At 70.1% G+C, this 57671-nt stretch carries 46 protein-coding genes and 4 pseudogenes (1 of these 50 running past the window's edge); 27 read left to right on the top strand and 23 right to left on the bottom strand.

The features are described 5' to 3' along the window. A protein-coding gene (locus ABZT17_RS10945; RefSeq protein WP_356346559.1) for a helix-turn-helix transcriptional regulator crosses the window boundary here: on the top strand, nucleotides 1–921 show its 3' portion. Its footprint begins 3 nt before the window's first position; only the last 921 of its 924 coding nucleotides appear in the window; its start codon lies off the left edge, out of view; the stop codon is at nucleotides 919–921. 104 nt (nucleotides 922–1025) lie between these two features. Here ABZT17_RS10945 and ABZT17_RS10940 read toward each other — a convergent pair whose 3' ends face one another. After that, the gene (locus tag ABZT17_RS10940) at nucleotides 1026–1517 is read right to left on the bottom strand and encodes an AMP-binding protein (RefSeq protein WP_356346557.1); all 492 of its coding nucleotides are present in this window, start codon (nucleotides 1515–1517) and stop codon (nucleotides 1026–1028) included. Nucleotides 1518–1536: 19 nt separating this feature from the next. Between ABZT17_RS10940 and ABZT17_RS10935 the strand changes: the two genes are divergently transcribed. From ABZT17_RS10935 to ABZT17_RS10920, 4 genes are all read left to right on the top strand, one after another. Beyond that, on the top strand, nucleotides 1537–2085 hold the full coding sequence (locus ABZT17_RS10935; protein ID WP_356346554.1) for a LuxR C-terminal-related transcriptional regulator: 549 nt from the start codon (nucleotides 1537–1539) through the stop codon (nucleotides 2083–2085). Nucleotides 2086–2200: 115 nt separating this feature from the next. Then, a complete protein-coding gene (locus tag ABZT17_RS10930) occupies nucleotides 2201–3076 on the top strand; it encodes an alpha/beta hydrolase (RefSeq protein ID WP_356346552.1) in 876 nt (291 codons plus the stop codon). A gap of 125 nt (nucleotides 3077–3201) precedes the next feature. Next, on the top strand, nucleotides 3202–4299 hold the full coding sequence (locus ABZT17_RS10925) for an NmrA family NAD(P)-binding protein (protein WP_356346549.1): 1098 nt from the start codon (nucleotides 3202–3204) through the stop codon (nucleotides 4297–4299). Nucleotides 4300–4424: 125 nt separating this feature from the next. Beyond that, nucleotides 4425–4883 carry an ester cyclase gene (locus ABZT17_RS10920; protein ID WP_356346546.1) on the top strand — a complete coding sequence of 153 codons (459 nt, stop codon included), beginning with the start codon at nucleotides 4425–4427 and terminating at the stop codon, nucleotides 4881–4883. Here the strand turns inward: ABZT17_RS10920 and ABZT17_RS10915 are convergent. After that, a complete protein-coding gene (locus ABZT17_RS10915; protein ID WP_356346543.1) occupies nucleotides 4867–5514 on the bottom strand; it encodes a TetR/AcrR family transcriptional regulator in 648 nt (215 codons plus the stop codon). The two genes, ABZT17_RS10920 and ABZT17_RS10915, sit on opposite strands and share 17 nt — an antisense overlap. Nucleotides 5515–5726: 212 nt before the next feature. On the opposite strand from ABZT17_RS10915, the gene ABZT17_RS10910 reads away from it, so the two are divergent. Further along, nucleotides 5727–6065 carry a helix-turn-helix domain-containing protein gene (locus ABZT17_RS10910; RefSeq protein ID WP_356346541.1) on the top strand — a complete coding sequence of 113 codons (339 nt, stop codon included), beginning with the start codon at nucleotides 5727–5729 and terminating at the stop codon, nucleotides 6063–6065. Nucleotides 6066–6079: 14 nt separating this feature from the next. Here the strand turns inward: ABZT17_RS10910 and ABZT17_RS10905 are convergent, their stop codons facing one another. From ABZT17_RS10905 to ABZT17_RS10870, 8 genes and pseudogenes are all read right to left on the bottom strand, one after another. Further along, nucleotides 6080–6838 (bottom strand): SDR family NAD(P)-dependent oxidoreductase, encoded by a 759-nt coding sequence (locus tag ABZT17_RS10905; protein ID WP_356346539.1) that lies wholly within the window; start codon nucleotides 6836–6838, stop codon nucleotides 6080–6082. Next, complete coding sequence (locus tag ABZT17_RS10900) at nucleotides 6835–7638, bottom strand: enoyl-CoA hydratase/isomerase family protein (RefSeq protein WP_356346536.1); 804 nt, start codon at nucleotides 7636–7638, stop codon at nucleotides 6835–6837. The genes ABZT17_RS10905 and ABZT17_RS10900 overlap by 4 nt, the downstream gene beginning before the upstream one ends. Beyond that, a complete protein-coding gene (locus tag ABZT17_RS10895) occupies nucleotides 7635–9278 on the bottom strand; it encodes an AMP-binding protein (RefSeq protein ID WP_356346534.1) in 1644 nt (547 codons plus the stop codon). Before ABZT17_RS10895 ends, ABZT17_RS10900 begins: the two co-directional genes overlap by 4 nt. Continuing rightward, complete coding sequence (locus ABZT17_RS10890) at nucleotides 9275–11026, bottom strand: CocE/NonD family hydrolase (RefSeq protein WP_356346532.1); 1752 nt, start codon at nucleotides 11024–11026, stop codon at nucleotides 9275–9277. Before ABZT17_RS10890 ends, ABZT17_RS10895 begins: the two co-directional genes overlap by 4 nt. 426 nt (nucleotides 11027–11452) lie before the next feature. Next, nucleotides 11453–11680, bottom strand: a pseudogene (locus ABZT17_RS10885) (short-chain dehydrogenase); the annotation flags it as partial. A gap of 10 nt (nucleotides 11681–11690) precedes the next feature. Beyond that, nucleotides 11691–12881 (bottom strand): hypothetical protein, encoded by a 1191-nt coding sequence (locus ABZT17_RS10880; RefSeq protein WP_356346529.1) that lies wholly within the window; start codon nucleotides 12879–12881, stop codon nucleotides 11691–11693. Beyond that, complete coding sequence (locus ABZT17_RS10875; RefSeq protein WP_356346526.1) at nucleotides 12874–13338, bottom strand: DUF6114 domain-containing protein; 465 nt, start codon at nucleotides 13336–13338, stop codon at nucleotides 12874–12876. Before ABZT17_RS10875 ends, ABZT17_RS10880 begins: the two co-directional genes overlap by 8 nt. Nucleotides 13339–13382: 44 nt before the next feature. After that, nucleotides 13383–13997, bottom strand: a complete 615-nt coding sequence (locus ABZT17_RS10870; RefSeq protein WP_356346524.1) for a DUF6230 family protein — start codon at nucleotides 13995–13997, stop codon at nucleotides 13383–13385. Between the two features lie 174 nt (nucleotides 13998–14171). Here ABZT17_RS10870 and ABZT17_RS10865 point away from each other — a divergent pair, with 174 nt between their 5' ends. After that, a complete protein-coding gene (locus ABZT17_RS10865; RefSeq protein ID WP_356346521.1) occupies nucleotides 14172–14867 on the top strand; it encodes a MerR family transcriptional regulator in 696 nt (231 codons plus the stop codon). A gap of 176 nt (nucleotides 14868–15043) precedes the next feature. Here ABZT17_RS10865 and ABZT17_RS10860 read toward each other — a convergent pair whose 3' ends face one another. Then, entirely contained in the window at nucleotides 15044–16561 is a 1518-nt protein-coding gene (locus ABZT17_RS10860) for a sialidase family protein (protein WP_356346519.1), read from the bottom strand. A 314-nt stretch (nucleotides 16562–16875) separates the two neighbouring features. Between ABZT17_RS10860 and ABZT17_RS10855 the strand changes: the two genes are divergently transcribed. Beyond that, nucleotides 16876–17649, top strand: a complete 774-nt coding sequence (locus tag ABZT17_RS10855) for a Stf0 family sulfotransferase (protein ID WP_356346515.1) — start codon at nucleotides 16876–16878, stop codon at nucleotides 17647–17649. On the opposite strand, the gene ABZT17_RS10850 is transcribed toward ABZT17_RS10855, so the two are convergent. The 6 genes from ABZT17_RS10850 to ABZT17_RS10825 form a co-directional block, all read right to left on the bottom strand. After that, the gene (locus tag ABZT17_RS10850; RefSeq protein ID WP_356346513.1) at nucleotides 17614–18261 is read right to left on the bottom strand and encodes a DUF5825 family protein; all 648 of its coding nucleotides are present in this window, start codon (nucleotides 18259–18261) and stop codon (nucleotides 17614–17616) included. The two genes, ABZT17_RS10855 and ABZT17_RS10850, sit on opposite strands and share 36 nt — an antisense overlap. Continuing rightward, nucleotides 18258–20210: a RiPP maturation radical SAM C-methyltransferase gene (locus ABZT17_RS10845; protein WP_356346511.1), complete on the bottom strand. Its 1953-nt coding sequence runs from the start codon at nucleotides 20208–20210 to the stop codon at nucleotides 18258–18260. Before ABZT17_RS10845 ends, ABZT17_RS10850 begins: the two co-directional genes overlap by 4 nt. Before the next feature lie 17 nt (nucleotides 20211–20227). Then, a complete protein-coding gene (locus ABZT17_RS10840) occupies nucleotides 20228–21010 on the bottom strand; it encodes a hypothetical protein (protein WP_356346509.1) in 783 nt (260 codons plus the stop codon). Next, nucleotides 21007–22023: a DUF692 family multinuclear iron-containing protein gene (locus tag ABZT17_RS10835; RefSeq protein ID WP_356346506.1), complete on the bottom strand. Its 1017-nt coding sequence runs from the start codon at nucleotides 22021–22023 to the stop codon at nucleotides 21007–21009. The genes ABZT17_RS10840 and ABZT17_RS10835 overlap by 4 nt, the downstream gene beginning before the upstream one ends. Beyond that, nucleotides 22020–24035: a radical SAM protein gene (locus ABZT17_RS10830; RefSeq protein ID WP_356346504.1), complete on the bottom strand. Its 2016-nt coding sequence runs from the start codon at nucleotides 24033–24035 to the stop codon at nucleotides 22020–22022. Before ABZT17_RS10830 ends, ABZT17_RS10835 begins: the two co-directional genes overlap by 4 nt. A gap of 61 nt (nucleotides 24036–24096) precedes the next feature. After that, nucleotides 24097–24249, bottom strand: coding sequence for a hypothetical protein (locus ABZT17_RS10825; RefSeq protein ID WP_356346501.1), 153 nt, complete (start codon nucleotides 24247–24249; stop codon nucleotides 24097–24099). A 226-nt stretch (nucleotides 24250–24475) separates the two neighbouring features. Here ABZT17_RS10825 and ABZT17_RS10820 point away from each other — a divergent pair, with 226 nt between their 5' ends. Further along, nucleotides 24476–27586, top strand: coding sequence for a lantibiotic dehydratase (locus ABZT17_RS10820; protein WP_356346499.1), 3111 nt, complete (start codon nucleotides 24476–24478; stop codon nucleotides 27584–27586). A 242-nt stretch (nucleotides 27587–27828) separates the two neighbouring features. Here ABZT17_RS10820 and ABZT17_RS10815 read toward each other — a convergent pair whose 3' ends face one another. Beyond that, a complete protein-coding gene (locus ABZT17_RS10815) occupies nucleotides 27829–28866 on the bottom strand; it encodes a LacI family DNA-binding transcriptional regulator (protein WP_356346497.1) in 1038 nt (345 codons plus the stop codon). A gap of 358 nt (nucleotides 28867–29224) precedes the next feature. Between ABZT17_RS10815 and ABZT17_RS10810 the strand changes: the two genes are divergently transcribed. From ABZT17_RS10810 to ABZT17_RS10780, 7 genes are all read left to right on the top strand, one after another. After that, nucleotides 29225–30172, top strand: a complete 948-nt coding sequence (locus ABZT17_RS10810; protein ID WP_356346495.1) for a sugar ABC transporter permease — start codon at nucleotides 29225–29227, stop codon at nucleotides 30170–30172. After that, the gene (locus tag ABZT17_RS10805) at nucleotides 30169–30990 is read left to right on the top strand and encodes a carbohydrate ABC transporter permease (RefSeq protein WP_356346492.1); all 822 of its coding nucleotides are present in this window, start codon (nucleotides 30169–30171) and stop codon (nucleotides 30988–30990) included. Before ABZT17_RS10810 ends, ABZT17_RS10805 begins: the two co-directional genes overlap by 4 nt. A gap of 32 nt (nucleotides 30991–31022) precedes the next feature. Further along, nucleotides 31023–32291: an extracellular solute-binding protein gene (locus tag ABZT17_RS10800; RefSeq protein ID WP_356346490.1), complete on the top strand. Its 1269-nt coding sequence runs from the start codon at nucleotides 31023–31025 to the stop codon at nucleotides 32289–32291. Nucleotides 32292–32329: 38 nt separating this feature from the next. Then, nucleotides 32330–32455, top strand: a complete 126-nt coding sequence (locus ABZT17_RS10795; protein WP_356346488.1) for a hypothetical protein — start codon at nucleotides 32330–32332, stop codon at nucleotides 32453–32455. After that, nucleotides 32455–35484, top strand: coding sequence for a family 78 glycoside hydrolase catalytic domain (locus tag ABZT17_RS10790; protein WP_356346486.1), 3030 nt, complete (start codon nucleotides 32455–32457; stop codon nucleotides 35482–35484). Before ABZT17_RS10795 ends, ABZT17_RS10790 begins: the two co-directional genes overlap by 1 nt. A gap of 110 nt (nucleotides 35485–35594) precedes the next feature. Beyond that, on the top strand, nucleotides 35595–38387 hold the full coding sequence (locus tag ABZT17_RS10785; protein WP_356346483.1) for a family 78 glycoside hydrolase catalytic domain: 2793 nt from the start codon (nucleotides 35595–35597) through the stop codon (nucleotides 38385–38387). Between the two features lie 338 nt (nucleotides 38388–38725). After that, nucleotides 38726–40126 carry a cellulose-binding protein gene (locus ABZT17_RS10780; RefSeq protein ID WP_356346480.1) on the top strand — a complete coding sequence of 467 codons (1401 nt, stop codon included), beginning with the start codon at nucleotides 38726–38728 and terminating at the stop codon, nucleotides 40124–40126. Nucleotides 40127–40463: 337 nt separating this feature from the next. Here ABZT17_RS10780 and ABZT17_RS10775 read toward each other — a convergent pair whose 3' ends face one another. Continuing rightward, the gene (locus ABZT17_RS10775; RefSeq protein ID WP_356346477.1) at nucleotides 40464–41237 is read right to left on the bottom strand and encodes an alpha/beta fold hydrolase; all 774 of its coding nucleotides are present in this window, start codon (nucleotides 41235–41237) and stop codon (nucleotides 40464–40466) included. A gap of 182 nt (nucleotides 41238–41419) precedes the next feature. Between ABZT17_RS10775 and ABZT17_RS10770 the strand changes: the two genes are divergently transcribed. Then, nucleotides 41420–42400, top strand: coding sequence for a LacI family DNA-binding transcriptional regulator (locus tag ABZT17_RS10770; protein ID WP_356346475.1), 981 nt, complete (start codon nucleotides 41420–41422; stop codon nucleotides 42398–42400). Nucleotides 42401–42824: 424 nt separating this feature from the next. Here ABZT17_RS10770 and ABZT17_RS10765 read toward each other — a convergent pair whose 3' ends face one another. Continuing rightward, nucleotides 42825–43571 carry an SDR family NAD(P)-dependent oxidoreductase gene (locus tag ABZT17_RS10765; RefSeq protein ID WP_356346473.1) on the bottom strand — a complete coding sequence of 249 codons (747 nt, stop codon included), beginning with the start codon at nucleotides 43569–43571 and terminating at the stop codon, nucleotides 42825–42827. Between the two features lie 523 nt (nucleotides 43572–44094). On the opposite strand from ABZT17_RS10765, the gene ABZT17_RS10760 reads away from it, so the two are divergent. From ABZT17_RS10760 to ABZT17_RS10740, 5 genes are read left to right on the top strand one after another with little or no spacing between them, the layout of a single operon-like run. Then, entirely contained in the window at nucleotides 44095–45858 is a 1764-nt protein-coding gene (locus tag ABZT17_RS10760; protein ID WP_356346470.1) for a CocE/NonD family hydrolase, read from the top strand. Further along, nucleotides 45855–47411, top strand: coding sequence for an ABC transporter substrate-binding protein (locus ABZT17_RS10755; protein ID WP_356346467.1), 1557 nt, complete (start codon nucleotides 45855–45857; stop codon nucleotides 47409–47411). The genes ABZT17_RS10760 and ABZT17_RS10755 overlap by 4 nt, the downstream gene beginning before the upstream one ends. A gap of 9 nt (nucleotides 47412–47420) precedes the next feature. Further along, nucleotides 47421–48362, top strand: coding sequence for an ABC transporter permease (locus tag ABZT17_RS10750; RefSeq protein WP_356346465.1), 942 nt, complete (start codon nucleotides 47421–47423; stop codon nucleotides 48360–48362). After that, nucleotides 48359–50104 carry a dipeptide/oligopeptide/nickel ABC transporter permease/ATP-binding protein gene (locus ABZT17_RS10745; protein WP_356346463.1) on the top strand — a complete coding sequence of 582 codons (1746 nt, stop codon included), beginning with the start codon at nucleotides 48359–48361 and terminating at the stop codon, nucleotides 50102–50104. Before ABZT17_RS10750 ends, ABZT17_RS10745 begins: the two co-directional genes overlap by 4 nt. Beyond that, complete coding sequence (locus ABZT17_RS10740) at nucleotides 50101–50940, top strand: ATP-binding cassette domain-containing protein (RefSeq protein ID WP_356346461.1); 840 nt, start codon at nucleotides 50101–50103, stop codon at nucleotides 50938–50940. Before ABZT17_RS10745 ends, ABZT17_RS10740 begins: the two co-directional genes overlap by 4 nt. 20 nt (nucleotides 50941–50960) lie before the next feature. On the opposite strand, the gene ABZT17_RS10735 is transcribed toward ABZT17_RS10740, so the two are convergent. Further along, a complete protein-coding gene (locus ABZT17_RS10735; RefSeq protein ID WP_356346458.1) occupies nucleotides 50961–51974 on the bottom strand; it encodes a LacI family DNA-binding transcriptional regulator in 1014 nt (337 codons plus the stop codon). A gap of 207 nt (nucleotides 51975–52181) precedes the next feature. Here ABZT17_RS10735 and ABZT17_RS10730 point away from each other — a divergent pair, with 207 nt between their 5' ends. The 3 genes from ABZT17_RS10730 to ABZT17_RS10720 all read left to right on the top strand — a co-directional run bounded on the left by ABZT17_RS10730 (nucleotide 52182) and on the right by ABZT17_RS10720 (nucleotide 55781). Then, nucleotides 52182–53498 (top strand): MFS transporter, encoded by a 1317-nt coding sequence (locus tag ABZT17_RS10730; RefSeq protein WP_356346456.1) that lies wholly within the window; start codon nucleotides 52182–52184, stop codon nucleotides 53496–53498. 34 nt (nucleotides 53499–53532) lie between these two features. Beyond that, entirely contained in the window at nucleotides 53533–54498 is a 966-nt protein-coding gene (locus ABZT17_RS10725) for an alpha/beta hydrolase (protein ID WP_356346454.1), read from the top strand. Nucleotides 54499–54806: 308 nt separating this feature from the next. Beyond that, complete coding sequence (locus ABZT17_RS10720) at nucleotides 54807–55781, top strand: LacI family DNA-binding transcriptional regulator (protein WP_356346710.1); 975 nt, start codon at nucleotides 54807–54809, stop codon at nucleotides 55779–55781. Nucleotides 55782–55833: 52 nt separating this feature from the next. On the opposite strand, the pseudogene ABZT17_RS10715 reads toward ABZT17_RS10720, so the two are convergent. Together ABZT17_RS10715 and ABZT17_RS10710 are read right to left on the bottom strand one after the other, a co-directional pair. Continuing rightward, nucleotides 55834–56091, bottom strand: a pseudogene (locus tag ABZT17_RS10715) (cellulase); the annotation flags it as partial. 164 nt (nucleotides 56092–56255) lie between these two features. Continuing rightward, a pseudogene (locus ABZT17_RS10710) lies at nucleotides 56256–56531 on the bottom strand (family 43 glycosylhydrolase); the annotation flags it as partial. Nucleotides 56532–56652: 121 nt separating this feature from the next. Between ABZT17_RS10710 and ABZT17_RS10705 the strand changes: the two are divergent. Both ABZT17_RS10705 and ABZT17_RS10700 read left to right on the top strand, forming a co-directional pair. Further along, a pseudogene (locus ABZT17_RS10705) lies at nucleotides 56653–56922 on the top strand (ATP-binding protein); the annotation flags it as partial. 178 nt (nucleotides 56923–57100) lie between these two features. Beyond that, nucleotides 57101–57670, top strand: a complete 570-nt coding sequence (locus tag ABZT17_RS10700; protein ID WP_356346451.1) for a GNAT family N-acetyltransferase — start codon at nucleotides 57101–57103, stop codon at nucleotides 57668–57670. Nucleotide 57671 lies beyond the last annotated feature (1 nt).

The following is a 57671-nucleotide window of genomic DNA, read 5'->3' as shown; positions in this document are numbered from 1 at the left end:
GACGAATACCCCGAACCGGTGTACGAGGCCGCCGACAGCGCTCTGGACCCGCGTGCCGAGCTCAGTGAGTTCCTGCGCACCCGGCGGGCCCGGCTGAAGCCGGAGGACGTCGGTCTGCCGGACTTCGGGCGGCACCGGCGGGTGCCGGGGCTGCGCCGCGAGGAGCTGGCGCAGCTGGCCGGGGTGTCGGTCGGGTACTACACGCGCCTGGAGCAGGGCAACGGGCAGCACGTGTCGGAGGAGGTCCTCGACGCCATCGCCCGCGCGCTCCGGCTCAGCGACGCCGAGCACGCCCACCTCACCCACCTGGCGAAACCGAAACAGAAGAAGAAGCCGGCCGGCCGCACCCAGCACGTGCGGAGCCCCCTACGGACGCTGCTGGACACCATGGAAGGCGGCCCGGCGATCCTCGTGGGGCGGCGGGGGGACATTCTCGCCTGGAACCGGATGGCCGCGGCGGTCTTCGGCGACTGGGCCGAGCTGCCCGAGCGCGAGCGGAACTGGGCGCGGCTGGTGTTCCTCAGGACCGAGTACCACGACCTGTTCGTGGACTGGCAGGACAAAGCGAACGACGTCGTCGCTCAGCTGCGCCTGGACGCCGGCTCCCATCCCAACGACCCCCGGTTGTCCGCGCTGGTGGGCGAACTCTCCGTGAAGAGCGAGGAGTTCAGGCGGCTGTGGGCCGCCCACGACGTCAGGGACAGGTGCCACGGCATCCAGCGCCTGCACCACCCGCTCGTCGGCGAACTCGAACTGCGCCTCGAGTCGTTCCACCTGGCCGACGACCACGAACAGACACTGGCGACGTACCACGCCGAACCCGGTTCCCCGTCCGCGGAGGCACTACGATTGCTGGCCAGCTGGGGCACCGACGCGACCAGGGCGGGAACGGGCGCGCCGCCGGCAACCAGGACTCGCTGAACGTGCGAGGGCGTAGCACTCCCTGCCTACGCGGGGAGTGCAGTCAGTGGTGCCTTCAGGAGGCGGACGGCGGGCGCACGCCATCATCCAGGTGCTGGTCAGGGCTACCGGTCTTCGGGCGCCGCCCAGACGTTCTCACGAGAGCGGTCCAGGGCTCGGAGACCAGAGCGGCGAGCAGGGCGGAACCGGCCGCCATCGCGATGGGCGCGCGAGCGTCGGCATGCCTGCCGACCAGCTGCGCACCGTTCCTCGACGCATCGCCGTGGCCGGGGGCGACCGCGGATCACGGAGTAGAGGCCGTACGCCCAGCCGGGGTCGGCGGCGTTCCAGAACACGTCGTCCTCGCGCACGTCGAGGCCGAACTCCAGGCACGCCCGGAACGAGGCCAGTGCCCGGACGGGAACGGGCACGCCCTTGGGGGCGCCGGTGGTGCCCGAGGTGAACAGCAGGACCAGTGGAGCGTCCGGGCCGGTCGCGATCGGGCGGCCCTGAGGCTCGTCGCCGGAGTGCCGGGCGAGCAGTTCACGGGAGGACAGCTCCGAGCCCTCGGGGGTACCTCCGGCGACCAAGGTCAGCCAGGGCTGGTCGTCGGGCATGTCCTCCCCGGGCGCGGGCTTGGCCCGCTTCGGCGACCGGGCGGCCGAAGCGGTCGCCGACGCTTCCCGGCGCCTTGCCGCCGAGCTGGTCATCCGGGACGAGGCCGACCACCGACCGCGCCTGCTGGAGGCCGAGCGGGACCGGGCCGAAGGGGGGAGATGTGGCGTTCCGCTGGAGGAAGTCCGCCGGGTTCACGCCGAGTTGCGGCGCATAGCCCAGCAGGTGCCCGACCAAGACCTGCGCGGTCAGTTGCTGGGCGTGGCCGACCGACTGGCCGAACCCGCCGCCGCATCCTCCGTACCGGGCCCACCACTGTCGCCCCGGGAACTCGATGTCCTGGCGCAGATGGCGCTGGGCTGCAGCAAAGCCGAAGCCGGTCGCAGGCCGTCGCTGCTGCCCGAAACGGTGAAGGCGTATCTGCGCAGCGCGATGCGGAAGCTGGGCGCGAGCACCCGCTTCGAGGCGGTGGTCGCGGCGCGTCGGCAGGGGTTGCTTCCCTGGTCTCCCGTCGTCGCGCGCACACGGCGTGGGGTTGCGCTTGAAAACCGATCGGTTTACGGTGAATGAAACCGATCGGTTTTCCATTGTGTGCCGCGGGCGGCTGTGAGGGTCGCCGCTGCGCGCCCCCGAGTTCGACGGTGCCCGAGTCACCCGTCCCCGTTCCACAGGAGAGAGCAGAGACATGCCCGCCCAGGAGCCACGCCCCACGATTCACATTCCCGGGACCACCAGTCACACCCTCTCCCCGCGAACGGGACACAGCCGCGAGGGAACCCTGCGCTATCTCAAGGCGGGCACAGGGGCTCCGCTGATCCTGCTGCACACATTGCGCACGCAGGCCGAGCACTTCCGCTCCCTCATCCCGCTGATCGCGGACCGGTACACCGTGTACGCCCTCGATCTGCCCGGAATGGGCTACTCCGAGATCGTGCCCGGTGCGTCGTACGAAGAGCCGGCGCTCCGCACGGGCGTCGAGCGGCTCCTGACCGAACTCGACCTCCACGACGTGACATTGGTCGGGGAGTCGTTGGGCGGCGTGCTCGCCCTGACCGCCGCGGCCGATCTGCCGGAACGGATACGGCGGGTCGTCTCGGTGAACCCGTACGACTACCGCGACGGAATCGCCCGGTCCAGTCTCCTCGCGCGTGTGGTGATCGGCGGGATCATCGCTCCAGGAGTGGGCAAGTTGATCGCCGAGCAGGAACCCAAGCCGGTCCTGCGCGGAATCCTGCAGGGCGGTGTCGGCGACAAGACCGCTTTCCGTGAGGACTACCTGGACGAACTCCTCCAGTCGGGCAGGCGTCCCGGCTTCCCGACCGTCGCCCGCGCTCTCTACCGGAACATGCCCAGCCTCATCGCCGCCCGCTCCCGCTACCCCGAGGTCAAGGCCCCCGTCCACCTCGTCTACGGCGAGAACGACTGGTCCCGCCCGTCGGACCGGGAGGCCAACAGGAGGTTGCTTCCCGACGCCGACTACACGCAGGTGCCGGGAGCGGACCACTTCATCGCTCTGGAGAGGCCGGAGGTGGTGGCCGACCTGCTGAACGCGGTGGCATGACCGCGAGGGCACGGAAAGCCGGGCGGTCAACCGAGCCGCTCCGGTCCTCCCAGGCGCCCATGTCGACGCTGAACGTCTTTCGAACGTTTTCCACACTCGCGCACACAACCCAGGAGTCAAGCACCATGTCTTCCCACGCCACCTCCACCATCTTCGTCATAGGCGGCACAGGGGCCCAAGGAATCCCGATCGTGCGCGCTCTGGTCGCCGACAAGAAGTACTCCGTCAAACTCCTCACCCGCGACGCCAACTCCCCGCGCGCTCAGGCGCTCGTCGCGCTGGGGAATGTCTCCGTCCTCGAAGGCACGTTCGCCGACGAGGACGTACTGCGCGAAGGATTCCGCGGCTGTGACGGGGCGTTCATCAACATCGACGGGTTCAACACAGGGGAGAAAGCCGAGACCTACTGGGCCATCCGCACCTACGAGATCGCGATCGAGGAGGGAATCAAGTTCTTCGTCTACGGCAATCTCGACTACGCCCTCAAGAAATCGGGCTACGACTCCAGGTTCCGCACCGGCCACTATGACGGCAAGGGCCGGATGGCCGAATGGGTGCTGTTCCAGAACGAGAAGAACAGGGACCGGATGGGAGCGGCGGTCTTCACGTCCGGCCCCTATATCGAGATGGTGATCTCGCCGCTCACGCCCATGACGCCCTCGGTCGAGGACGGCGTCGTCACCTGGCGAGTCCCGCTCGGCGATGGAGCCGTCCCCCACGTCGCTCTGGACGACTGCGGCTTCTATGTCCGCTGGCTGTTCGACAACCCCGAACGAGCGAACGGCATGGACCTCGAAGTCGCCATCGAGCACATGACGTATGACGACATGGCCGCAGCGTTCGAAAAGGTCACCGGACACCCGGCGCGGTACATCGACACCGACCTGGACACCTACTGGAACGGTCCGGACCTGAAGAACATCGCCGATCATCCTGCCGGATACAACGCCGACCCCGACGACAAGAGCACCATGAGCTTCCGGGACAATTTCACCGGCTTCTGGAACGTGTGGAAGCACGGGATCATCACCAGGGACTACGCCCTGCTCGACGAAATCCACCCCAACAGGATCCGGACCGCCGAGGAGTGGTTCCGCCGGGAGGATCAGCTGGGCAGGGAATCCGGCACGGGAAGCCTCTGGGAAAGGGTCCAGCCGGAGAACTGGACCGTGGACTCCGCGGTCCTCAAGAGCAGCGCGGATTTCAGGACCGGCAAGCTGTAGACGGACCGTGCCCCACGGTGTGCTCGAGATCACTCGACGGTTCCCCATTAGTGCATTTGAAGGAACTGGTCCCGCGCGGGAACCGTAGCCCTCCTCAGCCCGCACCCCCCACCGTGGAGGACCCCATGACCGCGATCACCACAGCCAACACCTCGAGCGAGATGGTCCGCTCGGCCACGAGCACCGCGCTCCGGGTCGCCGCGCGCGAGCTGGAACTGTACGACACCGGCGACGTCGACGGCGCGGACGAGGTGTTCGCCCCGGACGTGATCGATCACAACCCCGCCACCGGCGTCGCCTCGGGCATTGACGGCATGCGCGCGTCGATCGCCGCGGTCCGTGACGGATTCACCGACACACAGCACCGGATTCTCTTCCAGCAGGAGCTTCCCGGCGGCTGGGTGGTCCTCCACTGGCGGATGACCGCGGTCCACACCGGAGACGCCTTCGGGTTCGCCGCCAGCGGCAACCCGGTCGACATCAACGGCCAGGACATCATGCGCGTCGTCGACGGCAAGATCACCGAGATCTACCACGTCGAAGAACTGCTCAAGCTCACCCAGCAGATCAGCGGCGGTGCGTAGTCGCGGTTCCTCCCGCGCTGAGCCCGCCCAGGAGGAGGTCTCCGAGTTCGGAGAAGGCGTCGCCGGCGGTCAGTCCGGTGCTCTCCAGGAGGGCCCCCGACTGCACCGCGTCGATGGTCACCGCCACGACCTGGGCGGCGAAGTGCCCGTTGATCGCGCGGAAGACACCAGTCCGTACGCCCTCCTCGATCAGTTCGTGGACCCGGTGCGCCGCGGCGGCTGAGTTCTTGCGGTAGATCTGTGCCGTCGGCTCGTAGCCGACCATGTCGTCGTAGAAGGCGTGAGAATGCCGGCGCATGGCTGTGCCGACACCGGTGAGGTAGACGCGGATGCGCTCCCGTGGATCAGGCTCGGCCTGGACCGCCTGCTCGATCTCGGCTGTCGCATCCCTGAAGAAGGTCCGGGTGACCGTCAGGACGAGCTGTTCCTTCGTGGGGGCGAGACTGTACAGCGTCGCCTTGGAACATCCCAGCCGCTGGGTGAGCTCGTCCATGGTCACTGCCGTGAAGCCCTCGGCCAGGATGATCGCCTCGGCTTGGCGCAGCAGTTCGTCCCGTCGACGTGTGTCGACGACCCGCCTGCGTGCCGTTCGGCGCGGGCGTCGGTCGCGCGAGTCGGTCGTGGCCGTCACCGCGGCAGCCTCCCATGAGTCGTCTCCGCCGGAAAGGAACGGTCGGTCGTCGGCCGGGAAGCCGACCGAATGGGTACCAGCGTACCGGCTGACGTACCCGGTCGACCGCCCGGGCGGGGATCGTCCACGACAGTGCTCGCGTCAAGGGTCGGTGTATTAGTGCAGTCACTGCATCGGCTACATCAACTGCACTAATGGGCTACCATCAAAAGATGTCCGCTGAATCCAGCCTGCCCGAGTGCGGTGTCGCCCGTTTCATCACGCTGCTCGACGGGCCGTGGGCCACCCTCATCGTGCGCGAGCTCCTGCGTGGACCCCACCGCTTCACGCAGCTGCGCGACGCCCTGCCCGGCATCAGCCCGCACACCCTGACCAGTCGGCTGCGCCAGTTCGAGAGGCATGGCATCGTCGTCCGCACCGCCTACGCGGAGATCCCCCCGCGGGTGGAGTACCGGCTCACGCCCCTGGGCGAAGGTCTGCGCGCCGTCCTCGACACCATGGCCGCCTGGGCCGTGACGGTCCCCGACGGCGAGTCGACGGTCACGGCCTGACCGTCGAGGCGGCGTTACCGGATCGAGGAGCCGATGGAGATGCCGCCGTCCACGTCCAGGACGACGCCGGTGATGTAGCCGGCGGCCTCGCTGGCGAGGAAGGCCGCGGCTTCGGCGATGTCCTCGGGCCTGCCGGTGTGCCGCATGGGGATCTTGTGGGTGAGCTTGTCGCGTGCGGGGCCGTTCATGGAGGCGAGCATGGGGGTCTCGATGAGGCCGGGGGCGATGGCGTTGGCGGTGATGCCGTGGCGGGCGCCCTCGAGGGCGAGGGTGCGGGTCATGCCGACGATGCCCGCCTTGGCGGCCACGTAGTTGGTCTGGCCGAAGTTCCCGCGCCAGGACATCGAGGAGAAGCTGACGATACGGCCGTAGCCCTGGCGTTTCATCGGGCCGAACGCGGCGCGGGCGCAGTGGAAGCCGCCGGTGAGGCTGACGTTGACGACCGCGTGCCAGTCCTCGTCCGTGATGTCCTCGACGCGGTTGTCGCGGATGATCCCGGCGTTGTTGACCAGCACGTCGAGCCGACCGAGTCCGGCCGTGACGCCGTCGATCCAGGAGTTGACCCGGGCCGAGTCGGTCACGTCCACCACGTCGGTGCGGAGCCTCGCGTCGTGGGCGTCGGTGATGGTCTTCGCGGCGTCGGTGAGGGCCTCTTCATTGACGTCGGCCAGCGCGACCGCGGCGCCTTCCGCGGCGAACCGCGTTGCCATGGCGAGGCCGAGACCTTGTGCGGCTCCGGTGATGGCGACGACTCGTCCCTGGTAGCGATTCACCTGTTGCCTGCTTTCGTGGTGTGGGGGGTGAGGAAGTCCCGCAGGGCGTCGGCCACCGAGCTCGCCGACCAGTTGTCGGCGAAGGTGGCCAGTTCCTCGCGCAGGGCCTGTTCGGGGGCCATGCCGTCGATCCGGTGCAGCAGTGCCTTGAGGCGTTGCTGGGCAGGGCTGTGGCGGTCGGCCAGCTGGTGGCAGATACGGGTGGCGGTGGTTTCGAGGTCGGCCTCGGGCACGATCGAGTGGATCCAGCCGGTGCTCTCGAAGGCGGTGGCGGGCAGCAGTTCGCCGGTGAGCAGGAGCCGGCGGGACAGGCCCCGGCCGACCGCGCCGGGCAGCCGTACGCTCGATCCGCCGGCGGGCACCAGGCGCCGGTTGAGGTGGCCGTCGCCGATCAGCGTGGTGTCGGCGGCGACCACTACATCACAGGCCAGTGCGAGTTCGAGGCCCCCGGCGACGGCGTGACCGTGCAGCACGGCGACCCAGGGTTTGGGGCTGGCCGCGATGCGGTTGAAGCAGGCCGAGACGTCGGTCAGGAAGTCGACCGGGTTGTGGCCCGCGTCGTGGAGCTCCAGGAACTGGTGGAAGTCCCCGCCGGCGCAGAAGCTAGGCCCTTTGCCGGCCACGGCGACGACCGCTGTGCCGGGGTCGGCCTCGGCGCTGGTGATCTGCTGGTCCAGGGCTTCTACGAGGGTGGTGTCGAGGGCGTTGCGTCGCTCGGGGCGGTTGAGCGACAGCCATCGGACGGGGCCGCGTTGCTCGACGAGCAGAGGTTCGGACAGGAGACGTTCCGTGCCGGTCAAGGGGACTCCGGGGTGGTGAGTTCGGCGCGTCGGCGTTTGCGCAGCAGATAGCGCTGGGTCTTGCCGCTGGGGGTCTTGGGCAGCGCGTCGATGAAGTGGATGGAGCGTGGGTAGGCGTGGGCGGCGTACCGGGTCTTGACCAACTGCTGGAGCTCGGTGGCCAGTTCCGGTGAGCCCTCGCCACCGTCGCGGAGGACGACGTACGCCTCGATGACCTCGCCGCGGACGTCATCGGGTGCGCCGATCACGCTGCATTCGGCGACCGCGGGATGCTGGGCGAGCACGCTCTCGATCTCGAACGGGCCGATCCGGTAACCGGCCATGATGATGACGTCGTCGTCGCGGGAGGAGAAGAAGAAGTCACCGTCGGCGTCGACGCGCCCGGCGTCGCCGGTGAGGTACCAGCGGCCGTCGGGGGTGAACTTGGAAGCGCTCTGCCCGGGGATCTGGTAGTCGCGGAAGGTCATCAGCGGGCTCGCCGCGACGTCGATCGCGACCCGGCCGAGTACGCCCGGTCCGGCGGGCTCGTCCTTCTCGTCGACCAGGACGGTGAGGCTCCAGCCGGGCACCGGCCGGCCCATCGAACCCGGTTTGAGAGGACGGGCGAGTTCGGGATGGTGGTGGTTGGCCAGGGGCATGCCGACCTCGGTCTGGCCGAAGTGGTCGTGCACGGCGAGACCGAGCACGCTGCCGGCCCACTCGTTGACCTCGGGGGTCAGAGGCTCGCCCGCGCTGGACGCCCGCTCAAGCCGCAGCCCCTCGGGCACCGGCACCGACGAGGAGCGCAGTCCCCGGTACACGGTGGGGGCGGCGGTGAAGTCGGTGACCTGGTGGTCGAGGAGGGTGCGCCAGGTCGTCTCGGCGGAGAACCCTCCGGACAGCAGCAGGCTGGGAATGCCGGCGGCCAGCGGGGCGACGATGGCGGAGTACAGGCCGTAGGCCCAGCCGGGGTCGGCGGCGCACCAGTAGACGCTGTCGCGGGAGACACCGAGTGCGTACTCCAGGTAGATCTGCCAGCCCGCGATGTAGGAGACGGGGTGGATGACGCCCTTGGGCTTGCCGGTGGTGCCGGAGGTGAACATGTGCACCAGGGGCCCGTCCCCGCTGGTGGTGACGGCGGGCAGCGGCTCGGGTGAGGCGGCCGCGACGAGATCGGCCAGCGACAGGTCACCGCGTGACGTGCCGGGTCCGGTGACGACGATCCGGCGCTGGGGGTCGTCCGGCATGTCGGGGCCGGGGTCGAGTTTGTGACGCTGGTCGGGGTCGACGACCACGACGTGCGCACCCGCGCCCTCCAGCCGCAGGGCGATGGCCTGGGGTGCGAACGCGGTGAACAGCGGGACGTAGACCGCGCCGAGCCGCCAGATCGCGAGGATGAGGGTGACCAGGTCGGTGCTCTTGCCCATCAGGGTCGCCACCCGGTCGCCCGGACCGACGCCGAGGTCCTGGAGCGCCCGGGCGCAGCGGTGCGAGCCCTCGGCAAGCTCGCCGAAGGTCAGCGTGGACGCCTTGCCGTCGCTGTCGACGACGCTGAACGCCGTGCGGTCGGCGGGGTGCCGGTCGCACAGCAGGTGGGCCACGTCCAGGTAAGGGGCCGCGAAGGTCGCGGTCAGCTCGGCGACGCGGTCGGCGGCGCTCATGCCTGGTCCTTGCGGTCGATGATCGGCAGCACCAGGCGGCTGGGGTGGTTGGGCCCGTGGTGGATGTGGTTGATCGCGGGGATCATCTGCTCCTCGCTCTCATGAGCGATGACGCCGCCGGTGTTCGTGTTGCGGTCGTAGCGCGGGAAGTTGCTGCTGGAGACATCCACCCGGATGCGGTGACCGGGCAGGAACACATTGGAGGTGCCGGTCATGTCGACGGTGATCTCGTAGACCGCCCCGGGCTCCATGAACTCCTCGGTGGCCAGGCCGCCCCGGTAGCGGGTGCGCAGGATCCCGTCGCACAGGTTGATCGCCTTGCCGTCGGGGAAGACGTCGACGAGTTTGGCGGTGAAGTCGGTGTCCACGGCCGTCGAGGAGACGTAGAGGGTCAGGCTGACGGGGCCGGTGACCTCGACGGCCTTGTCGAGTACGGGAGTTGCGAAGCACAGGACGTCGTCGCGGGCGGCGACCGTGCGCTGGTCGACCGGGCCGCAGAACCCCGGGGTCGTGGGCATGGACGCCCCGCCGGCCGAGGGGACCGGGCGGCGCGGGTCGTAGAGGTAGGTCTCGTGCCCGGTGTCTGCCGGGGCCTGGGTGGTCAACACGCCGTCGCCGTCCGCGGTGTTGGCGTGACCGGTGCTCATGAGGTGGTAGTCGGTCCACTGCGTGTCGGGCAGCGGCCAGGCCTGCTCGTCGCGCCACTGGTCGATGCCCATGACGAAGATCTTCACCGGCGCCACACCGTCCAGGGCGGTGGTGTCGCCGCGCAGCCAGCGGTCGAAGAACTTCACATGCAGGCCGGTCAGGCCCATCATCTGGGCGTCGGCCCGCGGGCCGAAGGAGCGGTCGGGATAGACGCCACTCGTGGACAGGTGATCCCACGGGCCGATGATCAGCCGCTGCCCCTCACGGGCCTGCGCACTGCCGGCCTTCTGGCGGGCGGTGGTGTAGGTGCGCAGGGTCTGCCCGATGTAGAGGTCGTACCAGCCACCGATGTTCAGCGCCGGGACGGTGACGTTCTTGAGTTCGGGCGTGAGCTCCATGGCGTCCCAGTACGCGTCGTGGGAGGGGTGGGCCATCCAGTCGTCCCACCATTTCCCGTACGCCGCAAGGACCGGGAGCTCAGCCGTCGGCAGTACGTCGTTGAGGGACTCGTGGGACAGCACCGCCTGACCGAGCTGCTGCAGGTGAAACGCGGTGTCCTCGCCGAGAGTCAGGGACCGCTGCGCGTCCGCCGCATACATCATGGCGTTCCACAGCGTGACCAGGCTCAGCGAGAGCGCACCGCCGGGGCCGTACCAGGGTGCCTCGTAGTTGTCGATCGAGGTGACGGCCGGTGCGATCGCCTTGAGACCGGGGGCCCCGGTAACGGCGGTCTCCCACTGGACCATTCCGAGGTAGGACCCGCCGTACATGCCCACCGTGCCGTCGGACCAGGGTTGCTCGGTGATCCAGGCGACGGTGTCCTCGCCGTCGTGCCGGTCCGCCATGTGCGGCACGAACTCGCCCTCCGAGCGGTAGGTGCCCCGGCAGTCCTGCACGATCACCGCGTAACCGGCCTCCAGCAGAGTCTGGGTGTCGGGCATGAGGGCAAGACCGACGGCCAGAAGACCGTCCTTGCTGTACGGCAGGCGCACGAGCAGCGCCGGGACCTTGCCCTCGGCCGGACGCCACACGTTGGCGGCGAGGGCCACGCCGTCGCGCATCGGAACCCGGACGTCTATGTCGAATAGGTGCTGCTGCATCTGTGCTCCTCGTTGAGCCGCAGTGGCGTTGCCAGGGTGTGGGTACGTATGCGGGTACGTTACGAGGTACGTTCGTACCCTGTCAATTACCCATGGGTTGCTGACTGCGGCGTCTGAGGGGTGCGCGGTGGGCTGTCGGTTGCCGCCTCGCATGCGGCGGCCGACGGCGTGGTCTGTCGCGAACACGCACCACTGGGCAGGCCTCAAGGAGTCCAGCCGTACCGAGCGGGCGGTCGTCCAGGCGATCAGGGACACCTTCGCCGACTCGGGCCGGCCTTCCGTGGTCGCCCCGGGCGGGGCATTCGGCCCAGCTGGCCAGTGCCCTGTCAGTGCCGCGGGGAGTTCCTGTGGTTGGTGCAGTTGCGGCCAGTGACGGCTGTCCAGCAGGACGACGTTCGTGGTCCGGCAGCCTCAGTCATGGCCCACCAGGTCGGTGTCGGCGTACCCGATGTGCAGTCCGGTGACGGCGGTGCCGCGCCGTTGGAGCTCCAGGCGCAGGGAGCTGGTCTGCGACCACAGGGCGGCCCCCGGGTCGGTGACCTCCAGGGTCACCGGGACCGCGTCGGGGTGCGTCACTGTACGCGGGGCGTGGGCCGAGGCGTAGACCTTGGCCGCATCGCGCACGTACAACCCTTCCACCAGGGCCTTGCCGATGGAGGTTGCGTCAGGGTGTCGTTCCGTATCCGTGGATCCCTGGGATGGTGAGATCTCCGCCTGTCTGTCCGGCCTGGTCGATGTCGACGTCGTCCAGGCCGAGTTGGAGTTTGAGGCCGAGCTTCCCGACCGTGTCGTAGAGCCATTCCGGGACGGTGTCGGGCGTGAGACGGAGGCGGAGGACGGGAGGCAGGGGGATTCCCTCGGCGCCGGAGAGGGTGCCCGTCAGGCTCTCGACGTACATGGTGATGTGGTCGCCTCGCAGCGTGGACGTCGAGCCCGGTGCTCCATCGATGTGCTGGATCTGCGGGCCGACGGGTACGGACATCCGCAGGTCGCGGATCGTGACACCGGCCGCGGAGAACTTGAGCACCCGCTTGGGGCCGGCGGCCGTGTCCACGGTCACCACGCCGCCGAAGACGACGTCACGCAGGTGGAGGCGGCTGCCCTTCATGTTCCATGCCTCGGCCGCGAATCGACCGGCGCTCGTGTCTTCGGGGGCCTTGAGATCGCTGAGGTCGCAGGTGCGGATCGCCTCCGTGGTGGTCGTGGGGCGGGGCGGGGGAGTGGTCGTTCGGTCGCCGGGAGACGGCGATGTGCGGGGCGCGGACGGTGGGGACGAAAGGTGTGAGGACGGAAGGTGTGGGGCCACCGTCGGCGTCGGAGCGGCCGAGTCGGCCGACTCGGGTGAGGGGCTGACCTCGGGTGCCGGACTCCTGCGCTCGGTGTCGCCGCCGAGGAGGGGCTCGAGGAGGGAGTCGAGGAGGCCGGTGGGGGCGGCGCTCGTGCTCGGCGCGTGGGACGGCGCCGGGGCGCGGCTCGTTTCCCCGCCGGCGATGTGGTCCGGCGGGGTGACGGATGTGCCGCTCCCGGGGGAGTCGGGTGTGCTGGGAGCGGTGGTCGGGGTCGGCGGCGCGGCAGAGGGCGACGGCTCGTCGCGGCGGGCGCAGTCGGCGCCGCCGCCGGCCGCCTCCTCGGGAACGGAATGCGCGGCGGTGGCGCTGGTGTCGGCGGCCGGACGCTGACTTCCCAGGACCAGAGCGGCGGGCAGCGCGGTGAGTGCGAGAGCCTTCCCGAGCGGCAGGCGCAGACGAATCAGCGCGGATGTCCGAGGAATGGCGTGTCGGCCCTTCGGTGGCCGTACGAAGCGGACTTCCGCCGCCTCCTGGCAGATGTCGGGTGTGGGTGTCTGGTCAGCCATTCCCGGGCTCTCCCTCCGAGCCGAGTGCGCCGTCGGGTGTGTCCGCATCTGCGTCCACCGGTCCCCACGCCAGAGCCAGGAGGCCGCCCGTGGCCGCGAACAACGCGCCGAGCAGGAAGCCTCCGAAGTTGGAGATGGGAAGTGACAGCACACCGAGGAAGATGGCGACGCAACCGGCGAAGAACCTGATGATCGGCTGGAACCACAGGAGCCCCCCGAGGACGATCAGCGTCAACCCGATGATCAGCGATCCCGCTCCCGCGGTGGTGGACATCGCCACGGACAGCGTGCCCAGGGAGAGATTGAAGTACGGGAAGTAGATGATCGGCGCGGCGGCGAGGAGCACCAGGAGGCCCGCCCAGAAGGGGCGGGTGCGACGCCAGGCCCGGAAGGCCTGGCGGGCCCCGGCGAAGCCGTTGCCGCTGTGGGGGTGCGCGGAGGCGCCGGCACTGGTCATGGGGAGGCTCCCGGATCGTGGAGGGGCGGGGGAGGGGGAGCGGGTCAGAAGCAGTCGTGGCGGCCGGCCGCGATGTTCATGTGCAGGCCGGCCAGTTCGAACGTCCCGGCGGAGGTGGCCCAGACCTTCTGGTGGGCGTCGATGATCTCGATCGAGTCCGCCTGCTGGGCGTAACCGTCGGGGTCGACGTGATCCTTGGGGTTGACCTGGCCCTTGGTGATGGAGCCGGTGGCGACGCCGATGTCGACGTTGTGGAAGGTGCCGGACTTGGCCTGTAGGTCGGTCATGTCGATGTAGAGGTCCTTGGCCTTGACGGCGGTGCCCTCGCCGCCGGCCTTGAGCGTCATCGTGTAGGTCCCGAGCACGGGAATGTCCACCGGCACGGACTGGCACATGTCGGTGATCTTCGCGTTCTCGAGGGCCGAGACGGTGACGGGTATGTGCTTGCCGTTCTTGGCGACGTCCACCGTCGCGTAGTTGGCGAATCCGCTGCCGCTCAGAGAGCCGGCCGAGACCTTGAAGTCGGAACCGGAGATGCTGAACGAAGCGGCCAGCGCGCCCTGGGCCATCGAGACGGCGACCGCGGCCGTGGCGGCCGCCGTCGGCACCGCACCGATGGCGAAACGCTTCCAGTGGGTCTTGCCGATGCGCTGGGACATGCGTGGGCCCTCCGTTGTCGAGGCATGCGAGGTGAGCGGCCGGGTGCGGAGAAGGCACACCGGAAGGAACTCGATAGTGCTGCTATCGAGTGCCTGATAGTGGCACTATCGGGCCCGGTGGGGCAACCCCCGGTAACGCGATACTGGGAGGGACAGTTGAGCGTGAGGGAGCGCATGAGGATTTCAGAGCTCAGCCGGCGGTCCGGGGTGCCGGTGGCGACCATCAAGTACTACCGCCGGGAGGGGTTGCTCCCCGAGGGGCGGGCGCTGAACCCCACCACCGTCGAGTACGACGACGAGCACATCCAGCGGCTCCGTCTGATCCGTTCGCTCATCCAGCTCGGTGGGCTGTCCGTTGCCCGTACCCGAGAAGTGCTGGAAGCCGTCGACCGTCCGCTGGACGCCTTCGAGACCCTGGGCGTCGTTCATCACGCCCTGCCCGTCCCTTCGGCGGAGACGCACGACGAGAAGGACACGGAACGGCAGGACGTCGCCGGCGAGGAGGTGTCCTGTGGCGCCGCCGCGAGGGTCGAGGCCCTGATCGAGGACATGGGCTGGCAGATCTCCGACGTGTCACCGCACCGCCCCGCACTCGCCGAGAGTCTCGCGGCGCTGACCCGTCTCGGTACGGACTACTCGGCGGACGACCTCATCCCCTACGCACGGCTCGCCAGCGCCACCGCGGACCTCGACTTCGCGCAGTTCGAAGGGATCGAGGACCGTATCGCCCTGGCCGAGCGGGCGGTAGTCCTCACCGTACTGTTCGAGCCGGTGGTCCGACTCCTGCGGCGCCTGGCACAGGAGGACGCGAACCATCGTCGCCATGACCGCCGTGCGTGCGGGCGGGGAGAAGGTCCCGGCGAGACGTGAAGACGGCCGCCTGCCGTTTCGGCCGGCCGTGTACGGCAGAAGCAGCAGGACCGGGCCTTCGCCCAACTGCCTGCGGCCAGGCGGCCACTTCACAGGAGAGGTGAACCCGTCACGGTGTCAGCGGTGTGGCCGGTGGCAGGCCGCCGGCCACACCGAGGGTGCTACGGGGCAGGGGCTCAGGGGCTGTCCTCGCCGCCGCCCTCCGTGCCGCCGTTGGCGAGCCACTGGGCGTAGGCGATCGCGGCGAGGCGGGCCGAGAAGATGTTGTCGCGGACGGTGGCCGTCGTGACGGGGGCGGTGCCGGCGGCCGCGGTCAGGCCCGATGCCGGTGCGTACATCGCCTCGTTGAAGACCGACCCGCTGGGTGCCGAGGCCACGGCGAAGACGGGATAAGCCGTTCCGCCGGAGAAGGACGTGGAGATGTAGTCGCCGACCATGGTTCCCTGGGTGGTGCTCGCCAGCCAGGAGTGGCTCATCGGGCCGGCCAGCTGGGTCGGCGCGGTCCAGGTGCTGCCGCCGTTGGTCGAGGAGACGTAGCCGACGTCCAACTGGCAGGTGGAGGCGGTGCAGTTGGCCACCGGGTGGTAGTAGTACGCCAGCGCCAGGTGCGCCGTGCTGCCCGAGGTGGCCGGATCGACCGCGAGCCCGGGGATGAAGTGGTCGACGGTGCTGGTCGTCGCGTCGATCGGGATGCGGGTCACCGAGGACCAGGTGGTGCCGTTGGTGGAGGTCGCCATCACGATGTCGTTGGAGGTGCAGGAGCCCCCGCTCGCCCGGAACCGGCAGTCCTGCCAGACGACGTACACCTTGCCGGCGGCGTCGATCTCGGCGGAGGGCAGCGGGCCGCTGCGCAGGCTGCCGCGGACGGTGAAGGTGCTGACGGTCGCCACGGTGGTGGCGTTGGTCCAGGAGCTGCCGCCGTTGGTGGAGGTGAAGGCGCGGATGGCGGTCTCGGAGGCGTTGGCGATCGGGACGACCACGGTGCCGTTGGGCTGGACGACGGGCTGGCCGCCCAGGCCGGTGGCGCTGTTGCCGGTGTTCTTCGACGCACCCCAGGTGAGGCCTCCGTCGGAGGAGGTGGTCATCTTGATGCGGTCGCTGTCGCCGTTGTTGTCGTACTCGGTGTAGCAGTTGCCGTAGAAGGCGCTGCTCGCGGTGTTGTCGCAGACGATCCAGTTCTTGTCGAGGCTCGAACCGGTCGCGGTGACCACGGGGTTGCTCCAGGTCAGTCCGCCGTCGGTGGAGCGGCTGGTGAACACCTCGGGCACGGTGACGGACGAGGTGATGGGGATGCTGGAGATCAGCCAGACGCTGTGTTTGGCGTCGTAGGCCACCGAGGCGTCGCTGACCCGTTGGAAGGTGCCGCCCGCCTGGGTGGTGATGCCCGGCAGGAATCCCTTGGTCCAGGTGGCGCCGCCGTCCTTGGAGGTCGCGAAGCCGACGTTCGAGCCTCCGCCGTCGGTGAACCGGCCGACCTGGAAGGCGGAGACGATCGTGGAGCCGTAGGAGAAGGTGTCCGGCTCGACCTCGGTGGCGTGCTGGCTGGTGGAGTTGGTGTACGGGTCGGAGCTGATCTGGGTGAGGGCCGGTGCGGCGGTCGCGGTGCCCGTCGACAGGACCAGCGTGCCGGCCGCCAGGCCCGCCGTCAGCAGGCCGGGTCTCGCCATGCGGTGGAGCAGTGATTTCAGGGACATGATCCGTTCCCTTTCCGAGAAGGGGCACGTCCGGCATCGGTGCGTCGCGGAAGGGAGACGGGAGCATGCCTCGTACACGTCCGCTCCATGAGGGGGCGGGCGGAGCCCGGCCGGACCGAACATCGTGCAGGACGTGCGTCAGAACGCCGACACTCTGCTGCCGCAAGCATGGGCATGTCAATCCCTCTTTGGCGCAACACCTCCTGAAACACGGGGAATTGACGTGCCTTTGACTGTTGCTCGCCGTGATGTCCCGCCGTGTCGCACACTGAGGAGCCGGTGACAAGCATGGCTTGGGGCGCGAAAGTGTTGTCATGGCGCTGCGCTATCGGACCAACGGCCCGGAGTTCGACTTCCCGCCCTTCACCGGACTGCCGCCGGTCCGTTACGTGCTCGCGTCCACCCCCCGCTGCGGCAGCAACATGCTCGCCCGCGCCCTGTGGCACACCGGGCTGGCGGGCTTCGCCGAGGACTACTTCGCCGACGCCTTCGTGCTCGACTACTTCGAGCGCTGGGGATTCGACTCCGACGATCCACAGGAGTTGGCGGAGGGCTATGTGCGCCGGCTGATGGCGTGCCGGACCAGCCCCAACGGTGTGTTCGGGCTGCGGATCCACGCGGGGCACCTCGGGAGACTGGAGGCCGACCCGTACGACATCCTCCAGGCACCCCGGTACATCTGGATCCAGCGCGGGGACCGGCTACGGCAGGCCGTGTCGTACGCCATGGCCGAGCAGACCGGTGTCTGGATCCTCGACGGGACCTATCTGCCGGAGCCGGAGGGGAGCGCGCGCGTCGCTCCCCGGTACGGCTACGACGACATCCGCCGGCATCTGCGACTGCTCGATCGCGACACCGCCGCCTGGGAGGACTACTTCGACCGGCACGGTGTCGTCCCGCATGTCGTCGTCTACGAGGACCTGGTCGCGCGCTACGAGGAGGGCCTGCGGGGCTGTCTCGACTTCCTCGGGGTCGACGCGCCCGCGTCGGTGCCGGCTCCGGGGATCAGGCGTCAGGCCGATGAGCTGACGCAGCAGTGGGTCGAGAGGTTCCTACGGGATCGTCGTGCTGAGCGGCCAGCGGCGTAGGCGGTACGGCGTCCACCACAGGTGGCGTCCGGCGCGGTGCAGCAGGTTCTCGTGCAGGTGACGGCGCAGGACCCGCTCGGTCGACGCCGACGCGAGTGCCGGGACGCCGTCCAGCAGCCCTTGGAACGCGGTACTGGCGGGGTCCTGGACGACCAGGCGGCGGAAGGAGCCCCAGCGGTGGTCGCGGATCTCCAGGAAGCCCGGGCCGCGGCGGTAGCCGCACTTCGCGATGTGGAACGAGCCGCGCCACGCGGCGACCACGTGTTCGTCGTTCTCCGTGCCGGAGGAGCCGTGCAGGACGGCTGCCGGGGGGTGCAGATGACTCAGCGGGCGCCACTGGTCCGGGTCGTCCATGCGCAGTGTCCAGTCCACCGCGATGCCGTGGCTGGTGAGTTCCCGTACGAGGACCAGGACGGCGACCGCGGATGTGCCGTCCGGATCGGTCAGGTCCACGGGCTGGTGCACCTGGACGAACTGGACGCCCTGGGAGGCGAGTTGTCCGACGGTGTGCACGGGATTCTCCGGCGGGCCCTCCAGGGTGCCGCAGTGCACGCCGGGCAGTCGCATGGCCGCCGGATCGCGGTCCTTCCACAGGGTCAGAGCCGGCTTCATCGGGCGCCCTCGCCGGTCGGGCGCACCAGGGCGGGAACGAGCGCCGTGCCGTCCCCGTGCAGTCCCGTGCCGTCCAGCCGCAGCAGGTCCTGGTTGGCGACGGCGGGTGCGACCTGGACGTATTGGCCGCCGTCGGCGAAGACCAGGCCGAGTCTGCGCCAGCGCGTCAGCAGGTCGGCGACGCGCTCCTGTGTGACCGCCTCGGCCGGCCGCGGTGTGTTCGCGAGCCGGGCCGCCGTCTTGCGCAGCAGTGCCGCCGGGGTGTGCGGCGTGTCGAGCAGCCGGAACACCGTCACTTCGAGCGGGTCGGTGACGTCGAGAAGATGCCAGGAGAAGCCCGGCCGGGTGTCGACCAGGATGATGTGTTCGCCGAGGTCGCAGTGGGTGAGGCGGCTGCGCGGGTACGCCCGTGTCCAGTCCGCGACGGCCGTGCGCAGCCGGTCGACGCAGCCGTCGGCGATGCCCTGGTGCGGTGTGTCGAAGATGTACACCAGGTCGGCGAGTTCGTCCTCGGGCAGGTCGTAGATGTGGTGGTAGTGCGAGGCGGGGCGCAGTTCGCCGAAGCCCAGTTCCGGCCGGTCGAAGTAGGGGCTGAACCGCTCGACCTTCAGCCGGGTGGAGTTGGCCGGCGGGGAGAGATGGTGCAGTGCGGGCAGCTGGTCGACGATCTCGTCGTAGTCCTGTTCGCTCTCCCCGGGGAAGCCGTAGAGGTAGTTCCAGCTGAGGTTGATGCCGACGGTCTCGGCGTCCCGCAGCAGCCGTACGTTCTGGCAGCCGCTCACCCCCTTGTCCATCAGCTTCAGCACCCGGCTGCTGAGGCTCTCCACGCCGGGCTGTACGTAGCTGATGCCCGCCGCGTACAGCGTTTCCAGTTGCTCGCGCCGCAGGTTCGACTTGATCTCGTAGCACAGCCGCAGGTCGTATCCGCTCTCCTCGAGGAGCGGGGCCATGGAGGTGAGGTAGGCCATGTCGAGGATGTTGTCGGTGACCCACACGTCGAGGACGCGGTGGCGGCGGACCAGGCCGAGGATCTCCTCCACGAACCGCCTGGGGTCCTTGCTGCGGAACTCCATGAAGGAGCCGTTGAGGCCGCAGAAGGTGCAGTGGTGTTTCTCGCCCCACCAGCAGCCGCGTGAGGCCTCGACCACCAGCCGCGGCTCCACCCAGCCGCCCGCCGTGGATCCGGCATGCCGCTCGAAGTAGTCCCCGTAGTCGGGGGTGACGAGGGCTCCTGGGGGCAGCGGGGCCGCGTTCATGGGATGTGCCACGGACCTGCCGTGCCGGTCGCGGCGGCACAGGCCGGGGATGGCGGCCAGGGCGTCGTTGTCGTCGTCGCGGAGCGCGGCGAGCAGTCGCGGGAACGCGATCTCGCCCTCGCCGCGCACCACGAAGTCGACCTGGGGGAAGTTGCGGTGCAGCGCGGCGCCCTGCGGGCCGTCGCAGTTCGCGCCGCCGAAGACCGTGATGGTGCCGGGTGCTAGTTCCTTGACGACCCGGGCCGCCGCGAGCGCCGCCGCGTTCTGTGCGAACGTCGTGGTGAAGCCCACCACGTCCGGCGCCGTCGCGGCGATCTTGGCGGCCGTCTCCCGGATGAACAGCGGCGCCAGTCCGTGCAGTTCGCGCGCCTTGGCCAGCATGTGCCGCGGCAGCTTCGCGCCGAAGTGCTCGGTGAACTCCGCCACCCGCCAGCTGGGCCGGTCGTTGAGCGCGGCCGAGAAGATCCATTCGCTGTGTCCGGAGAAGTACGAGCTCGCGCAGAAGTCGTACTCCTCGAAGCTGTATTCCGTACGGGCGGCCACCCAGTCCGCGAAGTCGAGGTTGGCGTGCACCACTTCGACGTCGGCGGCGCCGTCGGGGAAGACGTCGAGGATCCGGCGTTTGAGGATGCCGAGGGCGAGGGACGGCGCGTCCAGCGACGACCACGGCATGTCCACCAGGACGATGTGCACGGCGCATCCTCTCCCCGTCACCACAGTCCACGGCGTGCCAGTGCCCGCCGTGCCGTCTCGCGCCGGGCCGTCGCTTCGGCCTCGAAGGCCGCCGCCACCCGCTCGGTCACCACGCCGTGGGCCAGCCCGGCGGACGTGGCGAAGTACGCGTAGTGCACTGCTTCCGCCGTGGCGGTGTGCCCGGTGTCGCCGGCACCGGGCCGCCCGGCCGGGGTGGCTGCCCAGGCGGCCGCGGACGCTGTGCGATACCTACGCAGGGCGGCGTGGCCGCGGTCGGTGCCGATGATTCCCTCGGCCTCGATCACGAACGACAGCGGTTGCTCGCAGGTCAGCGCCGTGAACAGGGCGATCATCAGCTCGTGGGTCACGGTGTCGCGCAGCGTCGCGTTCTCGGCGCCGTCCAGCAGGTGGCAGGCGAACGCCTCCTCCACCGAGAGCCCGGGGCCGGTGTAGGGGATGAGCCGGAACCTGGTGAAGTGCGGCGAGTTGAGGAAGCCCGTGAGCAGGGCGGACTCCGTGGCACCGGCGTCCTGCAGCAGGCGCAGGCTGCGCGGGAACGTGGTCGCGAGGCTGCCGCCGCTGCCGGGCCGCCAGACCTGGGAGCGCAGCCGGCGCGCGGTGGTGTCGAGCTCGGTCAGGTCGACGGAGGCCAGGCACTCCAGTTCCCCCGGATCCGCCGCCACGGCCTCGGCGCCCTCATCGGCGAGCCGGGCCCGCAGGTCCGCGTCCAGCAGTAGCCGCATCAGCAGCTCGGTCAGCCGCTCGCCGTCCAGGGACGTGCCCGGCTCCACCGTGCTCACACCGCCTCCCCGCGCTGCCAGGCGGCGACCAGGTCCCGCAGCCGTGCGTAGTTGCGCCGGGACTTCTCGACCAGCTGTCCGTCCTCCCGGTACATCGGGTCCTCGTAGGACACTCCGAGGAGGTGGGGGCAGCGCGGCATCAGATACGCGGCGAGTTCCACCTGCTCGTCCAGCAGGACGCCGTGATGCAGATCGCGGAACTTGCCGCCCACGATCTGGCAGCCGGACAGGTGCAGTTCCCGGCAGCGGCTGAGGGGCAGGGACTCGATTCCGTCGTACATCCTGTCTCCGGTACGTCCCCTCAGCCACTGGTAGCTGAGCAGATGGCCGACGTCGAGGGTCACCCACACGTCGGCGTCCTCGGCCAGGCGGGAGAAGTACGCGAAGGCGTCCATGTGTCCCAGGACGAACGAGCCGCCCTCGGTGAAGCCGGGGAACTCGACATGCAGCGGCGGATCGAGCAGCCGGGCCGCCTCGGCCACGTTCCGGGTGGCGATCTCCAGGCCCGGCTCGGTCAGCGGCGGCGGGAGCGGATACGGCATCGGGATGCCGCGCAGGCTCCAGATGCCGAGGTCCTCCACCACCCAGGAGAAGCCGTAGCGGGCCGCCAGTTCGTTGGTGAACTCGGCGGCCGGGCGGCGGTCGTAGGGCTCGGGCGTGCCCATGTTCAGCTCGGTCTGGTGGAGGGCGCGGGCGGTCCCGGCGGGCAGCGCCTCGAAGAAGCGGTCGTATGCGCGCTCGTAGTCGGCCGTGCGGACGCGGGCGCGTGAGCGTGGCTGGAAGGCGAGGGCCGCGTAGGCGAAGTCGCCGCCGTGGCGGTGCAGGAAGGCGCGGACCCGGTCGGTGATGTCTCCGCCGCCGTCGTCGCTCTCGACGAATCCGATGCCGCGCCTGCCGAGGCGTCCGCCGCCCCACGGCATGTCCATCAGCACCCCGAGGCCCATCCTGTTCGGGGCTTCCGGGTCGGCGACGGCAGGGGCGCCGCCGGGTGCGGTAAGCGGCGGTTGCGTCATGTCGAGCTCCTGGCTGGAGGTACCGGTGCGGCCGAGAGGGCCGGGTGAGGGCTGCCGGCCGCCGCGTCGGCCAGACGGGCCAGCAGTCGGCGGCCACGGTCGGTGCGGGCCGTGAGCAGGCCGTCGGCGCGCTGTTCCACGTCGGCGCGGGGGAGTGCGTAGAACTGTTCCCGGACGACGTCGGCGACGGTGAGGCGGTCTGCCGTACGGTCGTCGGCGATGGCCGGCACGGTGCGTACCCAGGGGTGCGGGCGCAGGGCCGCGACGGCCGGTGGGCGAGGGTGGTCCGGGGCGGGGCGCTGGGGTGCCGAGGGGGTGGTCCGGCCCGGTCTGACGGTGCGGAAGATGCGCACCAGGCGGTCCAGGGCCTCGGTGCGCGTCGGGCCGCCGTGGACCGCCAGCGGGCGGCCGAGGCGGCCGGCCAGGTAGCTCAGCTCGGGGTTGCCCGTGAGGCGGTCCGAGGCGTCGAGGGTGAGTCCGTACTCCTCGGGGCTGTTCGCGAGTCTGGTGCCGGGTTCCGCCACCATCAGTTCCAATGCGTCGATGCCGATGTGGCGCTCGTTGTCGACGAGGAAGCGCAAGGACGCCTCGAACTCGTCCGGCGTCTCGTCCAGGACCTGTCCCATCACGGTGAACCGGACGGTGATGCCCGCCGCGGCGAGGTTGTCGAGGATGCGCTGGTAGTCGGCGGCGCGTACACCCCGTTCCATGCGGTCCAGCAGGCGCTGGGAGGTGCCCTCGTAGCCGACGGAGATCATCGCGCAGCCGGCCGCGGCGAGGGCATGGCAGAACTCCGGTTCGGTCAGGGCGGGTTCCAGTCGGCTGCGTACGCCGAAGCGGATCCGTATGCCGCGCTCGCGTACCGCGCGCATCGCCTTGAGGATCAGCCGCAGGTTGGTGTTCTCGTCCGCGACGGACACGTACCGGGTACCCGTGGCGCGGACCACGGCCTCCACGGCGTCGGCGATCTGGTCCGCGGTGCCCTGCTGATACGCGCCGTGCGGCAGCGACCGGTTGCCGTAGGAGCAGAACGCGCACCGCCCCCAGTAGCAGCCGACACAGGAGACGATCGCGAGCTCCAGGGCGTTGTTGAGGTAGGAGCCGAACGGCAGGCCGGTGAAGTCGGGCGGTCCCAGGTCACGGAAGCGCAGGGTCACCGCGGGACCCGTGCGCGGTGCGGCCTCGGCACGCGGCAGCCAGGTCATGCCGGGCACGGCGGCGAGAGGGATCGTTCCGTCCAGCGCGTCCAGCCAGCGTTCGAGGGGTTCCTCCCCGGCGGTCGGGCACAGGGCGTCGACGGTCTCCCGGACTCCGGGCAGTCGGGCGAGGCTGTCGTGACGGAGCATCACCTGCTGTCCGCCCAGACAGATCCGGGCGTCCGGGGCCAGCCGCCGGACCCAGGCGGCGATCAGCAGCGCGGGCGCGAGCTGGCTGAAGAACGCCACGGACAGGCCGACCACCCGGGGGCGATGCCGGCCCAGCAAGTCGGTCACCTGTCGGTGCAGCGAGCCGACCGGTACGCCCGACGCGGCGGGCGGCAGGTCGGCGGCCCGGCGTACGGCGTCGTCGAGCCGGTCGAGGTCGTCCCAGGTCCGTGCCAGGAAGGTGCCGCGGACCAGGAGTTCGAGGGCCAGGGTGGCGAGCCGGACCGCGCGGTCGGGGCCCAGCTCGCCGGCTGGCTCCTTGTGCAGGACATGCGCACGCACCTCGCCGAGGTGCGTGGTGAAGACGTCGGCCACGGCTCGGCGGTACCAGTCGCTGACGGCCGTACCGTCGTCGCCCGTTCCCGTTTTCTGGGCGCGGACGGCGTCGTCCAGCAGCGCGGGATGGCGCAGCAGCTCGTGGAGCACGCCGATGTTCAAGTCGGCCTGGTGAACCCGCCGACCCCGGCGCCGCAGGTGGCCGGTGAGGTACGGCAGGCTCAGATACGGGAAGAACCTGGCCTCGGTCTGGGGCGGGAAGATCAACAGGACGTCGGTGCGGGTGCGGTCCGCCGACGGGCTGGACGGCACGACCCACCTCCTCGTCTCACCGGTCCCGTCCGTCCGAACTTGGCCTTGGCTCCGGGGTGTTCTAGCCGGGAATGTCCTCCGTGCTCTCCGCGGCGATGTAGGTGTAGGTGTGGTAGGCCGCGCCGAGCTTCAGCTCACTGGAATCGATCACCTGGAGTTCTTCGAGCTCACCGAATTCCGCATCGGTGACATTCTCGGGAGAAACAGCGGTCATGAATTCTTCCCCTTCGCAAATATGACGGGAATGTGCCGCGTGCCGTGCATCGCGCCCACGCTAGCCAGTCCGTACATGTCTCAACAGCCCATACGTCGTCGTTTTCGCTGGTTGGAATTCGGCCAGGTCAGTGGCTCAAGGAGGCCCCTCGGTAGCCGTACGGCGCAGCAGCCGCCGCGATGACCATGACTCATAATCGCCCTCCGCGCCGGGCCGCTGGGGAAAAATGGCGGCCAACGTCGTTGTGCTGCTGGAGGGCCGTTTGGACCGCCTGTACCGACATGTCGACGCTGCCGTGGTCCGGGCGGCGGTCCGGCACCCCGACCAGGCCCTGGTCTGGCCGCACCTGACCGACCCGTCCGCGACCCAGGAGTCGTGGCGGGCGTGGCTGCGACAGGTGTGGCAGTCGGCCGACTTCGCCACCGCGGTCGAGTTCTCCAGCCCCGACCTGGCCAGGCGGGTGCACCAGATTGGCGCCGGGGAGCCGGTGGAGGACCAGGCCGTGCGGCGCGCGGTGCTTTCGGTGCTGCGGTACCTGCTGCGTGCCCGCTCACGCGCCACTCCGTTCGGTCTGTTCGCCGGTGTCGAGGCCGCTCGTATCGGGGCGGCTCCCGCGCTGCGTGTGGGCAGCGGGCACCGGGCGGTGACCCGACCGGACGCGGTATGGACCGCGGCATTCGTCGAGCGGCTGGAGCAACACCGCGCGCTGCGACCCCGTTTGACGCTTCTCGCCTCCAGCCTCGCGTTCGAGCGCGACGGACGCCTGATGGTCGAGCACCGCCCCAGCGGCGAGGAAGGCGGCGCCCCCGCACAGGTGAGGATTCGCGCGACCGGGCCGGTCCGCATGGCCATGGACGGCGCGCGGGCGCCGGTCTCGTGGACGGCTCTCGCAGAGACCCTCTGTGCCGGTTTCCCGGCCGCTTCACCCACTCAGGTCGACAATCTCCTCGCCAACCTGGTGCGACAGCGATTCCTGATCACCAGCCTGCGCCCCGCCGTCACTGCCTCCGACCCGATCGCCGCACTGCTCGGACAGGCACAGCACCTGCCGACGGCCGAAGCCGACGAGTTGCGTCAGATCGCGGCGGCACTGGCCCGGCACGACGACGCGACCGCCGTCCCCGCCGTTCCCGCGCGCGCCCGCGCCGAACGCGCCCGCGCGACGGCCGCGATGACACGGCTGTGCCCCGCCGTGAAACCGAGGCTCGCCCTCGATCTGCGCCTGGACTGGGACCTGGTGATCCCGGAGACGGTGGCCGAGGAGGCCGCGTCGGCCGCCACGGCCCTCGCGCGCCTGGCACCGCGAACGGCGCTCAGCCCCGGATGGGCCGACTGGCATGACCGCTTCCTCGAACGCTACGGTCCGACAGCGGTGGTGCCCGTCCTGGACGCCATCGACTTCCTCGGTCACCCGTCCGGCTATCTCGGGTCCACACCGGCGTCGGCCGGCCCGCGGCTGACGGCCCGTGACCGCCGGCTGCTGGGGCTCGCCCACACCGCCGCGGTGAAGCGCCGCCGCGACGTCCTGCTCGATGACGCCGCGATCGACGAACTGGCGGTCGCGGATCCCGGTCGGCCCGTGCAGCCGAGCACGGAGGTCTCCGTCCGGATCCACGCCACGAGCGTATCCGCCCTGGAACAGGGAGAGTTCACCCTGCACGTCGTCGGGGTGTCCCGTGCGGCCGCCACGGCCACCGCGCGCTTCCTCCACCTGTTCGACGCCGACGACCGCCGCCGCATGACCGACGTCTACTGCGGCCTGCCCGGCGCCCAACAGGACGCGCTGATCGCCCAGATCAGCACCACCCCGCTGTACATACGCTCGGTGAACGTCGCGCACGCCCCGCGAATGGCGGACGTGGTGATCCCCCTCGGCGACCACCATGGACCGGACACTCATCAGCTCCCCGTGACGGATCTGGCGGTGACCGCCGATGCCGAGCGGCTGCATCTGGTCTCACTCTCGCGCCGCCGCCCGGTGCACACGGTGCTGCCGAACGCGGTGGACCTGACCCACCACACCCATCCGCTGGCGCGGTTCCTGGCCGAGGCACCGGTGGCACTCGCCGTCCCCTGCACCGGGTTCTCCTGGGGAGCCGCCGTCGCCGGCCTCCCGTTCCTGCCCGCGGTGCGCTACGGGCGCACCGTTCTGTCCCCGGCCCGCTGGACCCTCGCCGTCGACGACCTGCCCGAGGCGCGGACACCGTGGCCGCAGTGGGACAAGGCCCTGGCCGAGTGGCGTGACGAGGTGCTCCTGCCCGAGCACGTGTACCTGGGTGACGGTGACCGGCGCATGCTCCTGGACCTGACGGAGCCCTCGCACCGGGTCCTGCTGCGCACCCAGGTGGAGCGCGACGGCACGGCGCTGCTCCGTGCCGCGCCGAAGCCAGGGGACCTGGGCTGGACCGGCGGGCGGGCCCACGAGATCGTCATCCCCCTGGCCGCCGTGGACCGGGCCGGCGCACCGGTGCGCCCAACGGTCGACATCGTCGGCCGCGAGCACGGCGACCTGCCCGGCTGCGGGAGCGGGATCTCCCTCAGGTTGTACGGGCACCGCGACCGCCAGGATCCGCTCCTGACCGGGCATCTTCCCTCCCTCATCGAGGAGTTGGGCGGACCCCGCTGGTGGTTCGAGCGCCACCGTGATCCCGAGGACCACCTCAGGGTGCGGTTGATCTGCGCGCCCGGCTCACTCGGCAGCGCCGTCGTGCAGACCGGCGAGTGGACGCGGCGGCTTCGGCGTGCGGGCCTGATCACCCACACGAGCCTGGAGACCCATCACCCGCACACCGCGCGCTTCGGCGGCCCCACGGTGATGGCGGCGGCCGAGGAGTTCTTCGCCGCCGACTCGGCCGCCGCCATCGCCCAGCTGACCGCGCAGGCCGGCCGGGGCGCTCCGGATGCCCGGGCGCTGACCGCCGCGAGCATGGTGGACATCGCCGTCGGTCTGCTCGGGGACCATCTGCTCGGGGATCACACGAAAGCCATGCGCTGGCTGGTCGAACACGCCCACACCGACAGAAGCGCCCCGCCCCGAGCGGTCTACGACCAGACCATCGCCCTGACGACCGCCTCCCTCACGCCCGAGGCTCCCGCCACCCCGTCGCTGGAGACGGGCGTCACCGCGAGCTGGTCCGCACGCCGCAGCGCGCTGGCCGCCTACCGGGGCGCGCTCGAGGGCGCCGGGACGCTGCCCCCGCAGGACCTCCTCCCGGACCTCCTGCACCTCCACCACGTCCGCATGCGCGGAGCGGACCCTGCCGAGGAACGCGTACACCTCCACCTGGCCAGAGCCGCCGCTCTGAGCTGGACGGCACGAGCGAGCAGAACGACATAACCGCGCTGGCCCCGGGCGCCGGGCGACCTGCCCTCCCGACCGGCCCGCGCGCCGGCCGTCGTAGAGCTCAAGGCGCCTGATTCGTACGGTCGTTGAACCCGCGGAAGGGAAGCGCGCGTTCAACCCAACGGCTCAACGGCTCAACGGCTCAACGGCTCAACGGCTCAACGGCTCAACGGCTCAACGGCCCAACGGCCCAACGGCCCAACGACACAGGGGCTCAACGACACAGGGGCTCCGGACTAGACCGGCGGCGGGGCCGCGGTGGTGCGGCGCGCCACCAGCGTGGGCGAGAGCTTGATCTGTACCGAGGGCTTGCCGCGGTCCGCGATCCGTTCCAGGAGCAGACGGGCCGCGTTCCTGCCGATCTCGTGCCCCGCCTGGTCGACGCTGGTCAGGGAGATCGGGCCGAGCGCGGCGAACGCGGTGTTGTCGTATCCCGCCACGGAGATGTCGCCGGGCACCGACAGTCCGGCCTCGGCCACCGCCTCCAGCACGCCCATGGCGACGATGTCCGCACCGGCGAAGACGGCCGTGGGCCTGGTCGGACGGGTGAGCAGTTGCTTCGCGCCCTCGTACCCGCCCCGCTGGGTGTATCTGGTGGAGACGACGTCGATCTCCGCCTCCAGGCCGAGGGCGCGCATGGCTTGCCGGTAGCCGTCGGCGCGCTGGGCGTTGGGCATCTCGACACTGCGGGTGGGGTCGGTCTCGTGGTGTTCGATGTGGGCGATCCGGCGGTGGCCGAGGTCGGCCAGATGGCTCACGACGAGGGCCGCGCCGGCGATGTCGTCGTCGGCGACGGTGTCGTAGGCGGGGGAGTGGCCGTGGCGGCCGACCACGACGGTCGGTACGGCGGTGGCGAGGTGTTCGAGATGGGCGCGCGGCGAGACGGGGGCCACCAGAACGAGTCCGTCCATGCCGCGGTCGATCATGGCTTCGATGACACCCGCCTCCTCTTTCACGCCGCACCCGGGACCGAGGAGGACCTGGTAGTCGGTGTCGGTCAGGCAGCCGGTGACGCCGTCGAGGATCTCCGGGAAGAACGGGTTGCGGATGTCGGGCAGCATCACACCGATGGTGTACGTCTGCCCGCGCAGCCCCCGCGCCGCCGCCAGGGGGCGGTAACCCAGCTCGTCGATCGCCCGGCGCACCTTGGCCCGCATCTCGGGGCTGGCCCCGTAGGCGTTGCGCAGCACCTTCGAGACGGCGGTGGTGGACACCCGGGCATGCCGGGCGACGTCGACGATGGTGACGCGACGGGGCGATGCGGGCGGCTCCATATGGCTTTCCTTCGGCTTCCTTCGGCTTCACTTCGGCGTCGTGGGCAACGTTGGCGGAAAGTGTACGGATGAAGCTCCAGTTCGGTAAGGGCTGATCGCGGGCTTGAGTGAGCCGGTTCGAGGCCGTTCCGTAACATTCACGCAGCGTGCGCGGCATCTTGACGTCACGCAGGGCGCTCTCTAGGGTCTGGCAACACCTACGGGAAACGTTACCCATTCGACCCAGTGGTCTGCCGGAGGCTCCCCTTCGGCGTCGTCCGTACTCCACAACCCAAGACTCGGCAGGTGTCTCACCCGTCCGGCCGGTGCACCCTTCACCGGACTCGCTTTGAAACGTTTCAAGGAAGCAGGTCCGCCCGTGACCCTCGCCCCGAACGCCCAACTCCCGGATCGCGACCACCCCCCGGACTCCACACCCCTCACCACGGCGCGCCGCCCACGCACCGCGCCCCCGTGGTGGTTCATGGCGCCGGCGCTGCTCCTGTTCGCCTTCGTCGTCCTCGTCCCCAGCGCACGGGGCGTGTACTACGCCTTCACCGACTGGGACGGCCTCGACCCGCACTTCCGCTTCATCGGCCTGGACAACTTCTCCGCGATGTTCCGGGACGCGGACGCGACGCAGGCCATCTGGCACACCCTGCTGATCGCCGTGTCCATCACGGTCGTACAGAACGCGGTGGGCCTGCTGCTGGCCCTCGGCGTCAACTCGGCCATCAAGTCCCGCAACCTGCTCAGGGTGCTGCTGTTCGCCCCGGCGGTGATCACCCCGATCGTGACCGCCTACCTGTGGCGCAACCTGCTCGGTCCGGACGGGGCGGTCGACAGCCTGCTCGGGGCGATCGGTCTCGGCGCCTGGCGGCAGGACTGGCTGGGCAGTCCGAACCTCGCGCTGTGGGCGGTGGTCGGCGTGATCGTCTGGCAGTTCGCGGGCTATTCGATGGTCATCTTCCTGGCGGGACTGCAGTCCGTGCCCCAGGAGGTCCACGAGGCCGCGGCGCTCGACGGAGCCGGTCCGGTGCGCCGCTTCTGGTCGGTGACCAGGCCCCTGCTGGCCCCGGCCATCACCATCAACCTGATGCTGTCGATCATCGGCGGGATCAAACTCTTCGACCAGGTCTACGCGCTGACCGGCGGCGGTCCCGGCCACGCCACCGACACCCTGTCCACCCTCATCTACAAGGACGCCTTCACCCTCGGCGAGTTCGGCTACAGCATCGCCCTCGCGGTGGTCCTGACGATCATCGTCGCCATCGCGTCCACCGCACAGTACGCCGTGCTCTCCCGCAGCGAGAGGGCCGCCTCGTGAACCGCTACCGCCCCCGCACCCTCGCCCTCGAACTCCTCATGATCGTCGCCGCGCTGGCCGTGGGCTTCCCGGTGTACGTCCTGGTCAACCTCGCCGTACGCCCCGCCTCCGACACCTCGTCGCCCCTGCACCCCACCACCTCACCGACCCTCGGCAACTTCACCCACGCCTGGCAACAGGGCGCTCTGGGCGGGGCGTTGGCCAACAGCGTGCTGGTGACGGCGTGCAGCGTGGTGCTCGTCCTGGCGGTGTCCTCTCTCGCCGCGTACCCGCTGGCCCGGATCACGGCCCGCTGGTCACGGGGCACCTACCTGCTCGTCCTGCTCGGCCTGGTGCTGCCCTTCCAGCTCGCCTCGCTCCCGCTGTACCAGACCATGCGCGACCTCGGCCTGCTCGGCACCCCCTGGGCCCTGGTCCTCTTCTACTCCGGCCTCCAGGTCCCCTTCACCGTCTTCCTCTACGTCGGCTTCCTGCGCGCCCTGCCCCGCGACTTCGAGGACGCCGCACTCATCGACGGCTGCACCCCGCTGCAGGGCTTCCGGTACGTCGTCCTGCCGATGCTCAAGCCCGTCACGGTGACCGCGCTCGTGCTCAACGCGGTCGCGGTCTGGAACGACTTCTTCACCCCGCTGCTGTACCTCAGCGGCAGTGCCCAGCAGACCATGCCGGTCGCGATCGCCGGTTTCGTCGGCCAGTACGTCACCGACTGGAACCTCATCTTCGCCGCGCTGGTGATCAGCATCCTGCCTGTCCTGCTCGTCTACTTCCTGCTGCAGCGCAGCATCATCAACGGCTTCGCCGGAGGGCTGCGGGGATGAACCCCGCCCCTCTTCTCCACATGGGAGACACCATGAAGACACGCACACTCACCACCGTGGTCGCCGCGACGACGGCCGCCGCCCTGCTGGCCGCCTGCAGCGGGGGCACCAAGGCGGGAGGCTCCGGCGGCGGGGGCTCGAAGACGCTGACGCTCGCCTCCGTCGACCAGGGTTCCGTCGAAGACGTCGTGAAGGCGTTCGAGAAGGCCAACCCGGGCGTCAAGGTCCGCTACACCACCAGCGGCGCCGACCAGTACCAGCAGCAGATCCGCACCCAGCTCTCCTCGGGCACCGCACCGGACGTGATGTCGGTGTGGCCGGGCAACGGCAACCCCGCCGCCACCTACGTCCTCGCCAAGCCGGGCTATCTGCGCGACCTCTCCGACCAGCCCTGGGCCGCGAAGATGCCCCCGGCGATCAAGAGCGTCGCGCAGTACGACGGGAAGACCTACAACGCGATCTTCGGGCAGAACGGCATCGGCGCGGTCTACAACGAGCAGGCCATGGCGAAGGCCGGGCTCACCCCGCCCGACACCTGGACCAGGCTGCTGGCCTTCTGCAGGGCCGCCAAGGCCAAGGGCACGCCCGCCTTCGCGCTGGGCATCCAGGACAACTGGGTGACCCAGCTGGCGCTCTACTCCATGGTCGCCACGACCGTCTACAGCCCCGACCGGGACTTCGACGCGAAGATGCAGGCCGGAAAGGCCACCTTCGCCTCCTCGGCGTGGACCACCGCGATGGACAAGTACGTGACGATGGAGAAGACGGGCTGCTTCCAGAAGAACCCGCTGGGCACCAACTACGAGGCCAGCCAGCAGCTCGCCGCCACCGGCAAGACGCTCGGCATCATCCAGGGCAACTGGGTGATCGCCCTGCTCAAGCAGAAGAACCCGCAGGGCACGTTCACCCTCAAGCCGGTCCCGGCGACGGACGACCCCTCCCAGGTCCTCATCCCCGCCGCGGCGGGCGCCGGCTACGGAGTCAACGCCAAGGCCAAGAACCCCGGACTCGCCCTGAAGTTCGTCAACTTCGTGATGTCACCGCAAGGGATGAACCTGTTCGTCAAGAAGCAGGGCGGTCTGCCCTCCCTCCCCGACACGGGCTTCGCGGTCGACCCCTCGCTCACCGAACTCTCCCAGTTCATCGGAGCGAACCGCACCGTGCCGTTCATGGACCAGCGCTGGCCCAACCCCAAGGTGCAGCAGACCATGCTCAGCGGCCTCCAGGAGATCTTCAGCGGGCAGTCCACGCCCGACAAGGTCCTCAAGGAGATGGACACCGACTACAAGGCCGGCTCATGAGCACGGCGCCGACGGCCGAAAGGACGAGGGAGTGAGCCATGACGAGCGCGACACGGGCGGTGTGCGGCACCCCGGAACAGGAGAAGCAGACGATGGCCAACGGAGGACGGCAGGACCTCGCCGCCGGACCCTGCTCGCGGCGACCGCGGGCGCGGTACCGGTGATGGGCGCCTTCACCGGCGCCACGACGGCACAGACCGCAGAACATCGCCCCGTGGAGGACGACGCCGTGTACGGACTGACGGTGGAGCACCGCACCGACCCGCTCGGCGTGGACGCCGCGCACCCCCGCTTCGGCTGGCGGATGCGGGCCGCCGGCCGCGGGCGCAACCAGGGCGCCTACGAGATCGTGGTCGCCACCTCGCCGGGGAAACTGACCGGAGGCCGGGCCGACGTCTGGAACAGCGGCCGGGTCGACTCCGCCGACTCGGTGGCCGTCCGCTACGGCGGTGGACCGCTCACCGCCTCGACCCGGTACTACTGGACCGTCACCGTCTGGGACACCGCGGGCCGCCGGCTCGGCAGCGGCCCCGTGGCCTGGTTCGAGACCGGCCTGATGAGCACGGACGGCGTCACCGGCTGGGACGGCGCGCAGTGGATCGGGATGAAGGGCAAGACCCCCAACTCACCCGGCGCCCCGATGCTGCGCACCGAGGCCCCCCTGCGGGGCCGGGTCCGCGAGGCGCGGCTGTACGTCTCCGCCCTCGGGGTCTACGACCTCCACGTCAGCGGCCGTCCGGTGACCGTCCCGCAGGACGGCGACGCCACCCTCGAACTGCTGGCGCCGGGCTGGACGAACTACGACGCACGCGCCACATACCTCACCTACGACGTCACCCACCTCGTGGCCCGCGAACCGGTCGTGACCCTGGCGGCCGTCCTCGGCAACGGCTGGTACAACGGCCGTATCTCCGACGGCAGTACGTACTACTCCAAGGACGGCAACCCGCTGGCCCTCAAGGCCAGACTCCTCATCCGCCACACCGACGGGACGACCCAGTCCGTCGTCACCCGTCCGGACGGCTCATGGAAGGCCACCGACACCGGTCCCCACCGGGCCGACGACATCTACGACGGCCAGACCTACGACGCCCGGCAGGAGCTGCCCGGCTGGACGGCGTCCGGCTTCGACGACTCCGCCTGGTCGGACACCGAACGCGTCCCCTACGAGACCAGGTATCCCGGCGTCCGGCTCCTCGCGTATCCGGCCGAGACCGCCCGTCTGATGAGCCGCTGGGACCGACGCCCGCAGTCGGTCACCGTCAGCACGGGCGTCACCGGCGACGGCAAGGGCCGTATCGTCGTCGATCCCGACCGCACGGTGACCGACCCGCACCGCGCGGCCTCCGCCCACGTCACCATCGGACCCGGCGACACCGCGATCTTCGACCTGGGCCAGAACATGGTCGGCGTCCCCCGCTACACCCTGCGCGGCCCGGCAGGTGCCCAAGTCACCTTCCAGTTCGGCGAGATGCTCAACGACGCCGGCGCCGGAGCCGACGGGCCCGAAGGCTCCCTCTACCGGGCCAACCTCCGCAGCGCCAAGGCCAGCAGCACCTACATCCTCAAGGGTGACCGGGACGGGGAGACCCACCAGGACTCCCTGACCTTCTACGGCTTCCGCTACGCGTCCGTCACCGCGACCGAGACGGTCACCCTCAGCGGCCTGACCGGCAAGGTGGCCACCTCCGCGACCCACGAGATCGGCAGTGTCACCACCGACGATCCCGACGCCAACCAGCTGATCAGCAACATCCGTTGGGGCCAGCGGGGCAACTACCTCTGGGTGCCCACCGACTGCCCCCAGCGCGACGAGCGCCTCGGCTGGACCGGCGACACCCAGGTCTTCGCCACCACCGGCCTCTACCACGCCGACGCCGGCCCGTTCCTCGACCACTTCCAGAGCACCGTCATCGACTCCCAGACCATCTACGGTCAGGACAAGGCCCAGTTCACCGGCGTCGCACCGAGCGGGCGCTACAACTTCCCCGGCGGTGGCAGCGGTTGGGCGGACTGCGGGGTCATCCTCCCCTGGACGCTGTGGCAGATGACCGGCGACCCGGCCGTCGTCGAGAGCAGCTGGCCCGCCATGACCCGCTACCTCGACTGGATCCGGCAGCAGACCGGCGACACCCACGCCGGACAGGGCTCCCTCACGGGTGACTGGCTGGCCCCGCAGAAGACCAGTGCCCAGCTCATGAGCGACGTCTACTACGGCTATGTCGCCCACCTCATGGCGCAGATGGCACAGGCCACCGGCCGCCCGGCGGAAGCCACCGCCTACGAGCAGCTCTTCGGCGACATCAAGCGGGCGTTCATCACGAAGTACCTCAGTGTCGAGGGCGGCACGGTCACCCTCAGGTCCAGCCTCGGCGACGCCTCCCCGATCGAACCGGGTTCCGACCCCCACCAGAAGACGGAGGACAACAGCCAGACCGCCCTGCTGTGGGTGCTGAAGCTCGGCTTCTACGACACCGAGGCCCAACGCCGTTCCCTCGTCGCCCACTTGGCCGACAACATCGGCAACGACGCCGCCTACAAGGCCGCCCACCCGGACAGCAGCCGGGTCAAGTACGCCGAGAACACGCTCTCCGTGGGATTCCTCGGCGTGAACGTCCTCGCCCCCGTCCTCAGCGACGAGGGCCGCACGGACCTCGCGTACAAACTGCTGCACCAGGACGCGCTGCCCTCCTGGCTGTTCTCGGTGCGCGGCGGTGCCACCACGGTCTGGGAGCGCTGGAACTCCTACTCCAGGACCGAGGGGTTCGGCCCGGTCGGCATGAACTCCTTCAACCACTACGCCTACGGCGCGGTCATGGAGTGGATGTACGCCTACATGGCAGGCATCGCCCGCGACCCGGCCCGCCCCGGGTTCAAGCACTTCCTCCTGCAACCACACCTCGACCCCACCGGGAAGATCACTCATGTCGCCGGCTCGCACGAGTCGCCGTACGGCGAGATCCGGAGCGAGTGGCGGGTGACGGACGGCGGCGCCTCACTGACGTACGAGGCGGACGTGCCCGCCAACAGCGAGGCCACCCTGCGCATCCCGGCGAACTCTCCGGACTCCGTCCGCGAGGGACGCACCCCGCTGGCCCGTGTGGACGGCGTGCGCTACCTCGGACACGCCGACGGCATAGCCTCCTACCTGCTGCCCTCCGGCTCGTACCGCCTGACGAGCGGCCTGCGCTGACCCGTCTCGCTCCTCTTTCCTCCTACATGACTGAAACGTTTCACTATGCGCCGTTTCATGATGCGGCGCTTCACGCAGCGCCGTTTCACACCACTCGAAGGGAAGCCTTTGTGAGAGGCACCCGCACCAGTGCCGTCGTGCTCGCGGCCGCACTGGCGCTCACCGTCTCCGGCACGGCCCAGGCCGCGCCCAGGACCCTCGGATCCACCCCCTTCGCCGTCGACCTGAAGACCGAGAACAAGGTCGACCCCATCGGCATCGACGACCGCGCGCCCCTGCTCTCCTGGCGTTCGGCCGGCAGCCCGCAGACCGCCTACGAGATCAGGGCGGCCCGCTCGACGGACGCGTTGCGCCAGGGCCGGGCAGACGTCTGGCGAACGGGCAAGGTCGTCTCCTCGGCGTCCACGAACATCCCCTTTTCCGCCTCGCTCACGGCCCGCGACACGGTTGCCTGGCAGGTCCGGGTGTGGGACGGCGCCGGTCGCGTCTCCCGGTGGAGCTCGCCCGCCACCTTCGAGATGGGCCTGTTGGACGCGTCGGACTGGTCCGCCCGCTGGATTGAGAACCCCGCCTACGACTACACCCGCCCGGACGGCTCCGTCTCGGCGCTGCCGGTCTTCGGCAAGGCTTTCGCCGTGCGCGGCAAGGTGATCAGGGCCCGCCTGTACATGACCGGCCTGGGCATGTACGCCACCTCCCTCAACGGCAGGCCCGTCAGCACGAACGTGCTGGAGCCCGGCCAGACCACGTACGCGGCCGAAGTCGCCTACCGTGCCTACGACGTCACCCGCCAACTGCGCGACGGCGTCAACGTATTGGGCATCGAGACGGGCAGCGGCGCCTACCAGCGCGTCAAGACGCCCGGGCACTACTTCTTCGGCGGCCGCCTGGAGACGTACACCGTCTACGGCGAGCCGAAGGCCATCGCCCAGCTGGAGATCACCTACGCGGACGGCCGGCGCGAGACCATCGGCACGGACTCCTCCTGGCGGACCGCCCTGGGACCGACCACGTACTCGTCGTGGTGGAGCGGCGAGGAGTACGACGCCCGCAGCTCCGCGACCGCTCCCACCTCCGCCGCCGCGCTGGAGGGGCCGAAGTGGCAGAACGCGTCCCTGGCCCGGCTCAGCTCCACCACGACCCCACGGGACACCACCCCCCTGCGGGCCGACCCCAGGCCCCCGGTCACGGTCGCCACGACGATCGAACCGGTGTCCAGTACCCCGGACGGCACGGGGTCGTACATCCTCGACTTCGGCGCCAACCGCTCCGGATGGCCCAGCCTGAAGGTGTCGGGGCCGGCCGGAACCACGATCTCCATGATCCCGGCGGAGAAGCTCAAGACCGACGGCACCCTGGACATCAGCTCCACCGGAGCGACCGCCACCGACCAGATCGCCTACCGCTACACCCTCTCCGGGCACGGCACGGAAACCTGGCACCCGCGCTTCACCTACAGCGGCTTCCGCTACCTGAAGGTCGACGGCCTGCCCGCGGCCCCGAAGGCGGACACCGTCACCCTGCAGGTGATCCATGCCTCCAACCCCCGGGCCAGTGACTTCACTTCGTCGAGCCGGCTCATCAACGAGATCCACGCGATCACCCTGCGCTCGACGCAGAGCAACATGATGTCGGTCCTCACCGACTGCCCCGACCGCGAGAAGGGCCCCTACACCGGTGACAACCTCCACAACATCGACGCTCTGCTGACCGACTACGATCTGTCCTCCTACGAGCCGCAGCTGGTGCGCAACATGGCCACCGCCCAGCGCCAACCAGGTGACGAGTCACCGGGGTTGATCGCGAACATCGCACCGGAGTTCCACCGGGTCGCACCGGTCAAGCTCCAGTACCCACAGGGGACGATCGAGTTCCTCGACGAGGTCAACTGGGGGAGCGCCGTCATCCGCATCCCCTGGCAGCTCTACCGGACCTACGGCGACACCCGCACCATGACGCTGTACTACGACACCATGGTCAAGTGGCTCGACTACGAGTCCGCCAACAAGGCCGCGAACAACGGCGACATCCCCGGCCTCGGCGACTGGTCCGCCGGCGACAACACCACGCCCATGCAACTGGCCATCCTGGCCGGTTACTACACCGCCGCACACGACATGGCGCAGATCGCGGAGGTGCTGGGCAAGGGGGCCGACCACGACAAGTACACCGCGCTCGCCTCGTCCCTCGCGGACGAGTTCACCACCAGGTTCCGCCACGAGGACGCCAAGGGCGTCTACTACGGCAGCGACAGCGAGACGTCCAACGCCATGGCACTGGACGCCGGCCTGGTCCCCGCAGCCGACCGCCAGCAGGTCCTCGACCGGCTGGTCGACTCCGTCCGCAAGGCCGGCGACCACATCACCAGCGGTTCGGTCGGCCTCGGCCCGCTCTTCCGGGCTCTGCATGAGGGCGGACGCGACGACGTCATATACGACATGGTCGTCAGCCCCACTTCGCCCGGCTACGGCTACCTCGTCGCCGGCGGTCACACCACGCTCGCGGAGTCCCTGGACGGCTCCGGATCGCAGAACCACCACTTCCTCGGACAGGTGGACGCCTGGCTCATCAACGGGCTCGCCGGCATCAACCAGGCCGCCGGATCAGTGGGTTACCGCGCACTGGAGATCGCCCCGGCCGTCGTCGGCGACCTCACCCACGCCTCCGGCAGCTACCGCACTCCACAGGGCGAGGTGACCAGCTCCTGGCAGAAGGACAGTAAGGGCCGTCTCGTCCTGAAGATCGCCATCCCCGTCGGCAGCACGGCGGTCGTCCGCGTACCGGCCGACGCCGACGACCGCGTCACCGCCCGCGGCTCCAGCCGGCCGACCCTGGAGAGCCGTACCGCTTCGAGGGCGAACTACCGTGTCGAGGCCGGCGGTTACACCTTCACCGTCGACTGAGACGCCTCCTCGCACACCCTGACGGCGCCCGCTTGTACAGCCGGGCGCCGTCAGCGCTGTCTCCGGGCTCCTCATAAACAGGAAGGGTTGGTCGAGCGAAATTTTCGCTGGGCACTGCCAAGAGCGGACGTGAAGCCGCATCGGAGGGACATGGGAAGGGCATCCAGGGCGCGGTCCAGTTGTGAGAGCCGTTGACCTCTGTGACGGCCGTCGCTAGCCTCCACCGGAAATTATCTGACAGTGCTGGCGAAAGTTTCTCTCTTCGGGAGGGGCTCATGCGAAAGCTGGTTCAGAGAGTCCGCGGACGGGTCACACGACTGACGGGGGCTGCGGCGGTCATGTTGCTGCTCGGCGTCGGGACCGGCCTGGCCGCCGTGCCGTCCGCGGAGGCGGCACCGGCCGCCGTCACCGCGTCCGTCTCGGTCGACGCGGGCCGTTCACTGGCCCGGATCCCCGCCACGGGCATCGGGATGAACGTCGCGGTCTACGACGGCAACATGAACCACTCCGCCGTCCCCGGGCTGCTGAAGAACGCCGGCGTCGGAGCGGTCCGCTACCCCGGCGGCAGCTACGCCGACGGCTACCACTGGCAGACGCACACCGTCGAGGGCGGCTATGTCGCGCCCAACACGGACTTCGACACCTTCATGGGCACGGTGCGGGCCACGGGCGCGCAGCCGATCATCACCGCCAACTACGGGTCCGGTACCCCGGACGAGGCGGCCGGCTGGGTGCGGTACGCCAACGTGACCAAGGCCTACGGCGTCAAGTACTGGGAGATCGGCAACGAGGTCTACGGCAACGGCCTGTACGGAGCCACCTGGGAGACCGACCACCACAGCAGCAAGAGCGCCACGACCTACGCGACCAACCTGGTGCAGTACGCCTCGGCGATGAAGGCCGTCGACCCGAGCATCAAGATCGGCGCGGTGCTGACCACCCCGGGCGCCTGGCCGGACGGCATCACCGGCCCCGGCGACACCGCGGACTGGAACCACACCGTCCTGTCCATCGCCGGCTCGAAGATCGACTTCGTGGTCGTGCACCATTACCCGATCGGCAACAGCCAGACCGACCTCCTGCGCAAGCCGCAGGCCGAGATTCCCGGCATGGCCTCCACCCTGCGGTCACTCATCAACCAGTACGCCGGAAGCAACGCGCCCAATGTCGGCATCGCGGTGACAGAGGCCAACGCCAACGCCTACAAGGACACGTCCCCCAACGGTCTCTTCGCCCCCGACGAGTACCTCACCTGGATGGAGAGCGGCGCCTTCACTCTCGACTGGTGGAACCTGCACAACGGCACCGACTGCTCCAAGGTGACCACGGTCGAGGGCGCCACCGACTACGACGACGGCGGCATCCTCTCCAGCGGCGCCTCGTGCGAACCGCCGCTGAACACCCCGTTCCCGCCCTACTACGGCGTACAGATGATCACCAGGCTCGGCTCGGCCGGCGACTCCCTGGTCCAGGCCCGCAGCACCAACGCCCTCGTCTCCGCGCACGCGGTGCGCCGCACCAACGGCGACGTGGACGTCATGCTCATCAACAAGGACCCCGCCGACGACGCCCAAGTCACCCTCTCCTACAGCGGGTTCACCCCGGCAGCCGGGACGCCGACGGTCTACTCGTACCTCAAGAACGCCACATCGACCGGCTCGGCCACGCAGGGCAGCGCCGGCCGCCAGACCGTACCGGCCTATTCGATCCTGGTCGTGCAACTGCACCCCGCACGGTGAGAGCCGGGCGGCCCACCGTGTGTCAGGGCACGGTGGGCCGCGTCGGGGGCCGGTGGACGAACCGGTGCCGGAGGGGTGATGAGCCGGGCTGAAGGACCGGGCGGCGGGAGTGTGACGGCCCGCTCCCGGCCTCGGTCGTCGAAGGTCTTGTGCGAGGTGAAGCGGCCGTGGCCCACTCATGGTCACTACAGGCGGGTGGCTACCGGCTCCGCCGGGAGGTCGGCCTCCCGGCGGAGCAGCGGCACCGGGCCGGGGGAGGTTCGGCCCTGGTCAGTGGGGAGATGGATCGGGCCCCCGGCGTCGGCGAGGCGGGCTGACTCTGCGTTCGACGTCGCCATCACGGGAGGTGCTTGCGCAGGAATCGCAGCGTGGACTGATGCAGGGCGGTGCGGTGCGGGACGCTGCCCCAGGCGTGGTCCGCGCCGTCGACGACGTCGAGTTCGGCGTTGCCGTCGTAGTGGTCCAGGTAGCGGCGCGCGTATTCGAGGGGGGCGATCTCGTCCTGGTCGCCGTGCAGGATGAGGACCGGGCCGGGGTAGACACCGGACCGTCCGTAGACGTCGAGACCGGCGATGTCCTCGACGAGTGCGGGGCTCATCCGGTGGCCGTCGGCGTCGAAGTAGCCCTTCACCTCGATCTCCGCCGCGAGGCTGCGCCCCTTGAGGTGGCCCTTGCCGATCTCGAACGGCGCGATGGCGGCCGGCGACCACAGGCACAGCGCGCGGATCCGGGGCTCCTCGCCGGCGACGATACCGGCGACCACACCGCCCATGCTCATCCCCACCAGGCCGATCCTCTCGGAGTCCACGAAGTCGAACGCCCTGACGGCCGCCAGCACCGCGCGCGTCTCGGCGATCTCGCCGGTGATCGTCACGTCGAAGAAGTCACCGTCGCTCTCGCCGTGGCCCGAGAGATCGAACCGGACCGAGGCGACGCCGTTCGCCTCCAGCAGCCGGGACATCGCGACGAAGTCGGGAAGTTCAAGGCGGTTGGAGCTGAATCCGTGCACGAACACGGCGGTCGGCCAGCCGGTTCCGGTCGGTCCGTCCGGGATGTGCAGGGTGGAGCGCAGGATCAGGCCGTCGTGCTGGAAATCGTGGTGGCGGATCACGCAGCAGCCTTCCTTCGTGTGTCGGTGAGGGGTTCCAGCGAGAGCCGAGAGTTACTTAATCGCGTCACTTAAACGTGTATGTTAACTGAGCGGGTAAGTTAGCCGCCCTCCTGGGCTTTGACAAGAGGGCTCGTCTCGGCGCGAGTTGGGAGTACATGACTGAAATGTCCGACCGTAGACGGGTGACCAGTGCAGATGTGGCGCGGGAAGCCGGAGTCTCGCGTGCGACGGTGAGCTACGTCCTCAACAACGCCCCCCACCAGCGGATCGCCGAGTCCACGCGCCGCCGGGTGTGGGCCACGGCCGCCCGGCTCGGCTACGCGCCCTCGGCCGCCGCGCGGACCCTGAGGATCGGCCGCTCGGACATCGTCCTCGGCCTGCTCCCGGACTGGCCCATCGAGCACGTCCTCGGGCGGCTCATCCAGCAGTTGACCGACGCCCTGGCCGAACACGACCTCACCTTCCTGGTCCACTCGTCCGGCGACTCGAGGCGCCCCCTGCGGGAGATCTGGAAGGCCATGACCCCGGCGGCGGTGCTGGCCCTGGGCGAGTTCCCCGCGTCCGAGGCCGAGGCCATGCGGATGGCCGGCGTCGAGGTCGTCATGGCCGTCTACGGCTCGGTTCGGGAAGAGCTGAGGGCTCCGCTGGTGTCCGAGGAGCCGATCGGCGCGGCCCAGGCCCGCCACCTGGCCCGCTCCCACCACCGCCTCGGGTACGCCGCCCCGGACCTGAGCAGGCTGGGCGAACTGGTCGGGTCGCGGCTGGACGGCGTCCGGAAGGTCTGCGCCGAGCTGGGTCTTCCCGAGCCGGACGTCCGTACCGTTCCCCTCGATGTGCGCGATGCCGCCGAGGTGGTGACGACGTGGCTGGCCGCTGACGCGCCGGTCACGGGCGTCTGCGCGTTCAACGACGATGTCGCCCTGGCCGTGCTGGCAGGGCTGAACCATCTCGGACTGCGGGCCCCTGGCGACCTCGCCGTCATCGGCGTCGACGACATCAGCAACGCGGCCCTGGCCCAGCCGCCCCTCACCACGGTCGTCCGGGACACCGAGGCCATCGCGCGTGGCCTCGCCCGTCGTCTCGTCGACACCCTCGACGGGAAACAGACACCCACCGACCCCATCCAGGACCCGCTGCGTGTTCTGGTCCGGGAGTCCGCCTGATCGGGCTGATCCGGTCCGGGCCGCCGCGGAGGGAGGGCCCGTGCGCCTTCGGGTTGTTGCCCTCCGGTGAGCCCGTGCTGCCCGCCGACGACGACCTGGCTGTGGCACGCGGCTTCGATCCTGGGTGGCATGCGCACCGGACCGACATCCTGGCGCGACGCGTCCCCCAGGCATCCTGCCCGTCAGGCGGGTGCCCGCGCCGCACCCCGGCCGAAACGCAGGCTGCGGCCGACGTCGGGTGGCCCGCTCGGAGCGCGACGGGCGGGGTGGTCCACCACCCCGGTCACTTCAGCAGGCGGCGCTGACCGACCGGAATGGGCCGGGCGTGATCCACGAGGAGCCCGGCCGAACCCCTCCCGGGCGGCCCAGGTGAAGTGCGCCTGGCCGGCGGAGCCCTGGCGCGGGTCCCAGCTCGGTGGTGGCGTCACACGGTCAGATAGCCGCCGTCTACCGGGACTACCGCACCGTTGACGTAGGAGGCCGCGGGCGAGCACAGGAAGGCGATCACCGCCGCGATCTCGTGCGGTCGGCCGAATCGCCCGAGGGGGACCCGTGCCAGCACACCTTGTGCGGCCTGTGGATCGTCGAGCACTCCACGGGCGAGCGGTGTGGTGACGAAGCCCGGTGCCACCGCGTTCACCCGGACTCCGTCCGCGGCGTACTCGGCCGCGAGCGACCGGGTCAGCTGGGAGACAGCGCCCTTGCTGGCGCTGTACGCCGGCCGGTCCCGGCTGCCGAAGAATCCGAACATGGACGAGACGGTGACGATGCTGCCGCCCTGCCGGGCGAGGAGCGGGCGGGCCGCCTGGCAGGCGACCATCGCCGAGGTCAGATTGACCTCGAGTACCTGGTCCCACCGTGCCAGGTCGTACTCGTCACGGTCCCGGCTGATGCCGGCGCAGGTGACGAGGTGGTCGAGGCGGTCGTACCCCTGGATCCTGGCGACGAGGGCGTCCCGGTCCGTGACGTCCTGCTCGACGACGTGAACCCGCTCGTGGCGGGGCGACTCGCCGGCGTCGGACGGACGTAGACCCAGGGCGTGCACCTCCGCCCCCAGACCGGCGAGCAGGTCGGCGGTGGCCGCACCGATGCCGGAGGTGCCCCCGGTCACCAGGGCGACCTGGCCGGCGAACAGATCGGGGGCGAGCCCGGTGGTGGTCCCGGTAGTCATCTGAGCGGTTCCGTTCGGTCGGCGGGTGGGTGGTGGGCCGGTTCAGGGTGCGGCGCGACGCCGGGGCGACCAGGGCCTTGACCTTGAGCTTGACCCGGGGCCTGACCTTGACCTGGTCACCCTGGCCGGTGCAGCACCGCCTCGGTCCTCCCGGAACTCGGACGTGCTTCCTCGGGCATGTCTCGGCCCCGTTCGTAGCGGTGGCCGGCAGTCAACCCGAGGCCCGTCGCCGGGTCTTTCCTCAGCGGGACATCACGGATTGCCTGTTCGGGACATGCCCGCACCACCTGTTCGGGACATGCCCGCACCACCTGTTCGGGACATGCCCGCACCACCTGTTCGGGACATGCCCGCACCACCGAAGTAACCCTCTCCGCATGGAGCCGAGGGGCGCGCTTCGCGACCATCTTCCGCCGACCTCTTGCGCAATGAATCCGACACAGTTAATTTACCGGCCATCAGCTTATACGTGTAAGTGACGCGTTAAAGCAGCCGCCTACGACGGCGATGGAGGTGACACACGTTGGACACCTTGCCGACCGGTCCGGTCGTCGACATCGAGAAGGACGTCCCCTGCCGTATGCGGGACGGCGTCGTTCTCCGGGCGGACGTCTACCGTCCGCGCACCGGCGAGCCACTGCCGGTCCTGGTGATGCGCCTGCCCTACGGCAAGCGGATGTGGGCGGCCGAGGGCGTGCCCTCACCGGGGCGGCTGGCGGCGGCGGGGTATGTCGTCGTGGTCCAGGACGTCCGCGGTCGCTTCGCGTCGGAGGGCCGGTTCACCCCGAACGTGCACGAACCCGAGGACGGCTACGACACGTTGGCCTGGGCCGCCACGCTGCCCGGAGCGAACGGCGTCGTCGGCACCTTCGGCCCCTCCTACCTCGCCCATGTCCAGTGGGCGGCGGCACTCGAAGGCCCGGAGGCCCTGCGTTCCATGGTCACCATGGTGTCGCCGAACCACTCGGCGCTGGACGGCTATGTCGTCCGCGGGGGCGTGATCGAACTGGGCAGCCGACTGGGCTGGGCGTACGGCTCGATCGGGCCCGGCGAGACGGACCGGGATCCCGGACCGCTACCCGCGCGACGACTCGAATCGCTCCAGCAGCGCTTCGACAGCGGTGAGATCTACCGCGAACGCCCCTTCCGTGAACTCGTCGAGCGGGAACCGTTCCTCGGCCCCGCCCTGGACGCCTGGAGCAGGCCGCTGACGGAACTGGCGGACGACCCGACCATGACGGCGGGCCGCTACGACCGGATCGAGCAGCCGGTGTTTGTGATCGGCGGCTGGTTCGACGCCTTCCTGGGCTCGACGCTCGCCCAGTTCCAAGGCATGCAGGACCGCCCGGGGCGGCGGCGCGCGCAGTTGGTCGTCGGGCCGTGGTCACACATGCAGGCCGGGAGCCGGCTCGGCGACCTGGACTTCGGTCCCTCGGCCTCCCACACCGACATGGGCGACGACCTCAGCCTCGAAGAGCAGCACATCCGCTGGTTCGACGCGACGCTCAAGGGAGCCGACGGACCCCTCGCCGATGTCGCTCCTGTCCGGCTGTTCGTGATGGGCAGCAACACCTGGTCCTCGTTCACCGAGTTCCCGCCCCGGCAGGCGAGCCCGCAGCCGTGGTTCCTGCGAGCCGGCGGGGGGCTGTCCCGCACTCGCCCGGAGGACGCCGGATCGGCGAGCTACCGCTATGACCCCCAGGACCCGGCGCCCACCGTCGGCGGCGCCACCCTGATGCTCGGCCACGAGCCGGGTCCCCTGGACCAACGCGCCCTGCACGATCGTGCGGACGTGTTGTCGTTCGTCAGCGAACCGCTGGACGAACCGCTGACGGTGGTCGGCTACGTCGCCGTCACCCTGATCGCGTCGACCAGCGCCCCCGACACCGACTTCGTGGTGCGGCTGTGCGACGACCACCCCGGCGGCCCCTCGATCGCGATGGCCGACGGCATCATCCGGGTCGGCGCCCGGGACAGCTACGACCACGGCGGACTCCGCCCGCCCGTGCCGCCGTCACCGGTCATCCCCGGACAGGCGTACGAGTACCGGTTCAACCTGTGGGCCACCGCCCACACCTTCCTGCCCGGTCACCGGCTCCGAGTCGACGTGACCTCCAGCAGCTTCCCCCGGTGGGATCCCAACCTCAACACCGGCCGGTCGTCCTGGGACCGCGCGCACACCGAGACCGCCACCCAGACCGTCCACCTCGGTGGCTCCCTCGCGAGCCACATCACCCTCCCCGTCCTCCCCACCGCTCGCACCACCACACAACGGAGCCCTCGATGAAGAGAAGAACCCTCCTGCACGCCTCGGTCGGAGCGGTCGCAGCGCTCACCCTCGCAGCCTGCGGCGGCGGTCACAGCACCGGCACCGCAGGCGCCGGTTCGGCCACCCTGACGATCGGCATGTCCTCGGCGCCCAACAGCCTGGACCCCGCCCAGATAGCCACCGGGCCCTTCGTCAACTACCTCGACCCGGCCTACGCGTCGCTGCTGACCCGCGACGCCGACGGCGCACTCGCGGCGGGACTGGCCGACAAGTGGGGTTACGTCGGCTCCGGCAACACCACGTTCAAGCTCCAGCTGCGCGCCGGTGTGAAGTTCGCCGACGGCACACCGATCACCGCCGCCGACGTCGTGGCATCGCTGAAGTACGTCCAGAAGGGCAGCGGCCCCGCCGCCTCCTACTACCGCCCCCTGACCTTCTCCGCTCCGGACGCCTCCACCGTCCTCGTCAAGGCCCCCAGCCCCAACCCGGACATGGGAGCCCTGTTCACGCCCGCGTTCGTCGGCGGCGCCGTCATCAGCCCCGCCGGGCTGAAGGCCCCGAAGACGCTGGCCTCCGCGACCTTCGGCGCCGGACCGTACGTGTACAACGCCGCCCAGTCGGTCTCCGGCGACCACTACGTGTACCTGCCGAACAAGAACTTCTACGACCAGTCCGCCATCCACTTCAAGAAGATCACCGTCCGGGTGATCCCCAACATCAACTCCGAGGTGCAGGCACTGAAGTCCGGCCAGATCGACTTCATGTACGGCTCCCCGGACGTGGCCCCCACCGTCGCCGGCAGCACCTCCATCACCACCGTCAAGAAGCCCACCACCTGGGCGGGCCTCTTCCTCCTCGACCGCGACGGCACCGTGGTCAAGGGGCTCGCCGACGAACGGGTCCGCCAGGCGCTCAACTACGCCGTCGACCGCGTGGCGATCACGAAGGCGGTCTACGGCGACTACGGCACCCCGGTGACGCAGCCGGCGATGCCCGGGTACGACGGCTACAGCGCCAAGGCCGCCGGGATGTACGCCTACGACCCGGCCAAGGCCAAGCAGCTTCTGGCGCAGGCGGGTTACGCGGGCGGGCTGACCATTCCCGTGAACTACGGATCGTTCGACCCCACCACCAGCAAGCTCGTTCAGGCCATCCAGGGCCAACTCGCCAAGGTCGGCGTCCACTTGAAGCTGACCGCCGCCACCAACTTCGGCGGCTGGATCAACGACCTGCTCACCAAGAAGTACGGGGCGACGGTGCTCTCACCCGGCCAGGGCGGCGACGAGAACTACTACGCCCAGCAGGCGGGGTTCACCAAGACGGGCCTCATGAACGTCTTCGGAGCCGATGACAAGGACGTCGACGCCGCGTTCACCGAGCTCGCCACGTCCAAGGCACAGTCCGCCGGCCCGGCGGCGCAGGCCCTGACCGACGTCATCACCAGCAAGGCGCTCGCCCTGCCGGTGTCCGGCGCCGACACCATCGTCATGTACAGCGCGAAGCTCAAGGGCGTGAAGTTCGTCCCCGGCACCGCCTTCACGACTTCCGACACCACGTGGACCTCTCGGTGACGAGGACCGATGCTTCCGATCATTCTCCGCAGACTCGCCCTGTCCGTCCCCCTGTTGCTGATCGTCTCGGCGATCACCTTCCTCCTCGAGTCGTTCGTGCCGGGCAATCCGGCCCGCACCCTGCTCGGCCTCAACGCGACGCAGCAGCAGTACGACGCCCTGCGCGCCGCACTCCATCTCGACCAGCCGGTCATCGCCCAGTACGGGCTCTATCTGCGCGGCATGCTGCACGGTGACTTCGGCACCTCCCTGTTCACCGACGAACCCGTACTGGGGCTGATCGGCCAACGTCTGCCGGTCACCCTGGCGTTGGTGATCGGCGGAACCGGGCTCGCGGGCCTGGTCGGCGTCCTGCTCGGAGTGTTCAGCGCCACGCGTGGCAGGTTCAGCCGCCGTCTGGTCGACATCGTCTCCCTGCTGGGCGGCGCGCTGCCCAACTTCTGGATCGCGCTGCTGCTCGTGGCCCTGTTCGCCGTCAAGTTCGCGATCTTCCCGGCCACCGGGTACACCCCGTTCGCCGATTCACCGGGACAGTGGGCCTCCGGTCTCGTCCTGCCGGTGGTCGCCCTGTCGATCGGCGGTGTCGCCTTCATCGCCAAGGTCACGCGCGACGCGATGCTGTCCACTCTCGCCCTCGACCACATCAGAACCCTGCGGGCCTGCGGTATCGGGCCCTCGTCCATCATCTGGAAGCACGCCCTGCGCGGTTGCGGCCTGCCGGTGGTGACCACGTTCGGCCTCACGATGATCACCTTCATCCCCGGCACGATCCTCATCGAGAACGTCTTCACCCTGCCCGGCCTCGGCACCACGGTCGTGAACGCCACGAACCAGCACGATCTGCCGGTCGTGCAGGGCGTGGCCATCACCTTCACGGTCATGGTGATCGTGGTGAACCTCCTCGTCGACGTCCTCTACGGCCTCCTGAACCCGAAGGTGCGTACGGAATGACCACTGTTCAGCCGCCCCCGACGGCGCGCCCGCGGGCGAGGAACAACCCCTTCGCCGGGATCTGGCGCCGTCCCGTCACCGCCACCGCCCTCCTGGTCATCGTGGTGATCACCGCCGCCGTGATCCTCGCGCCGCTGCTCGCACCGGATCCGCCGCTGGCGCAGGACCTGCTGCACCCGCAGGCCGGTCCGTCGGCCGGCCACCCGCTGGGCACCGACGGCCTCGGCCGCGACGTACTGAGCCGGCTTCTCTACGGTGGCCGGCCCACCCTGGTCGGCGTCGGGCTGGCGGTCCTGGTCTACGCGGCCGTCGGCATGTCCCTGGGCCTCGTGGCGGGATACCTGCGCGGCTGGACCGACCGGGGCATCGTCGCCGTACTGGACGTCATGCTCTCGGTGCCCGCGGTCATCCTGACCCTGGCCGTTCTCGCGATCTTCCACCAGAGCAACGCCGCCGCCATGATCACCCTCGGCTTCTTCGCCTCCGCGAACCTGGCCCGGCTCATCCGCGGTTCCTGTCTGGCGCTGCGCGAGGAGCTGTTCGTCGACGCGGCGAGGGTGTCCGGGCTCAGCTCGGCGCGGATCATGGCACGGCACATCATCCCCGGTCTGACCGGTCAACTGGTGGTCCCCGTCTGCCTCTTCGCCGGAAACGCCCTCGCCATCCAGACCGGCCTCGGCTTCCTCGGTCTGGCCACCCCGCCGCCGGCCCCGAGCTGGGGCGGCATGGTCTTCGACGCCGCGCAGGTCATGGAGCAGGACCCCTATCTGCTGCTCGTCTCCGGTGGCGTCCTCGGTCTGATGACCCTCGCCTTCGGGCTGCTCGGCGACGGACTGCGCGACCTTCAGCAGGACCGGCGGCGGGCCACCGGCGGGCGGTTGCGACGACCCGAGCCGACCGCGGTGACGGATACCGGCGAGCCCTCGCACGGGGCGGTGCTCACCGTCCGCGACTACTCCATCTCGTTCGCGACGGGCGAGGGGCAGCGTGACGTGGTCGACTCCGTCAGCTTCAGCGTGCGCCCCGGCGAGATCTTCGGTCTGGTGGGGGAGTCCGGCAGCGGAAAGACGGTCACCGGGCTGTCGCTGCTCGGGCTGCTGCCTCCCAACGGCGCCGTGACGGGCGGCGCGGCCTGGCTGGCCGGCACCCGCATCAGCGGCCTGCCGGAGAAGGAACTGCGGCGCATCCGCGGCCGTGAGATCGCCCTGGTCTCCCAGGAACCCATGATGGCCCTCGACCCGTACTTCACCATCGGCTCGCAACTGTCCGAGGTCGTCCGGCGCACCGCCGGTGTGTCCGGAGGCAAGGAAGCCGTACGGCAACGTGTCCGCGAGCTGCTGACCAGCGTCCACCTGCGTGATCCGGACGATGTCGCGCGCCGGTACCCGCACGAGCTGTCCGGGGGCATGCTGCAGCGGATCGCCATCGCCCTGGCGCTGGCCGGCTCACCGAAGGTCCTCATCGCCGACGAACCCACCACGGCCCTGGACGTCACCGTGCAGGCCGGCATCCTCGACCTGCTGCGGACACTGCGCGACGAGCGCGGCATGGCCATCATCCTGATCACCCACGACCTCGGCGTCGTCGCCGACACCTGCGACCGCGCGATCGTCATGGAAAAGGGCCGGATCGTCGAGGAGGGCTCGGTCGAGGACATCTTCTACCGGCCCCAGCACCCCTACACGACCGAACTCATCCAGAGCACACCGAGCATCGCACCTATCGAGGGCAGGATCGCGTGAGCACAGCACCCGTACTCCAGCTCGACGCACTCGCGGTCCGCTACCCCGGGCGAGGCTTCCGCAAGCCGCCGATCACGGTCATCGAGGACGTGTCCTTCGAGGTCGGGCAGGCCGAGACGGTCGCGCTCGTCGGCGAGTCCGGCTCCGGCAAGACCACCATCGGCAAGGCGGTGCTGGGGCTCACCCCGGTCAGCGACGGACGCGTACTCCTCGACGGGCGGGACATCACCCGCCTCACCGGACGTCCTCGCCGCCTCCTGGCCTCGGACCTGCAGGCGATCTTCCAGAATCCCTACGGTTCCCTGAATCCGGCGCTGCCCGTGGGCCGGATCCTGGCCGAGCCCCTGCTCACCGGATCGACCCGCACGCGCGAGGAGGTCCATGAGCACGTCGCCGGCCTGTTGCGCCGGGTCGGCCTGCCGGAGGACGCCGCCGACCGCTATCCCGCCCAGTTCAGCGGCGGCCAGCGGCAGCGGATCGCGATCGCCCGGGCGGTCGCCCGGCAGCCCAGGATCATCATCTGCGACGAACCCACGAGCGCCCTCGACGTCACCACCCAGGCCGCCGCCCTGGACCTGCTGGCCGAACTCCAGCAGACCCTGGGCTGCGCGTACCTGTTCATCACCCACGACCTGGCCGTCGTCAAGCAGTTCGCGGCACGCACCCTGGTGCTGCAGCAAGGGCGCATCGTCGAGGAGGGGCCCAGCGCCGACGTGTGCGACCGGCCGCGGCACGCGTACACCCGGCGACTGGTGGCAGCCGCGCCCGTCCCCGACCCGATTCTGCAGCGCAGCCGTCGGCAGCAGCGCACCGAGGCGGAGGCGGCCGCTCGATGAGCCGGCCGCGGCGACCCCCCTCAGGCGGACTCGCGGGCGCTGACGCGGAGTTCCTCCTGGACCGCGTCCGCCGGAGTCTCCCTGCCCTCCAGCGCGTCGACGACCCGGCGGGCCATGCCCCGCGCGATCGCCGCGGTGTCCCGGTTGACGGTGGTCAGGGGTGGCTGGGCCAGCGCCGCATGGGTGATGTCGTCGACGCCGATCACGGCCAGGTCCTGCGGCGCCCGCAGCCCGAGGCGGTCCAGCCCGGCGAGCAGGGCGAGCGCCACGTCGTCGTTGAACGCACACACACCGGTCACCGGTGGGTCTGCGGCGCGCCAGGCCCGTACCGCTTCGGCGGCGCTGTCGGCGTCGAGGGGCACGGTGCGCACCTCGGGTTCCGGCAGGCCCAGTTCGGCGCATGCCTTGCGGACGCCGTCCAGGCGCGGCTGGGCCAGGTTGTCGAGCCCCGGCAGGTCGGGATAGGCGTAGCCGAGCCGACGGTGGGGGCGGGTGGCGACGAGGTGGCGTGCCTGAAGGGCGCCGATCGGCTGCTCGGACACCAGGGGCGGGCGGGAGACACCGCGGATCGAGCCGTGCATCGCCATGACCACCTCGATGCCCGCCGCCCGCATGGCCTCGGCCTCCAGCTCGGCGAACTCCTGCAGGGCCAGCACGGCCGCCGGGGTCATCGCCTTCCAGATCTCCCGCAGCGGCCGTGCGGGGTGCGCGGAGGAGTGCACCACGAAGGTCAGGCCGTGCTCGGCGAAGGCGTTGGTCAGCTGCTGGATGAGCCGGCCCAGGACATGCTCGATCGGCCAGTCCGGCAGCAGACCCAGCACGATGTCCGAGCGCCCCGTGCGCAGCGAGCGGGCGGCGGCCGACGGCGAGTAGCCGAGCCGGGCCGCGGCTTCCCACACCCGCTGCCGGGTGGCGTCGGGGATCTTCTGGTGCGGGGCGTCGTTGAGGACATAACTCACCGTCGCCCGGGAGACCCCGGCCTCCCGGGCCACATCCGCGCTGGTCACCCGCCTGCCGTCCGACGCTCTGGCCACCTGTCCCGCCCTCTGTCGCACCCCTTGTCAAAGCCTACGGCCGCGGTTAGCTTACCTGCAGGTCACGCCACTGGCACGCGTAAGTGAATCGAGTACGCGCCCCTGCGAGCGACGCTCTCCGGTATCCGTCCGGACGACTCGCGACCATGCCCCCGAGCCTGCCACCACGTGCCCGTCCCCCTCCCCGGTGCTCGACGAAGAGGACCCATGGCTGACCTCACACATCCTGACGCGGGCCCCTGGAAGACGGCGGTCCTGGCCGGAATGGCCTCCTACCTGGACGCCGGGGCGCTGGTGACCTCCGGCATCGCGATCGGTGGCTACTACGCGGGCCCGCTCCAGCTCGCCCCCGGCACCATCGGCTCCCTGCTCGGTCTGCAGACCCTCGCCTTCGCGGCCGGCGCGCTGTTCGGCGGGCGGCTGGGGGACCGGTACGGGCGCCGGAAGGTCTTCACCCTCTCGCTCGTGCTCTACGCCGTCGGCATCCTGCTGCTGCTCGTGGCGGCGGGCCTGCCCGCGCTGTACGCCGGGGTCGTGACCACCGGTCTGGCCATCGGCGCGGACCTGCCCGTCTCCCTCGCGCTCGCCAACGAACGCGCCCCGGCCGGCAGGAAGGGCACCATGGTGGTCTTCTCCGGCATGCTCTGGCTCGCCGGCATCGTCGCCGTCCTGGTGCTGAGTTCCTTCATGGGAGTACGGGGCACGACGGGCGGGCGCATCCTGTTCGCCCATCTCCTGGTCGTGGCGGTCGTCGTCCTGCTGCTGCGCCTCTCGCTCGGCGAGTCCGCCGAATGGACCGCCGCCCGCCGGGCCGCCGACGCGCGGTCGACGTCCGGCACCGAGTCCGTGCAGTTCGCCCGCTTCCGGGAACTGTTCACGCCACCCGTCCGCTACGCGCTGCTCGCCACCGGTCTCTACTACGCGAGCTGGAACCTCGGCGCGAACACCCTCGGCCAGTTCGGCACCTTCCTGTGGACCGCCCTGGCCAAGGGGCAGGTCGAGCAGTTCTCCCGGCTGACCCTGCTGGGACTGCCGCTCGGTTTCCTCGCCGGTCTGGTGTTCATGCGGGTCGTCGACAAGCCCGCCCGGCACACCTGGTTCGCCGCGGGATCGGCGCTGATCGTCGCCGCCTGGGCGCTGCCCGCCCTCCTCGGTCCTGGCAAGATCACCCTCGTCGCCACGATGCTCATCTCCGGGCTCGGCAACGCCTTCGCCGGCGAGTCCGTCTACAAGGTCTGGTCCCAGGAGCTGTTCCCGACCCTGCTGCGGGCCACCGCCGCCGGTGTGACGACTGCCTTCGCCCGTGCCGTCGCGGGCCTGGCCGCACTGGGCACGCCCGCGTTCGCCCTGGGCCACACCCGGCTCTTCTTCGACCTGCTCCTCGGCTTCATGCTGCTTGCCGCGGTCATCGGCCTGGTCTGGATACCCCGCCTGTCCAAGGTGCCGGCTCCCGATGTGCCCGCCACCTCCGCCGCCGAGCCGGCCGACAGGGCGCTGACGCCGGTCGCCGCCCCCACCCCGTGAACACCTCTACCGCACAAGCCAGGAGGAGACCTCGATGGTCATGACGCCCCCGCCCTTCGACCCCGAACTCGCCGCGGAACTGCCGGCGATCGGCGAGGTGCTGCCCCCCACGGTCACCCCGGACATGATCGCGGCGGGGCGCCGGACGGACGGCCCGTTCGCGATCCCGACCGACGAGGAGCTGGGCAAGGACGGACTCTTCGAGGTCGAGGAGCGGCTCGTGCCCGGGCCGGCGGGCGCGCCGGAGGTTCCGTTGGTGATCTGCCGGCCCACCGGCGTGACCGGTCCACGCCCCGTCGTCTACAACATCCACGGCGGCGGCATGGTCGCGGGCAACAGCCGCCTGGGCATTCCGCTCGACTGGGCGGAGGAACTGGGCCTGGTCGTGGTGTCCGTGGAGTACCGGCTCGCCCCCGAACACCCGCACCCGGCCCCCGTGGAGGACTGCTACGCCGGACTGCTGTGGACCGCCGAGCACGCCAAGGAGATCGGCGGCGACCCGGACCGCATCGTCCTGGCGGGCGGCAGCGCCGGCGGCGGACTCACCGCCGCGGTGGCGCTGCTCGCCCGTGACCGCGAGGGTCCGCGGGCGATCGGGCAGGTGCTGATGTGCCCGATGCTCGACGACCGCAATGACACCCCCTCCGCCCACCAGATGGCCGGCCTCGGCGTGTGGGACCGCACCTCCAACGAGACCGGGTGGAACGCCCTGCTCGGCGAGGCACGCGGCACCGCCGATGTTTCCCCGTACGCCGCCCCGGCCCGCGCCGCCGACCTGTCAGGTCTGCCTCCGGCGTTCATCGACGTCGGCTCGGCCGAGACCTTCCGCGACGAGGACGTCGCCTACGCGAGCCGCATCTGGCAGGCGGGAGGTGTCGCCGAACTGCATGTGTGGCCCGGCGGCTTCCACGGCTTCGACGGCTTCGTGCCCCAGGCGGCGCTCTCGCAGGCCGCCCGCGAGACCCGGTTGCGGTGGCTGCGCCGACTGCTGGGCGAATGACCGCGGGCGGAAACTATCGCGCGGGACCGGACGTCGAAGGCACCCCCTGGAGGTGTCGCACACGCACAACTGCCTGGCCAGACCCGCTCTTTGGATGATCGGCACCTGTCGTCGCCGTGAAGAAAGCCTGGGTATGCTTTCTGCGCGCGTGAGCGGAGAGAGGTGTCCCTGCCTCGGGGTGAGGGATGTCAGACTGACGGCTTCACCGGGCGAGGGGATGGGGCGTGCCGACCGTGCCGGAGAACCCAGCGGAAACACCTGAGGCGGAAAAGCAGCGTCCGCGCGAGGAAGGGCCGGGGGCGGTCACGATCGCGTACATCGCCGAGTCCGCGGGTGTCTCGGTGCCCACCGTGTCGAAGGTGCTCAACGGCCGGTCCGGGGTGTCGGACGAGACCCGGGCACGCGTCGAGGAGCTGATCCACCGCTACGGCTACCGCAAGCCTCCGAAGAACCGGAGCAACCTCGTGGAGCTGGTCTTCCGTGAGCTGGAGAGCATGTGGGCCGTGGAGATCATCCGGGGCGTCGAACGCGTGGCCCGCAGGAACAAGGTCGGCGTCCTCGTCTCCGAGTTCGGCCTCCATGACACGGAGGCCAGGACCATCGACGACACTGTGGAGCGGCGGCCGCAGTGCGTGCTGTCGGTGGCACAGCTCTCGGAGGCGGAGCGCGACCGGCTCAAGGCGAAGGGCATTCCGTTCGTCGTCTTCGACCCGAACGGCGAGCTCCCCGACGACGTGCCCTTCGTGGGCGCCACCAACTGGCGGGGCGGCCAGTCCGCGACCCGTCATCTGGTCGAACTGGGGCACCGCCGTATCGCCATGATCAGCGGGCCCGACCACCCCTTCTGTCTGGCACGGCTGGCCGGATACCACTCCGCACTGACGGAGGGCGGGCTGCCGATCGAATCGGATCTGGTCGTCAAGACGCTCCTCACGCGTGAGGACGGCTACAAGGCGGCGCATGACCTGCTCTCCCGCCCGGATCGCCCCACCGCCGTCTTCACCGCGAACGACATGCAGGCCCTCGGTGTCTACCAGGCCGCGCGCGAGCTGGGCCTGAGCATCCCGCACGACCTGAGCGTCGTGGGCTTCGACGACGTACCGGCCGTGGCCTGGGTCGATCCGCCCCTGACCACGGTTCATCAGCCGCTGGCCGAGATGGCGGTGGCCGCCACCGAGATGGCGCTGGCACTGGGCCGTGGCGAGGAGGTGTCCCGGGTGGGCCTGGAGATCGCGACCAGGCTCACCGTCCGGGAGAGCACCGCCCCACCGCCCAACGGCTGATCGGCGCGCGAGGGCCCCGGGCACTGGCGCTACGGCACCCGGGGCGGGACGGTCAGCCGGTGGTGCCGCTCACCGCGTCTCCGGACCTCGTCACGTGGTACGTCACGGTGGCCCCGCTCCAGAAATGGAAGGTGAGAGTCAGCGGCACACCGTCTTTGAGGGCGTTGGGGTAGGCCGAGGTCAGGGTGATGGCGCCGCCCGGGTAGTCGGGGGAGAAGGCGCTGTTGAACTCCTGGTAGGGAGTCCAGCTCGTGTTGCCCGCGGCGCTGCCGTCGGCGTACGTGGACTCCATGGTCGCCAGCTGGTCACCGATCTCTGACCTTCCAGGTGAGGTGGGCGGGGGTTCCGCCCGTGGCGAGGGCGCATGGACGGGGCCGGCCGCGGCGTACAGGCCGACGACCGGCCGGTGAAGCCGTCGGCGACCTCGGTCGACAGGTACCGGCCGTCGAGGGCGCCGAGCTCCGTGAGGGTGCCGTCCGGGTCGATGCCCCTGACTCCGGGCAGGGGGACGGAGTCGGACCAGGGACCGGCGGGATCGGTGGCGGTGGACAGCATGTTGCCGCCGTAGCCGGCTTGGCCAGTCCAGCGCATCAGGGCACGACCGCGCAAGACGGGGATGCCGGGGAAGTACTCGAAGCTGGAGCAGACGACGTAGTAGTCGTCGCCCACACGGCAGACGCTGGGGTCCGGGTGGAAGCCGGGAAGCACGGGACTGGTCACCACGGAGGCCGACTGCGACTTGTCCGACACTCGGTCAGGTCCTTTCGGACATACGGGTGTTGCCATGCGGCGGCGGACGCCGGTCGGTCAGGCGGAGCAGGTGTCGAAGGGAATGCGGGGGAGAAAGTTTCGCGCACGTCGATCACTGGCTGTCGGCGAGCTCGTCACCAACGCGATCCGCTACGGCGATCCGCGCGTCCGCCTGCGCCTGCGCCTGATCCGCGACCGGGCACTGATCTGCGAGGTGTCGGACGGCAGCTCCACCTCCCCGCACATGCGCCGAGCGCACGCCTACGACGAGGGCGGCCGTGGCCTGATGCTGGTCGCACAGCTCACCCGGCGGTGGGGGAGCCGGCAGACCTCCGCAGGCAAGACGATCTGGGCCGAGCAGCCGCTGCCGCCGGCACACCTCGGCATGTGACCGAGCGACCTCCTGGCCAACCCGATCGGCGCGGTCGGCAGCGCCGCCCTCCGTGACCGCGGCGGGCGTTCTCGCTCGCGACGTCGGCGGCATGTCCACGACAGAGGAAGTGACCAAGGCCCTGATCGATGCGCGACCCGCCGTACGAGGGCACTCCTCGGTGCGAAATACTCTCCCGATGAGTTCACCCACTTCCACGAGCAGCCGGTCGATCACGATACGGAGGGCCGTCGCGGGAGATGCCAAGCGGCTCACGCGGCTCGTACGTGGCTCCAGCGCTTACGCCGGCAAGTACGCAGGCGCAGTCTCGGGCTACCGGGTCGGTGCTGATTACATTGAGGCCCACCGTACCTTTGTGGCCGTCGGCGCCGACGAGGACGGAGGCCGGGTCCTCGGGTTCTACTCCCTCGTCCTCGCGCCCCCGGAGCTCGACCTGCTGTTCGTCGCCGACGATATGCAGGGGCGGGGTATTGGACGGACGCTCGTCGCGCACATGCAGTCCGAGGCTCGCGCCGCCGGGATCGACCGTCTCAGGGTCGTGTCGCATGTTCCCGCCGCGGACTTCTACCACCGCGTCGGTGCGGTGCGGACCGGGACCGTGCCGGCCAATCCGCCCGCCGTGCCGTGGGATCGTCCCCTGTTCGAGTTCCGAATTCCTTCTCGTCCTTCAGCGCACCGCAGGAATCCGTCACTCGGGCATTCCGGCGGCCTGACCCCTCACTTCCCGCCGGCGCGCCGCATCACGTGAC

It is taken from the genome of Streptomyces sp. NPDC005648 (assembly GCF_040605395.1).
In the GTDB taxonomy this organism is placed as follows: Bacteria; Actinomycetota; Actinomycetes; order Streptomycetales; family Streptomycetaceae; genus Streptomyces.
This window is presented reverse-complemented; position numbering and strand designations above follow the sequence as displayed.

What these genes read in the sequence shown, in the direction of transcription:
- ABZT17_RS10940 (WP_356346557.1), bottom strand. Translation starts at nt 1,517, where the DNA reads ATGCCCGACGACCAGCCCTGGCTGACCTTGGTCGCCGGAGGTACCCCC.
- ABZT17_RS10930 (WP_356346552.1), top strand. Translation starts at nt 2,201, where the DNA reads ATGCCCGCCCAGGAGCCACGCCCCACGATTCACATTCCCGGGACCACC.
- ABZT17_RS10925 (WP_356346549.1), top strand. Translation starts at nt 3,202, where the DNA reads ATGTCTTCCCACGCCACCTCCACCATCTTCGTCATAGGCGGCACAGGG.
- ABZT17_RS10920 (WP_356346546.1), top strand. Translation starts at nt 4,425, where the DNA reads ATGACCGCGATCACCACAGCCAACACCTCGAGCGAGATGGTCCGCTCG.
- ABZT17_RS10910 (WP_356346541.1), top strand. Translation starts at nt 5,727, where the DNA reads ATGTCCGCTGAATCCAGCCTGCCCGAGTGCGGTGTCGCCCGTTTCATC.
- ABZT17_RS10895 (WP_356346534.1), bottom strand. Translation starts at nt 9,278, where the DNA reads ATGAGCGCCGCCGACCGCGTCGCCGAGCTGACCGCGACCTTCGCGGCC.
- ABZT17_RS10890 (WP_356346532.1), bottom strand. Translation starts at nt 11,026, where the DNA reads ATGCAGCAGCACCTATTCGACATAGACGTCCGGGTTCCGATGCGCGAC.
- ABZT17_RS10880 (WP_356346529.1), bottom strand. Translation starts at nt 12,881, where the DNA reads ATGGCTGACCAGACACCCACACCCGACATCTGCCAGGAGGCGGCGGAA.
- ABZT17_RS10875 (WP_356346526.1), bottom strand. Translation starts at nt 13,338, where the DNA reads ATGACCAGTGCCGGCGCCTCCGCGCACCCCCACAGCGGCAACGGCTTC.
- ABZT17_RS10870 (WP_356346524.1), bottom strand. Translation starts at nt 13,997, where the DNA reads ATGTCCCAGCGCATCGGCAAGACCCACTGGAAGCGTTTCGCCATCGGT.
- ABZT17_RS10865 (WP_356346521.1), top strand. Translation starts at nt 14,172, where the DNA reads ATGAGGATTTCAGAGCTCAGCCGGCGGTCCGGGGTGCCGGTGGCGACC.
- ABZT17_RS10860 (WP_356346519.1), bottom strand. Translation starts at nt 16,561, where the DNA reads ATGTCCCTGAAATCACTGCTCCACCGCATGGCGAGACCCGGCCTGCTG.
- ABZT17_RS10855 (WP_356346515.1), top strand. Translation starts at nt 16,876, where the DNA reads ATGGCGCTGCGCTATCGGACCAACGGCCCGGAGTTCGACTTCCCGCCC.
- ABZT17_RS10850 (WP_356346513.1), bottom strand. Translation starts at nt 18,261, where the DNA reads ATGAAGCCGGCTCTGACCCTGTGGAAGGACCGCGATCCGGCGGCCATG.
- ABZT17_RS10835 (WP_356346506.1), bottom strand. Translation starts at nt 22,023, where the DNA reads ATGACGCAACCGCCGCTTACCGCACCCGGCGGCGCCCCTGCCGTCGCC.
- ABZT17_RS10825 (WP_356346501.1), bottom strand. Translation starts at nt 24,249, where the DNA reads ATGACCGCTGTTTCTCCCGAGAATGTCACCGATGCGGAATTCGGTGAG.
- ABZT17_RS10820 (WP_356346499.1), top strand. Translation starts at nt 24,476, where the DNA reads ATGGCGGCCAACGTCGTTGTGCTGCTGGAGGGCCGTTTGGACCGCCTG.
- ABZT17_RS10815 (WP_356346497.1), bottom strand. Translation starts at nt 28,866, where the DNA reads ATGGAGCCGCCCGCATCGCCCCGTCGCGTCACCATCGTCGACGTCGCC.
- ABZT17_RS10800 (WP_356346490.1), top strand. Translation starts at nt 31,023, where the DNA reads ATGAAGACACGCACACTCACCACCGTGGTCGCCGCGACGACGGCCGCC.
- ABZT17_RS10795 (WP_356346488.1), top strand. Translation starts at nt 32,330, where the DNA reads ATGACGAGCGCGACACGGGCGGTGTGCGGCACCCCGGAACAGGAGAAG.
- ABZT17_RS10790 (WP_356346486.1), top strand. Translation starts at nt 32,455, where the DNA reads ATGGGCGCCTTCACCGGCGCCACGACGGCACAGACCGCAGAACATCGC.
- ABZT17_RS10780 (WP_356346480.1), top strand. Translation starts at nt 38,726, where the DNA reads ATGTTGCTGCTCGGCGTCGGGACCGGCCTGGCCGCCGTGCCGTCCGCG.
- ABZT17_RS10765 (WP_356346473.1), bottom strand. Translation starts at nt 43,571, where the DNA reads ATGACTACCGGGACCACCACCGGGCTCGCCCCCGATCTGTTCGCCGGC.
- ABZT17_RS10755 (WP_356346467.1), top strand. Translation starts at nt 45,855, where the DNA reads ATGAAGAGAAGAACCCTCCTGCACGCCTCGGTCGGAGCGGTCGCAGCG.
- ABZT17_RS10750 (WP_356346465.1), top strand. Translation starts at nt 47,421, where the DNA reads ATGCTTCCGATCATTCTCCGCAGACTCGCCCTGTCCGTCCCCCTGTTG.
- ABZT17_RS10745 (WP_356346463.1), top strand. Translation starts at nt 48,359, where the DNA reads ATGACCACTGTTCAGCCGCCCCCGACGGCGCGCCCGCGGGCGAGGAAC.
- ABZT17_RS10730 (WP_356346456.1), top strand. Translation starts at nt 52,182, where the DNA reads ATGGCTGACCTCACACATCCTGACGCGGGCCCCTGGAAGACGGCGGTC.
- ABZT17_RS10725 (WP_356346454.1), top strand. Translation starts at nt 53,533, where the DNA reads ATGGTCATGACGCCCCCGCCCTTCGACCCCGAACTCGCCGCGGAACTG.
- ABZT17_RS10700 (WP_356346451.1), top strand. Translation starts at nt 57,101, where the DNA reads ATGAGTTCACCCACTTCCACGAGCAGCCGGTCGATCACGATACGGAGG.